A 57,671-nucleotide genomic window follows, 5' to 3' on the forward strand; every position below is an offset into this window, starting at 1 on the left:
TTTTAAATTAGGAAAGATTTAAGGAAACCTCTTCTATTGTTTTTATATTGAGAGAAACAAAAAACCAATAATTATGAAATATATAACCGCATTAATTCTATTAATCACAATGTCTATATCTGCTCAAAACAACACAATGCAACCCTTAGTAAATGTTACCGGTGAAGGTATTGTTAAGGTAGTGCCAGACGGTGTAAACATACGCGTGCGCGTAGAAAATCAAGGAAAGGAAGCAAAACAAGTAAAAGCAGAAAACGATCAAGCTATAGATAATGTTATAAAGTTTTTACGTAGTCAAGGTATAGATAGTAAGTATGTACAAACAGAATACATAAACCTTAATAAAAACTATGATTATAACAGTAAGACCTACAACTATAATGCAAACCAAACCCTTACCATAAAACTCAAGGATTTAAAGATGTATGAAGGTGTAATGGCAGGACTTCTTAATTCTGGCATTAATCGTATTGATAACGTACAGTTTACCTCTTCACAGATGGATGCTCTCAAGGCAGACGCGCGTGTGAAAGCAATCAAAGATGCTAAAGATAAGGCCACAGCATATGCTGGTGCTTTAGGTCAAACTATAGGTAAAGCAGTACAAATAAGTGAGCAAGGTAGTGCTTCACCACAACCTCCTATGTACAAGGCCAGAATGATGTCTATGGAGATGGATAACTCTGCAGGAGGGGAGACCATCGCTCCAGGAGAGCTTACAATCACTACAAAAATCTCTGTAAGTTTTGAATTAAAATAAGCTTAACTAAGATTAACGACTTGTTAACCATTCTTATAGCTTTCTCAAAGTATCTTTAAGTTATGAAAAGGAAAGAAAAAGAAACCAACAAATCTGAGCGCGAAAAAGAGATAGATGGACGCATCGTGAGAGATGACCCTCAACCTATATCTATAGGTAACGGAGTGCATAGAGAACCATCTAAACTTGCGAAAAAAGAAGCAAAAGACGAGGCGCTCCAGAGAGCAAAGAAAAAGTAATTTTATTTTGTGTGTAAATAAAAAGGTCAAGGAGATTTCTCCTTGACCTTTTTTAATTTTATGATGTCGCCTTACTATCTATTCCTGTTTCTGCGTAGGTTAGGATGTCTAGGTTCTTTAGGAGCATCTGTATGCGTCTTTGCAGAGTCTTCGACAAGTCTATTAATCTCCTCCATCTCTGTATCGCTAATGTAACGCCATTTACCCACCGGTACATCGAGTTCAATATTCATAATCCTATTTCGCTTTAAGCGAGTAACCTCATAATCTAGCGCTTCACACATTCTGCGTATTTGCCTATTAAGACCTTGGGTAAGTATAATTTTAAAAGAAAATCTACTTAACTGCTCTACGTGGCATTTACGTGTCACGGTATCCAGTATAGGTACACCATTACTCATTTGTTGTATAAACGAGGGTGTGATAGGCTTATCTACCCACACTTCATATTCCTTCTCGTGGTTATTACGAGCTCGTAATATCTTGTTTACAATATCACCATCATTAGTAAGGAAGATTAGACCTTCAGAAGGTTTATCAAGTCTACCTATAGGGAAGATACGAGAAGGGTAGTTTATAAAATCTATGATATTATCCTTTTCAACCCGAGTATCTGTCGTACAAACGATACCTACAGGCTTGTTAAGAGCGATATACACAGGCTTTTCTGTAGAGCTTGTAATAAGTTCACCATTTACGCGCACTTCATCACCTTCTGTAATTTTTGTACCCATTTCTGGCACCTTACCATTTATGGTAACGCGACCTTGGTCTATAAGCTTATCTGCAGCGCGACGTGAGCAATAGCCAGCCTCGCTGAGGTATTTATTGATACGGGTTTGTTTTTTCTCTTCCATTAGGAGCAAAAGTACTATTTATAGAATAAAAAAATGCCAGTCGTGAGACTGGCATTACAAGTTCAAAAAAGTGAACTAAAAAGTTATATGTGCTTAGTCAATTACTTTGACGTTTACTGCATTTAATCCTTTCTTACCTTCTTTTAATTCAAACTCAACAGCATCACCTTCTCTTACCTCATCGATAAGTCCTGTTACGTGTACGAAGTGCTCTTGGTTTGCTTCTTCTTCATTGATAAATCCAAAACCTTTAGTTTCATTGAAGAATTTTACTGTTCCTTTGTGCATTATAATAATTTAAATATGTTAAGTTGCAAACTTACTGCTATTTAATCCAGAAACTCACAATTGTGTGTTATTGTTTTAAAATACTTTTTTTACGCTTTCGCGAAAGCGTAATCACCTCTCATCCCATTGTTTATAGTGTTTGACAATTTTATGACATAGTCTTATGAGGGTGTGTTGTGATGTTTTTGCAAATAATAAGTAGGGATATTTTGTTTGTTAACCCGTAACTTGCGCTCAAAACCGATACAAATGGCACTTACAAACAACGATATCTTTAAAAAATTACGAGTTGCGCTGCAGTTGCGAGATGATGAAATCATAGAGATATGTAAGCTTGTAGATTTTCAAGTTTCTAAGAGTGAGCTAGGAGCTATTTTTCGTAAGCCAGATCATCCTAAATTTATGGAGTGTGGTGACCAGTTTTTACGTAATTTTTTAAATGGTCTAGTAATACACAAGCGAGGACCTATGCCTCCTAAAAAGAAGTAGGGCTATTGTGCCACTTTTTTAGTCGAGATAACTACTTTCTTACCATCATCTAGCGTGGTAAAAAATAGGTATACATCTCCACCATCTTTTATCTTTAACTTTTTACGTATCACATCTACTTGCATAGGGAAGTTGCGAGTAGTGATATTTGCCTTTGTGATCCCTAATTCCTTTGCAATTCTTTTTGAGTAAGGAACAATCTTCTCTATCACAAAACGACGGCCTGCAAATGAGATGAGCTCTCGTGAGGTATATAAGTGTGAGTGCTCGTGCAGTTTTGAAACATTAAAATACGTACTCACCCAGTTAAAAGCGCCACTCTTCATAAGGGCACTGTTAGGCTCATAAAGATATTTTTGAGGAATATCTATAACAGCTTGCGCAATAAGAGCATCACTATGAGAGAAACTCACTACAGGATCTGATGATTGTAAGTTTACAACAGTAAACTTTATGTCTTTACAGCGCTGTGAAGTAAGTTTCCATAACAACTCTTTCACCTCATTTTTTACAGCTACAATGTGTATTTCGGTCACGCTGCGCAGTTCTTCTATACCTGCTGCAATGTCTAGTATGGGAGATGTTTTTATCCAGAGGGTGTTACACTTTGACAATAACAGGTTTTTGTAAAGCGGTACATTAGGTAGACAATCTTTAAGCATAAAAACTTTTCCCTTACTATCTGTACGTCTCCCTGGGTCTAAAAAAATGGTGTCAAAACGAGTATCGCAGGTTTCAAAATAATGCATTGAATCATCTACTATAAACTCTATGTTTTCTTGCTTGAGAACTTCTGCATTAGACTGTGCAAGTCTTGATAAACTGGCGTCCATCTCTATGTGGATTACCTGCTTGTTAGTCTGTGCAAAGTGATAAGCATCTATACCAAAGCCACCTGTACCATCTGCTAGGGTAGTACCTTGCATAATACTGGCTTTGTAACTTGCCGTTGCCTCAGAAGAGGTTTGCTCCATATTGAGTTTAGGCGGGAATAAGATACCAGCGGTGTTATGCCAGCGCGGTAATTTTCCTTTGGCTTTACGTTTACCTTCAAGTTGTTGTGCAAGCTCTTGTACTGTAATATCACTAAAAGGGCTTCCTTTTAAAATAAAAGCGTGGAGTGGTGTATGCTCGTGCTCTTGTAAATAAGCACGCACTTCAGGCTGTAAAAGCGCGGTGTTCATTATAAGTCTTGTGTAAGTTTTTGTACAATCTTATACTCGCTCAAAAATTCTTTTGAGATCACTTTAAGTGCGGTATAAACAGGAACGGCAAGTATCATCCCAAATACTCCAAATAACAATCCAGCAATAATAATAGCTAAGAATATCTCTAGCGGATGTGACTTCACACTGTTACCAAAAACAAAAGGTTGTATCACAAAATTATCAACCATTTGTGCTGCGCCATAGCATAAGGAGATCCAGAGTAATTTAGGTAAAATAATGGTTCTAAAATCCATCTCAATATTACTCGAGGTAACCAGTAATAGCATAACTGCGCCACCTACAAGAGGCCCTAAATAGGGAACCAGGTTAAGTACAGCACAAAAGAGCGCTATGGCAAGCGCGTTTTCTATACCAAATGATAAGAGTATTATAGCGTATAAAACAAACATTGTAAATACTTGTATTATGAGCCCTATAAAGTAGCGAGAGAGAAGGTATTTTATCTTTTCAAATACGCGTAAGAATTTGCCCTCGTTGCCTTTTTTCGCGAAAGCGAGTAAACTATTTACAAGCAATCTATTATCCTTTAAAAAGAAGAAAGTAATAAATATAATAGCAAATGTACCAATGCCCGCGGCACCTAGATTGCCTATAATTCCGTTTAAAAATGCAGGGATGATACTAAAATCAAAATTCTTTACAAGCTCTGCCTCTTGAACTCCTTGTATTATAGTCATCTTATCGAGACCAAAATAAGTTGCAATCTCGCCAAAGAGCCTATTAATATTAACTTTTACCTCTTCAAAATCTATCTGACCCAGATGCTGGCTTTGGTCTATAACCACCGGTATAAAAAGCATAAAAACACCTAGTATTACCAGTAATAATATAAATATTGTGACTATTGCTGCCCAGGTTGGACTAAACTTAAGTGTGTACCTTAAAAACTTTACAACAGGCCTACCCACTAGTGATAGTACAGCTGCAACGGCTAGATAAACAAGCACACTTTGTATGGTATAAAGAAGCCAGAGTAAGATTAAGATACCCACAACGACACCTACGGCGCGTAAGATTCCATAACTTATTTCTTTTGCTTTTAGTGGCTTCATATAAAGGTCAAAGATACTGGTTTTATTATCGTGTGAGCTCGTAAAGTGCGATGCCTGCGGCCTGTGCTACATTCATACTACTATTAATGCCGTGCATAGGTATATGTGCAATCACAGCACATTGTTCTAAAGCTTCTGGAGTGACACCCGTACTTTCGGCTCCTATGACAAGCGAAATTTTTGACATATTAGCAATATGAACTTCGGCAATGGGAATACTTGTAGAATCTATCTCTAGTGCGATAGAGTTAAACCCTTGCTCTCTAAGATTAATAAGTGTATTCGCTATATTCTCGCTTTCGCGAAAGCGGACTGTACGTTCTGTATTGCGAGCCGTCTTACGTAGTCTACTACTAGTAACATCTGGAGCGTTGCCGCAAAAAATGATCTCTTGTACACCAAAAGCATCTGCCAGCCTAAAAATGCTACCCGCATTTGCCGGACCAGAAACGTGATCACATACAATGATAATCTCTTTGTTATGAGAAGCTGGGGTGTGATGTGTATGAGTTAATTGCAAGGGGTGAGTTATATATTGTTTATGATTAGTTACTTGTCATCTACCATTACCTTGTTAAAATTGCTCGCCATATTATTTGCATATGAAAAAGCAAGGATAGGTATTGTAAATGTAAGTGTTGCAATCCGGCCTTGGTTCCATAAAAATAGTGCAGTAATAACCCCAAGAGCGAGACCTGCTAAAACAATACCTAGGTTTGGTTTGGCGTGCACTCGATTTACTCTTCTTTTAACTTGAGACCCACACGAGTTACAGCGTTCGTTTATGTGGTTTCCTCTTTCTTCTTGTAGCTCAAAGCGGTTTGTAGCTTTAGTCTTAAAACTATTTTCTTTTTTACAAGAACTGCAGTAGTAATATAATTTCAATTTTACTGATTTATTGGTTGTTAATTTTCAAAAGCATACTTAACTATGTTTGCACCCATTTTGAGCGCTTTTTGTCTCACACTCTCTGGGTCACCGTGTACTTCTGAATCTTCCCAGCCATCTCCTATGTCTGATTCTGTTGTAAATAATACGACGAGTCTATCTTCATAAAAGAGCCCTAGTGCTTGTGGTCTCTTTCCATCGTGTTCGTGTATTTTGGGTAGTCCCTTCGGAAATTTATAAGCACTAGAAAAAATGGGGTGGCTAGCGGCAAGCTCTGTAAGCTCTTGGTCTGGAAAAATCTTTTTGAGTTCCTTAGGTAAATACTCAGCCATTCCATAATTATCATCTATGTGTAAGAAACCGCCACTAGTTAGGTAATCCCTAAGGTTCTCTACATCGTCGTCTGTAAAAAGTACATTACCGTGACCCGTCATATGCAGCAGTGGGTATTGAAAAACGTCAATACTACCAGCATCTACAGATTCTGGTTTGTCATTCATCTTTGTGTTTATGTTCTTATTACAAAAACGTATGAGATTAGGCAGGGCAGTGGGATTACTGTACCAGTCTCCACCTCCTTTATATTTTAGTACTGCAAGATCTTGAGCAGCTATAAACCCGCTGGTAAAAAATAGTATAATGACTGCTAGAAAGGTGCGATGCATAAATGAATTTATAAAAATTAAAAATACTGATAACTTAAATTATGAGTGTGCTAAATTATATTAAAGTTAAACAGAAATCATAAAGTTCTAAAAACCAGTTCCCAGTGAGATGATAACTACTGCCTAGGCTTGCTGTTAGTATAATGAGTTCTTAAATTTACTCTAGTAAGTTGTAACAATTTACAACGATTGCGACTTACGTACTAACACTAATTTTAATTTTTAATATGAAAAAGAAAATGTATGCTTTGGCAGCTTTTATGTTGAGTGGCGTAGTCCTTACAGCACAAGAAGTTAGCTTTGAAGAGTATGATCTTGATAACGGTATGCACGTTATTTTACACCAAGATAACAGCGCACCTGTAGTAACAACATCTGTTATGTATCACGTAGGAGCAAAAGATGAAGATCCAAGTAAAACAGGATTTGCTCACTTTTTTGAACACCTTCTTTTTGAAGGGACAGAAAATATTGAGCGTGGTGAGTGGTTTAAAATAGTTACTTCTAACGGAGGTAAAAACAATGCAAATACAACACAAGACCGTACTTATTATTATGAAGTCTTTCCTTCTAATAACCTAGAGCTTGGTCTGTGGATGGAGTCTGAGCGTTTACTTCACCCTATTATTAATCAAATAGGTGTTGATACTCAAAAAGAAGTAGTTCAAGAAGAAAAGCGCTTACGAGTGGACAATCAACCTTACGGCCGTTTTCAAGAAGTAATAGGTAAGATGCTTTTTAAGAAGCACCCATACCGTTGGACTACCATAGGGTCTCTTGATCATCTCGCTAGTGCAACACTAGAAGATTTTCAAAAATTTAGTGATACATATTATGTGCCTAATAATGCCGTGCTCGTTGTGGCTGGAGATATTGATGTTGCAGAGACAAAAAAGATGATTGATACGTATTTTGCACCTATACCTAGAGGAAAGGATATTGTACGTAATACTTTTAAGGAAGATCCTGTAGTACCAGTAAGAGAGACGTTTTATGATTCTAATATACAGATACCTGCTATTTTTCTAGCTTATAGAACACCTGCTCAAACAGAGAAGGATGCTTATGTGCTCGATATGGTATCATCAGTATTAAGTGATGGTAAGAGTTCTAGACTTTATAAAAAATTAGTAGACACTAAGAAAAAGGCGCTACAAGTATTTGCTTTTAGTGGTGCACAAGAAGATTATGGATCATATTTAATAGGTGCTTTACCACTAGGTGATAACTCTCTAGATGATTTAATTACAGAGATGGATGAGGAAATTGTAAAGCTTCAAACAACTTTAATTTCAGAAAGAGACTACCAGAAGCTTCAGAACAAATTTGAAAACCGTTTTGTAAACTCTAACAGTAGTGTAGAAGGTATTGCAAACTCACTAGCGCGCAACTATATGTTATATGATGATACTAATCTTATTAATACTGAGATTGATATTTATAGATCAATAACTAGAGAAGATATTAAGGCAGCAGCTATCAAATATCTTAAACAAAATGAGCGTGTAATATTAGAGTACTTACCAGAATCTCAAAAAGAAAAATAATGAAGAAGAATATTATAATAGGTGCAATGTTATTGCTAGCAACAGCTAGTTATGCACAAGTGGACAGAAGTAAACAACCTGAGCCGGGTCCAGCTCCTGAGATTAATCTTAAAGACCCAGCTTCTTTTGAGCTTAAAAATGGTCTCAAAGTACTAGTTGTAGAAAATAAAAAGCTACCTAGAGTATCTATACAACTTACTATAGATAACCCTCTTATTGTAGAGGGAGAAAAGGCTGGAGTAGCTGCCCTTACTTCATCTATGTTAGGTAAAGGGTCAAAGAGTATTGCAAAAGATGTGTTTGAAGAAGAGGTAGATTACCTTGGAGCAAACATTAGCTTTGGGTCTCAGAGCGCATTTGCAAGCGGTCTATCTAAGTATTTTGAACGTCTAGTTGAACTTACTGCAGATGCTGGTATAAATCCAAATTTTACACAAGTAGAGTTTGATAAAGAAAAGGAACGTCTCATAGAAGGATTAAAATCTAATGAGAAGAGTGTGACAGCTATCGCTGGTCGAGTACAAAGTGTACTAGCTTATGGTGCAGACCACCCTTATGGAGAGTTTACTACAGAGGAGACTGTAAATAATGTAACACTTGCAGATGTTGAGAAGTTTCATTCAGATTACTTTCGACCTAATAATGGTTACTTAATCATTATAGGTGATGTAAATTTTGATACCGTAAAGAAGGTAGTAAAAGACAACTTCAAGAAGTGGAAAAAAGGAACTATACCAGAAACACCATTTTCTGAAAAGCAAAATGTCTCTACTACAGAAATCAACTTTGTTAATATGGACAATGCCGTTCAGTCAGAAATTGCAGTTCAAAATACTGTTGAGCTCAAAATGACAGACCAAGATTATTTTCCAGCTCTTATTGCAAATAACATCTTAGGAGGTGGAGGAGAAGCCCGTCTTTTTAATAACCTACGTGAAGATAAAGGATATACTTATGGTTCTTATTCTAGAATAGGTTCTAATGAAAAGACAGTAACTCGTTTTAGCGCTACAGCAAGTGTGCGTAATACAGTTACAGATAGCTCTGTGGTAGAGATTGTAAAAGAGATTAACCGTATAGGGTCTGAGCCTGTATCGCCAGAAGAGCTAGCAAATGCAAAAGCAAAGTACACTGGAAGTTTTGTACTCGCTTTAGAGCGACCACAAACTATTGCAAACTATGCATATAATATTGAGAGTAAAGGGCTCCCTAAAGATTTTTACAAAAACTACCTTTCTAATATAGATAAGGTATCTCAAAAAGATGTACAAAATGCAGCTAGTAAACTATTTAAAGGTGATAACGCAAGAATCGTTGTGACTGGTAAGGGTAGTGAGGTGATAGATAATCTAAGTAAGGTGGTTATAGACGGTAAGACTATCCCTGTAAAGTACTTTGACGTATACGGTGAAGGAATAGAAAAACCAGAATTCAAAAAGGAACTTCCTGCAGATCTTACGGTAAATAAGGTCCTAGAATCTTACATTGCTGCTATAGGTGGTAAAGATAAGCTTGCTGCGGTAAACTCGGTTTATATCAAAGCACAAGGAGCTATGCAAGGTATGACGCTTGACTTAGAACTTAAAAAAACTACAAAAGAGCAGTTTGTACAAAACATTATGATGGGAGGGAACTCAGTTTCAAAACAAGTACTCGATGGAGATAAAGGATATGTGGTTGTACAAGGGCAACGCAAAGATCTAGAAGGAGAAGATGTAGAGAAGGTAAAATCTGAGTCATCTCCGTTTCCAGAAGTAAACTGGTTAAACGGTGGAGCGAGCCTAGAAGGTATAGAAAAAGTAAATGGAGAAGATGCTTATGTCGTTAAAGTAGCAGATGGTAAAATGAACTACTACAGTACAAAAACGGGGCTTAAACTTCAGGAGGTAACTATACAAGAAATGCAAGGTCAGACCATAAAAACGTCTATCACCTTTAGTAAATATCAAGATGTGGGAGGAATCAAATTTCCTTTTGTATTAAGTCAGTCATTTGGCCCACAATCTATAGATTTTAATGTGACAGAAATTAAAGTTAACGAAGGAATCACAAATGCAGATTTTGAGTAATTTCATTCTATAAACTACTATTAAAGGTCAGCTTTTGCTGGCCTTTTTTATGTTATAGAGTTAACAGTTTGTAATAGAGAGTACTATAAGGTTATAAAAACAAGCTGCTATAATAGATAGTATTACGCTTTCGCGAAAGCGTACTCATAACTAGTAAAAGTAATAGTTAGATATAATGAAATAAAAATGCTCGAAATCGATTGCAAATAATACATATTAAAACAAAGGCGGTCTTTTATTGTGAGATTGCCAAAACTGACTTTGCTAAGCGTGCGATACTTGTGGTTTACGTATTTTTAATAAAAATATTAACAGATGTCAAGAGAGCCGAAAATAGAGCGTTTTAATGCAAATGTAAAGTCAAAATACGAAGTCTATAATGGAATATTTATGACGCTTCCCTTTGATGGTATTTCAAATACGGGAGTACTTTTGCCTTTGTTTCATTCTATTTGTACAGAAGGATATAGAGATAATAAAAACCCAACAGAAATTATTGAGTACTTCTTTGAACGCTATATGCGAGATGCAACCGAAAAGGAGCGAGAAGATTTACTCTTTAAGTTTATACAATATATAGAGCGTCAAGTAGTACTCTTTGATGCAATAGAGGATGCTTCATATCGTATTGTAAATAATATGGATGGTCGCGGTACCCTGCGTAATATTAAAGAAGAGGCAGAGGCAACTGGTAAAAAGGAAGAGCTCATCTCTTACTTAAACAGGTTTACCATACGCCCTGTACTTACTGCACACCCTACACAATTTTACCCAGGGGTAGTGCTTGGTATTATAAATGACCTAAGTGCAGCAATAAGAGAAGATCGTCTTGAAGATATAAAAACGCTACTAGCACAGTTAGGTAAAACGCCATTCTTTAAAAAGGAAAAACCTACACCATATGATGAGGCTGTGAGTCTTATTTGGTATCTTGAGAATGTATTTTATCACAGTGCGGGAGCTATATATGACTACCTGCATAAGCATTTAATACAAGATGAAAGTTTCAGTAACACGCTGGTAGATCTTGGTTTTTGGCCAGGAGGGGATCGTGATGGTAATCCATTTGTTACCACAGCCATTACACTTAAGGTTGCTAGAAAGTTGCGCAGCTCTGTATTGAGAAATTACTATAGAGAGGTGAAGCAACTAAGGAGAAGAATCACCTTTAGAGGTACGGAGGCACCACTTTCAGAACTAGAAGATCAACTGTATACAGCCATTTTTTCTGAAGAGAAACCAGCTATCTCACAAGCGTCTATTCTCAAAACACTTAAAGATATACGTGATGTAGTAAGAGAAAAGCACCAGAGCCTATATCTTGATAAAATAGATAGCCTCATACATAAAGTGGAGCTTTTTGGACTTCACTTTGCATCGTTAGATATACGTCAGGATAGTAGTATTCATAAAATAGTTTTTGAGCAAATTGTTGAAAATGCAACTATAAATGGGACAAAGATTTTTCCGGAGGGTTATCTCGCTTTAAGCGAAAACGAGCAAATAGACTTCTTAAATAACGTGCACGGAGCGCTAGATCCAGAAAGTTTTGAAGAGGAAGTTGTGACTAAAACCCTTGGCTCTATCTATGCGATGAAAACCATTCAAGACGAAAATGGTGAGCGTGGCTCAAACAGATATATCATAAGTAACTCAAAAAGCGCACTGCACGTGATGCAAGCCTTTACATTTTTAAGACTGTGTGACTGGGAATCTCCTACGGCAGATGTGGCACCACTATTTGAGACCGTACCAGATCTTATCGCTGCACCCGCTGTGATGGAAGCACTGTATACAAATCGTACATATAGTAAACACTTAAAGAGTCGAGGTATGCGACAGACTATAATGCTAGGCTTTTCTGACGGAACCAAAGATGGTGGTTATTTAATGGCAAACTGGAGTATCTTTAAGGCTAAGGAGGCAATGACCGCTATGTCTAGAAAGTATGGGGTAACCGTAATTTTCTTTGATGGTAGAGGAGGACCACCAGCACGTGGAGGTGGTAAAACACACCAGTTTTATGCATCATTAGGACCTAATATAGAAGCACAAGAAATTCAGATTACAGTACAAGGACAAACTATAAGTTCTAATTTTGGAACGGTAGATTCTTGCCAGTACAATCTAGAGCAACTACTTAGTAGTGGTGTTAATAACGAGGTCTTTAAGGGAGCACATAATGATATCTCACCATCAGATAGAGAAACGCTAGAAGCACTCGCACAAAAGAGTTATGAGGCTTATACGGCATTTAAAGGACACGATAAGTTCTTGCCATACCTAGAGCGTATGTCTACCCTTAAGTATTATGCAAAGACTAATATAGGTAGCCGCCCTAGCAAGCGCTCTCAAAAAAGTACCTTAGACTTTGGGGATCTTAGAGCGATTCCATTTGTAGGTAGTTGGAGTCAACTCAAGCAAAACGTGCCAGGTTTTTATGGAGTAGGAACAGCACTTGCCTCTTTTGAAGATGCTGGTAAACTAGAGGATGTCAAGCAGCTATATAAGAATAGTTCATTCTTTAGAACGTTACTTGAGAATAGTATGATGAGTCTTACAAAGTCATTCTTTGGACTTACAGCATATATGCAAGAAGATCAAGAGTTTGGTGAGTTCTGGAAGTTGCTTTTTGAAGAGTACAAACGTAGCAAGCGTCTTATGCTAGAAGTAGCTGGTCTCACAGAACTTATGGAAAATGAGAAGGCAGGTAAAGCGTCTATACAAGAAAGAGAACGCATTGTATTGCCATTACTTACCATACAGCAGTATGCATTGAGAGCAATACAAGATATGCAACGCTCTGGTGAGCAAACAGATAAGGCAAAAGTATATGAGCGTATGGTAACGAGATCACTCTTTGGAAACATAAATGCGAGTAGAAATTCTGCATAAACTAGTAATGATAAGGGAGTATCTATTGCTCCCTTGTCATACTTAGACTACCTTTGCGCTAGCAGGCCGCCTTATTGATCCAGTAATGGATAGGAAAGTCCGGACACCACAGGATAGCATAGCGGCTAACAGCCGTCATCCCAAACTCGTTTTGGGAGAGGACAAGTGCAACAGAAAGAATGTACAGGTAATGCTGTAGCGAACCCAGGTAAACTCTATGCGGTGCAATGTCAAGTATACTCACAGTTAAGTGCGATCCGCGCGTTGTGGGAGGGTAGACAGATAGAGATTATTAGTAATGATAATCCCAGATAAATAATAAGGAATTTCTAGAAGCATCTAGATTGAACAGAATCCGGCTTATAGGCCTGCTTATTTTATGAATACAAATAAATCTAAATAACAATAAATCCCGCAACTAGCGGGATTTATTAATTTTACTGTATGTTGTTACGCTTTCGCGAAAGCGTTCTTATTCTTCTTCATCACTTTCTGGTAGTTCAAAAAAACTAAAGGCATTACCACCATAATGACGGGTTTGTACGTAGTTTATAAAACTATCAAGTTTAGAATACTTACCGTGCTCAATGATGAGAACACCATCTTGGTCTAAAAGATTATTCTTAAATACCAGTGTTGCAATCTTTTCAAATTCTTTAATATCAATGTCGTACGGAGGATCTGCAAATATGATGTCGTAACTGCCTGTTGCACGTTCCAAGTATTTAAAGACATCACTTTTTATGGCGTGTATAGAAAAATCAAACTCTTGTGACGTTTTATTTATAAACTGCACACAACCATAATGACCATCTACCGCAGTAATTTGATCTGTACCACGAGAGGCAAACTCATAGCTTATGTTGCCAGTGCCTGCAAAGAGGTCTAACACCCTAAGCTGGCTTATGTGATAGTTACTTCTTATAATATTAAAAAGGGCCTCCTTTGCCATATCTGTAGTAGGGCGTACGGGTAGCTTTTTTGGTGCCGCGATTCTTCGGCCTTTATATTTTCCAGATATGATACGTGTCATAATAAACTGCCAAGTATTGCTTGGGCTTGTTGTATTTGGGAATGTTCGGCATCTGCAATAGTGAGATGTCTTATATAGGTGTGTGCGATTTTATAATATGCATCTTCCTTTGTAATGCTTCCTGTAAGAACTACAGCAGTGGTTTCTGAGCTTAGTTCTAGTTGCTCCATTGTAAAAAGTACGTAGTATATGAAATCTTCTTTACTTCGTATTTCAAAGCGGTTTACAAATAAGAGTTTTTTATGTTGCACAACTCCCATTTCAAAATAAGAGCCTTGTAGGTTGATAAGTACTTGAGGATCTTCGCCACTTGTAAATTTACCTAAAAGGTATTTTGTAAAAATAGTCGTGCTATGATAATAATCAAATGATCCAAAAGTATCAAAGAAAAAATTATTTACGTTAGTATAGGGCACATACACGGTAACGATGTCATAAAAGTCTATACTATCGTGTGCAATATGGTCTGTACTAAGAATCTTTGTGTTGAACTTTAAATAATCTGCTCCCTTTGTAGGGTCAAATAATGCGCTAGGCACTACTGTAAATAACTCATTTGAATATACCACAGTTACTTTATCAAAATTTTGAGATAGCACGAGACTATCTTTAAATGCATTTTGAACTTCAGTAAGTAGCGTAGCAGGATTTACTTGCGTGCTAAATGCAATAATCTGTGCATCAATGACTTCTTTACTATGGATGTTTTGAGTAAAAAAAGAAAGTCCATCCAAATGTATTTGGATGGACAGACTATATAATGAGTTTGTATTGTCTTGACTAGTCATTAGCCCCATAACTCTTAGGCCAGTTACCATTTGTATTAATAGTTTCCATAGATCCTACGGTAAGTGCATCTCCATTAACACCATCTACAGATACGATTTGCTTTTCTTTAGCAACATAATCTTTAGGTTGGTCTGCAAGTAATACATCTTTCTTTACAGAGATAAGAAACACAGGATACATAGTGTTACTCTTTTCTATCTGACCAGCGTCCATAGTATATTTTGCATTCACACCTTCTACAGGTACGTTAATCATCGTTTTGTAACGATCAGATCCTTTAAATAGAGAATCTTTTACTGGGCGAGTACCTAGTGTATCAATTACAACTATTTCTTTAAAGGTATCAACACGGAAACGCTTTGTCTTTTCTTCATCAAGTACTGTTGTATCTCTACGCTGAGTAATTGTAAATTCTGCAGTATCTATAAAACGTACTAATTTATCAAAGTCTTTCTCGTAAGTTCCTGTAACGGTTTTATGAGCTAGTTGCGCCTGTCTAAGATCACGCATATTTTTTATGGCAGCACTATAACGCGCTTCCTTAACTTCATTAAATTTTACTTCTCCCCAAATTGCGTTAAAAAGAAGGTAACCTAATGCGGCAATTACTACCCAAAGTACAAGCTGTAATACTAGTTTCATGTAATGTTGTTTAAATTAGTTATGGTGAACAACAAATCTACAATTTTTTTTTACTTACAAAAATTTATTATCTCATTTTTCCTTTGCGTAATTTCGTTGCATTCTAAGCCTTCTATGATAAAAGATTCACGAGCATTCTATAAGCTGTTAATTAAAGATTTTGCACATACACCTACTTTAAAACAAGATAGGTTGTTAGAGCAGTTATCTACTTTTTTATTTGATGATTCTAAAGATAAAGTATTCGTTCTTAAAGGGTTTGCCGGGACTGGTAAGACTACCGTTATAGGGACGGTAGTAAAGAATCTATGGCACGCAAAAATGTCATCAGTGCTTATGGCTCCTACGGGTCGAGCTGCAAAGGTTGCTAGTAACTACAGTAAAAAACAGGCCTACACAATACATCGCAAAATTTATTTTCCAAAAAAAGAACGTGGAGGTGGCGTCTCATTTACGCTACAACCCAATAAACATAGAAACTGCCTCTTTATAGTTGATGAGGCTTCAATGATATCAGATAAAGCTACAAGTTCAAAGTTTTTTGATAATGGATCTTTGCTAGATGATATGATGCAATATGTCTATAGTGGTTATAAATGCAAACTTATTTTAGTAGGTGACGAGGCACAGTTACCGCCTGTAAAACTTGAGATGTCACCAGCTCTAGATATTGATGTTTTATCATTGCAGTTTAATAAAACCGTAGAGACTATACAGCTGGACGAGGTAATGCGTCAAGGAGAAGATAGTGGTATACTTATGAATGCCACTTCTCTGAGAGAACAGCTATCAGAAGGGTTTTATGAAGATTTTAAATTTGAATTAGAAGGGTATAACGATATTGTTAGGCTCATAGATGGACACGAGATTATGGATGCCATTAATGATTGTTACAGCTCTGTAGGTACAGAAGAAACTGCAATTATTGTAAGATCTAACAAAAGAGCAAACCTATATAACCAGCAAATAAGAAATCGTATTCTCTTTCAAGAAGAAGAAATATCTGCAGGAGACCACTTAATGGTGGTAAAAAATAATTACTTCTGGCTAGATGCAAAAAGTGATGCTGGATTTATTGCAAACGGTGATATTGTAAAAGTATTAGAAATACTAGCTATTAAGGAACTCTACGGCTTTCGCTTTGCAGAGGTAAAAGTGCAAATGGTAGATTACCCACAAATGCAACCATTTGAGACAGTTGTTATGCTAGATGTGCTCACACTAGAAACACCAGCACTACCTTATGAAGATGGAGATCGGCTCTATAAAGAAGTTCAAAAAGACTATGTAGACGAAACTTCGAATTACAAACGCTTCCAAAAAATAAAAAACAACAAATACTTTAATGCCTTGCAGGTTAAATTCTCTTATGCTATTACCTGTCACAAATCACAAGGTGGGCAGTGGGAAAATGTCTTTATAGAGCAACCCTACCTTCCAGACGGGATGAATAAAGATTATTTAAGATGGTTGTATACAGCTATAACTAGATCAAAAAGTAAGCTGTACTTAATAGGTTTTAAAGACGAAATGTTTGTAGAAGCAGAGTAGCGTTGTTATAGAAAATTGCTTTAGGAGCTATTTCCCGCTTTACGCTACAATTCCTCATCGCGTCTACGCCAGCTCTTGCGGGATTTTCACTACAATCGGGGCTATGGATTAGATAGTTATATATTTATGGCTAGTTTTTTGATTATAACGTCTGTATATAAATAAGTAAACAATTATGAGTTTTGAATTAATAGTAAGTATCATATTAGGATTTTCACTTGCCGCCGCCGCTGGTTTTAGAGTATTTGTTCCTTTATTAGTCTTAAGTTTATCTGCCCACTTTGGTTGGTTTCCAGTAAACGATACTTGGCAGTGGGTAGGTAGCGTTCCGGCACTAGTTTTACTTGGTGTTGCTACATTATTTGAAGTAGGAGCCTATTTTATTCCTTGGGTAGATAACCTACTGGATACGATATCTGTACCACTAGCTGCAATCGCGGGTACATTACTTATGGTAGCTACTATGGGAGATATGGATCCTACTATTACTTGGGCACTGGCCATCATTGCTGGTGGCGGAGCAGCGGCAGCTGTTTCTGGTACTGCGAGCGCCACCAGATTAGGGAGTACAGCAACTACAGGCGGTATTGCAAACCCACTAGTTGCGGGTACAGAAACCATTGCAGCGACTACAGTTTCAGTAGCGAGTATCTTTTCGCCTATACTTGCACTAGTGATTGTATTGTTACTTATAGGTCTTGGCTGGAAGATTATTTCTAGGCTAAGAAGGGCCTAAGTTTTACATTTCTTTTTAAGTAACTTTGCAACTTGTTTTATGGTGTTTTATGCTTTCGCGAAAGCGTAATTATAACCAAAATAAGACATTCAAAACGTCAATATATTGAAAGAAAATCTTAAGATTATAGCAATGATTCCTGCACGTTATGCGGCGTCTAGGTTTCCCGGTAAGATGATGAAAGATCTTGCAGGTAAGCCTGTTATTGTGCGCACCTATGAGAGTGTAGTGGCCACAAAGTTGTTTGACGAAGTATATGTAGTTACAGATAGTGATGTTATTTATAAGGCAATAGAAGCCGAGGGCGGTAAAGCCATAATGAGTGTTAAAGAGCACGAGTGCGGTAGTGATAGAATTGCAGAGGCAGTGGCTTCTCTAGATGTAGATGTGGTTGTAAATGTACAAGGAGATGAACCTTTTACGAGTAGGGAGGACTTAGCACCAGTGCTAGATGTGTTTTATGGAGATGATGCTGTACAAATAGATCTTGCTAGTGTGATGATGCCTATGAAGGAGGAGCAAGAGATTGTAAACCCTAATAATGTAAAAGTTATTGTAGATAATTTTGACTTTGCACTATACTTCTCTAGGTCACCACTTCCATATGTGCGCGATAATGAAGCTGGTATAATTACTTATAAACATAAAGGTATTTATGCCTTTAGAAAGCAGGCTATACTTGACTTTGCATCTATGCATATGACACCCCTTGAAAAGGCAGAAAAAATAGAGTGCATACGATTCTTAGAGTATGGTAAAAAAATTAAAATGGTACGTTCATCAAGGCTTGCAATAGGTATTGATACTCCAGAAGATCTAGAAAAAGCAATTAAAATTTATTCGAATAAGTAGCGCATATGGGACTTGCAAAGTTTATATATAAAAATATTTTAGGCTGGAAGGTAAAAGGTGACTTTTCTCAAGACACAGTAAAGAAGGCTGTAGTAATCGCTGTGCCCCACACCAGCTGGCACGATTTTTATATGGGTATTTTACTTCGTACTATGCTCGATGTTAAAATTGGCTTCATCGGTAAGAAAGAGCTTTTTAAATGGCCTATGGGACCTATTTTTAAAGCAATGGGAGGCGCGCCTATAGATCGTACACCAGGTCAAGATAAAGTACAATCTATCGCAAATGTTTTTAAGGATAAAGAGGAGTTTAGACTCACAATAGCCCCAGAGGGAACACGTAAAAAAGTTGATAAGCTCAAAACAGGGTTTTACTACATTGCTCTTGCAGCAGAGGTGCCTATTATAATGGTTGCTTTTGATTTTGGTAAAAAGGAGCAACGTATATCTAAGCCTTTATATCCGTCAGGTAATATAGATGAAGATCTTGCACTTATACACGAGTTTTTTAAGGGAGCTGTAGGTAAGGTGCCAGAATATAGTTTTACTCCAGATGAGTAGATATTTTATAAGTACTTAAATAAAATGCCTCAATACTATTTAAAGTATTGAGGCATTTTTTATTTGTAAGAGTGATTAGGATCTATGCTTCTTTGTAGGTGCCTGCAGTTTTCTTTCTCCAAGCGTCCAGCATCCAGCTAGTTTTTTCTAATTCACGTATGTAAGCTCCTATGAGGTCTATGGTACCTTCATCACCGGCATCGTCTGCTTTTTTCACAACAGCGCTTAGTTGTTTGAGAATTTTTCCGTGATCTCCAAGTATCGTGTCTACCATATCTCTGTCAGACAGATCAGATTTTGACTCTTTAATGCTAGATGCTTCAAGATAATCTGAGAGATTACTTACTGGTGCAAAACGCAATGTTAGGATACGCTCTGCAATCTCATCGATTTTAATTTTGGCATCATCATAAAGTTGTTCAAACTGCTCGTGTAAGTCAAAAAAGTTTTCACCAGAAACGTTCCAGTGAAAATTGCGAAGTTTTTGGTAGTATACGTGATAGTCAGATAAAAGTATGTTGAGCTCTGTAACTGTCTCTTTAGTTTTTTTTGTGTCTAAGTTTAAATAATTCATAGTTCTTTGGTTTTTATATAAAATTACAAAGGCTTAGAGGTCTGAGGGTTATTTGAGAGTTGGTTTGGGATAAGTTTAACCCGATATGCTAAGATTGTGATAAAAAACAATGTTCTGACGGCATAGAAAATACTTTATATTTGCCAAAAATTAGATGAATGTTAGAGAGTATACAGTCTCAAGTAAAGGATAAGAAAATTTTAGTAACAGGAGGTGCTGGTTTTATAGGTTCTAATATATGTGAAGTTCTTATAAAGAATGGTGCAATTGTAACCTGTTTAGATAACCTTGCTACAGGGCATAAACATAATTTAGATGCTATTAGAGATCATTCAAATTTCACTTTTATAGAAGGTGATATAAGAGATATAGAAACTTGTAAAAAGGCAGTATCTCAGAGTGACTATGTATTGCATCAGGCTGCATTAGGATCTGTACCAAGATCAATAAAAGATCCTGCAACGAGTAATGAAGTCAATGTAGGTGGATTTTTGAATATGCTCATCGCATCTAAAGATAAAGGTGTAAAACGTTTTGTGTATGCGGCAAGTTCTTCGACTTACGGAGACTCTCAAGGATTACCAAAGCAAGAAGATATCATAGGGAAACCATTGTCTCCTTATGCAATAACAAAATATGTAAATGAGTTGTATGCAGATGTGTTTCATAAAACATATGGGATAGATTGTATAGGGCTTAGATATTTTAATGTTTTCGGTAGAAAACAAGACCCAAATGGCGCTTATGCGGCTGTTATTCCTAAGTTTACAAAACTATTAATGGATCACGATTCTCCTGTTATGAACGGAGATGGAAGCTATTCTAGAGATTTCACGTATATTGATAATGTTATCGAAATGAATATACGCGCAATGCTTACTGACAACAAAGACGCACTTAACACAGTTTATAATGTTGCATTCGGAGAGCGCACAGACCTCAATGAACTTGTAAATATTCTGAAAGAGGAATTAAGTCAATTTGATGAGAAAATTGCACAAGTAGAGGTGAAGTATGGACCGAAAAGAGCCGGAGATGTGCCTCACAGTTTAGCAAGTATCGATAGAGCTAGAGAACGAGTAGGTTATAATCCAGAATTTAGTATTAAAGATGGTCTCAAAGAGGCAATGGCTTGGTACTGGAAGAATTTAAAATAATTTTTTTTGCTTTCGCGAAAGCGTAAATACAACAATATATGACAAAAATTAAAGTAGGAGTTATAGGGTTAGGCTATGTTGGTCTTCCATTAGCAAGGTTATTTGGAACAAAGTATAATACGGTAGGTTTTGATATTAATCAAGAGCGTATAGATGAGTTAAGGTCTGGTACTGATAGTACATTAGAAGTGTCTGACGAAGTTCTTCAAAGCGTATTAAAAACTGAGGTAAATGATGCTAATGGACTTTTTTGTAGCGCAGATAGTAAGGATATAGAAGACTGTAACTATTATGTAGTTACAGTACCTACACCAGTAGATAAAAATAATAGACCAGTACTCACGCCTCTTTATAAAAGTAGCGAGACTGTAGGGAAGGTTCTAAAAAAAGGTGACATTGTTATATATGAAAGCACAGTATATCCTGGAGTAACAGAGGATGAGTGTGTTCCTGTTTTAGAGCGTGTGAGCGGACTCAAATTTAATGAAGACTTTTATGTAGGCTATTCTCCAGAAAGAATCAATCCAGGAGATAAAGAGCATACTGTAGAAAAAATTCTTAAAGTTACTTCTGGAAGCACACCAGAAATAGGTAAGAAGGTAGATGATTTATATGCTTCTGTGATAACCGCTGGGACGCACTTAGCGCCTACAATTAAAGTGGCCGAGGCTGCAAAAGTTATTGAAAACTCACAACGGGATATAAACATTGCATTTGTAAATGAGCTGGCTAAGATCTTTAACCTTATGGAGATCAATACACACGATGTACTTGAAGCTGCTGGCACAAAATGGAATTTCCTTCCATTTAAGCCAGGTTTAGTTGGTGGACACTGTATAGGTGTAGATCCTTACTATCTCGCTCAAAAAGCTCAAGAGCTAGGATATCATCCAGAAATTATTCTTGCAGGTAGAAGGCTTAATGACAGTATGGGAGCTTATGTAGCTGCAGAGGTTGTGAAGCTTATGCTTAAAAATGATATAAAAGTAAAAGGCGCTTCCTTATTATTATTAGGTATAACTTTTAAAGAAAACTGCCCAGATGTTAGAAATACGAAGGTTGTTGATGTTGTAAAACATTTAGAAGATTTTGGTGTTAACGTTACTATCTATGACCCTTGGGTAAATGCAGATGAAGTTGAGCACGAGTATGGTCTCAAAGCCCTAACAGAATTACCGAGCCAAAAGTTTGATTCAATTGTTCAGGCAGTTTCTCACAAAGAATTTGGTGCCTTAGATTTAGAAGCTCTTAAAAATAATAAATCTGTAGTGTATGATGTTAAAGGAGTTTTAGGCAATAAAGCAGATGCTAAGCTGTAATGAACATTCTTATTACAGGAGGAGCAGGTTTTATAGGTTCTCACGTAGTGAGGCTATTTCTAGAAGTTTTTCCAGAGAGTCATATTTACAATCTTGATGCGCTTACATATGCAGGTAACCTAGAGAACCTAGCAGATTTAGAAGCGTCTAGCAATTATACATTTATAAAGGGGGACATCAATGATGCCCCCTTTTTGATGAACTTATTTTCCAAATATCAATTTGATAAGGTAATACACCTAGCAGCAGAGTCTCACGTAGATAGAAGTATTAAAAATCCTCTAGCTTTTGTGCAGACTAACGTCATTGGAACATTAAACTTGCTCAATGCAGTTAAGGAAATATGGAAAGATAACTTTAATAACAAGCTTTTCTACCATATAAGTACAGACGAGGTGTATGGTACACTTGGTGAGACAGGCTTGTTTACAGAGACTACGTCATACGACCCAAACTCACCCTATGCCGCGTCTAAGGCAAGCTCAGATCATTTTGTAAGAGCTTATGGAGAAACCTATGGTTTGCCATATATCATTAGTAATTGCTCTAACAATTACGGACCTAATCAGTTTCCAGAAAAACTCATTCCTCTATTTATAAATAATATTATTTTAAACAAGGCGCTTCCTGTTTACGGTGATGGAAATTATACAAGAGATTGGTTATTTGTAAAAGATCACGCAAGCGCTATAGCACGTATCTTTAGAGAGGGAAAACTAGGCGAGACCTACAATATAGGTGGGGTTAATGAATGGAAAAATATTGATCTCGTAAAGTTACTATGTGATAAGATGGATGAGAAGCTTTTGCGAAAGCGTAATACCTCTCAATCTCTTATTACCTTTATAAAAGACAGACCAGGTCACGACAAGCGTTATGCGATAGATGCCTCAAAAATTGAAAAAGAACTGGGGTGGAAACCATCTGTTACTTTTGAGGAAGGGCTAGAACTCACAATAGATTGGTATCTTGCCAATAGCTCTTGGCTAGAGAACGTCACTTCTGGAGCATATCAAGAATATTACAATAAAATGTATACTTAATGAAAGGTATTGTACTTGCTGGAGGATCTGGAACTAGACTGTCACCACTTACAATTGCTGTAAGCAAGCAATTGCTACCTGTGTATGATAAGCCTATGATATATTACCCTATATCAGTACTTATGCTTGCTGGTATACGTGAGATTCTCATTATCACAACGCCGGAAGATAGTCATCTATTTGAAAGGCTATTAGGTGATGGATCAGGACTTGGATGTTCCTTTTCTTATGAGGTGCAAGAACAGCCCAACGGACTTGCAGAAGCCTTTATTATAGGAGAATCCTTTATTGGGAATGATAAAGTAGCTCTTGTACTAGGTGATAATATCTTTTATGGGAATGGTCTCAGTAAGTTATTACAAAGCAAAGTAACAGTAGATGGAGGTGCCATATTTGCATATCCTGTGCGTGACCCAGAGCGTTTTGGAGTTGTCGCTTTTGATAAGGATATGAATGTCACGAGTATCGAAGAAAAACCAGAGAGTCCACAATCTAACTACGCCGTACCAGGTATTTATTTTTATGATAATGATGTAGTTGCTATTGCAAAAGAAATTAAGCCCTCTCATAGGGGAGAGCTTGAGATTACAGCAATAAATCAAGAATATTTACTTCGTAAAAAGCTTACTGTAGGTGTTATGAGTAGAGGGATGTCTTGGTTTGATACTGGCACAGTAGATGCACTAGATGATGCGACAGAATTTATAAGAGTTTTACAACGTAATCAAAGCACAATGATAGCTTGTCTTGAGGAGATTGCTTACAAGATGAATTGGATATCATACGAAGCTCTTAAGGCAAGTGCATCAAGATATGGTAAAGGTGCCTATGCACAATACATAAATACACTATAGTGGAATTTCAAAAAACAGCATTCAAAGATTTAATTATATGCACTCCAAAGGTGTTTGAAGATGATCGAGGTTATTTTTATGAATCCTTTAATGCAAAAGCATTTCAAAGCTTTGCAGGATTTGAACCAAATTTTGTTCAAGATAATCAGTCGCAGTCTACATATGGCGTCTTGCGTGGACTCCATTTTCAAATAGGGGAGTTTGCACAATCTAAGCTCGTACGGGTTGTGGCAGGTGAGGTACTTGATGTAGTTGTTGATTTAAGAAAAAACGAACCTACTTATAAGAAAGCTTACAGCATACGTCTCAGTGCAGAAAATAAAAAACAACTTTTCGTTCCTAAAGGGATGGCGCACGGTTTTGTAACACTTAGCGATACCGCAACGTTTATTTATAAATGCGATAACTACTATAACAAAGAGAGCGAGCGTGGTCTGGCATATAACGATTCATCATTGCAAATCGATTGGTTACTAGATAAGCAGGATGTCATCCTTTCAGAAAAAGATAAGGAAAATACGATGCTTGCAGATTTACCTTCTAACCTGTTTTAAATGAGTACGCTTTCGCGAAATATACGATTACTCATTACAGGTGGTGGTGGTCAGCTGGCTCAAGCCATAAAGGAGGAAGAAGCTACTTTTGAGAATGTTACGAGTATACATCTGTCAAAATCTGAATTAGACATCACATCAACATCTTCTATTAAAAAAACCCTTGATTTACATCAACCAGATGTTATAATAAACACAGCCGCATACACCGCTGTAGATGCCGCCGAAGAGGACAAAGAGAAAGCTTTCCTAGTAAATGAAATAGGAGTAAAGAATCTAGCTCAAGTTTGTAAGGATAATGGAATCAAACTCATTCACATCTCTACAGATTATGTCTTTGACGGAGAAAAACCAGAAGAATATATAGAGGAAGATATTCCAAATCCAACAACGGTTTATGGCAAGTCTAAACTTGCTGGTGAGCAGGCCATAATTACTTCAGGGCTTCTTGACTACGCTATTATAAGAACATCCTGGGTCTACAGTGTTTACGGGAGTAATTTTGTGAAGACTATGTTACGATTAGGTAATGAGAAAGACGAGATTTCGGTTGTAAACGATCAATATGGATCTCCTACGTTGGCAAATAATCTAGCTTCTGTTATTTTACAGTTGTCAAACGTTCTTACTGCACACAACGCAGGCGTATATCATTATACAAATGAGGGTGTCACTACGTGGTACGCTTTCGCGAAAGCGGTATTCAGCTATAAGAAAATGAGTATAAACGTTTTGCCTGTGCCCAGTGACCGCTTTATAACAAAGGCCACGCGGCCAAAAAATAGTAAATTAGAAAGTTCTAAAATCATCAACCTTTTAGGGATTGAGAACGTACCTTGGGAAGAAAGTCTTGCGAAAATGCTGGTTAAATTATGATAAGTGATCAATTTAAAAGTATCGCTGTCAAAGCTGCGCTTCAAGCTGGTGACGTAATTAGAGAGGTGTATGCGACCGCATTTGGCAGCATTCTTAAAAGTGATGATTCGCCCCTTACAGTTGCAGATACTCGTGCCCACGAGGTAATCTATAAGGAGCTGAGTGCTACAAACATTCCTGTTTTAAGTGAAGAAGCCGCCGAAATCCCTTATGAAGAAAGAAGTACTTGGGACATCTTTTGGCTCGTGGATCCATTAGACGGCACCAAAGAGTTTATAAATCGCAATGGAGAATTTACTGTAAACATTGCATTGATAGTAGGAGCTAGGCCAGTTTATGGTATTATCTATATCCCTGTGTCTGATACACTATATCTAGGTGGAAGCTCACTAGGCAAAAGCTATAAAATTTCAAATCCTACAATAGAGATGGGGTGGAATCAAGTAGTGGATGATAAGCATATAATTTTTACAAATAAGCTAAAATCACAAAAAGAGATACGAGTCGTGACAAGTCGCTCTCACCTCAATGAGCAAACAGTAGCGTATATAGAGGATTTAAAAAAAAACACCACTTCGGTAAGCTTACTTCCTGCTGGTAGTGCACTTAAATTCTGTATGCTCGCAGAAGGAAAGGCAGATAGGTATCCTAGATTTGCTCCTTGTATGGAGTGGGATACTGCTGCTGGAGATGCTATATGTGAGACCGCTGGAGTTACTGTTTTTATTGCAGGAACAACCCAGAAATTAACATATAATAAGAAGTCCTTATTTAGTCCTAACTTTGAAGCTTATTAATACTGTTTATGAAAATTCTTGTTACAGGTGGCGCTGGTTTTATTGGGTATCATCTTTGTGAGCAATTGCTCAAGGAAGGGCATACTGTAGTGGCTCTTGATAATGTTAACGATTATTACGACCCTAATCTTAAGTATGATAGATTATCGCAATTAGGTATATCAAAAGCAGAAGCATCAGTCTGGAATTTGACAGTGGCAAGCCACAAGCATAAAGCACTGCAATTTGTGCGTATGAATCTTGAGGATAGGGAAGCGTTGCCTGAGCTTTTTAAAAAAGAGTCTTTCGACCTCGTATGTAATCTTGCGGCTCAAGCGGGTGTGAGATATTCTATTGAAAACCCAGAGGTATATATAGATACAAATGTTGTAGGCTTTTTAAATATATTAGAATGCTGTCGTAATAACGATGTAAAAAGGCTTGTTTACGCAAGTAGTTCTAGCGTATACGGCAATAGTATAGATGTTCCATTTACAGAAAAACAGCCTGTAGACGAGCCCATAAGTATCTATGCCGCTACAAAAAAATCTAATGAGTTGATGGCGCATACCTATGCGCATCTATTCGGTATAAATGCTGTTGGTTTACGTTTTTTTACAGTTTATGGTCCTTGGGGAAGACCAGATATGGCAATGTTTTTATTTACAGATGCGATAATAAATAATAAACCTATTAAGGTTTTTAACGAGGGTAATCTCTCACGTGATTTTACATATATATCAGATATTATTGCTGGCGTAACGGCTGTAATACAAAATGAAGTACAACCCGGAAATACGATTTTAAACATAGGTAATAGCAAGCCTGTAAAGCTATTAGACTTTATAGAAGCCTTAGAGCTGGAACTTGGCAAAAAAGCAAAAAAAGAAATGCTTCCTATGCAGGATGGTGATGTAAACCAGACTTGGGCAAGTGTAAATGCTATGCGTGAACATTATAACTATCAGCCATCTGTAAGTGTAGAAGATGGGATAGCGGCCTTTGTGAAATGGTATAAAAGTTATTATAAGGATTAGTACGCTTTCGCGAAAGCGTAAGATTTCCCTGTCATTAGTATGCAAACTGCTATATTTGCGATTTGCCAATAATTTGAAAAATATGAGCATAAAAAACATTTGTTGCATTGGAGCAGGCTATGTAGGAGGACCTACAATGTCTGTAATTGCGTTAAAATGTCCAGATATAAAAGTTACAGTAGTTGACCTTAATGAGAAGCGCATCGCAGCTTGGAATGATGAAGATGTAAGTAACCTACCCATTTATGAACCAGGCCTAGCTGAAGTTGTAAAAGAAGCTAGAGGGAGAAATCTATTTTTTTCTACAGAAGTAGATAAGGCGATAGATGAAGCAGAGCTTATTTTTATATCTGTAAACACACCTACTAAAACGTATGGAGTAGGTAAAGGGATGGCAGCAGATCTAAAGTACATAGAACTATGTGCTCGCCAGATTGCCAGAGTAGCGACTACAGATAAAATTGTAGTAGAAAAATCTACGCTACCTGTACGTACTGCCGAAGCATTACAGAATATACTTCACAATACAGGTAAAGGTGTACGCTTTGATATTTTATCAAACCCAGAGTTTCTAGCCGAGGGTACTGCAATTCAAGACTTACTTAATGCAGATCGTGTACTTATAGGAGGAGAAGATACTCCTGGTGGTCAAAAAGCTACCGAAGCTCTTGCAAACATTTATTCAAATTGGATTCCAGAAGAGCGTATCCTAAGAACAAATGTATGGTCCTCAGAGCTTTCTAAGCTTACAGCAAACGCCTTTCTTGCACAACGCGTTTCTTCTATTAACGCGATGTCTGAGCTTTGTGAAGTTACTGGAGCAGATGTTCAAGAAGTTGCCAGAGCAATTGGTACAGACTCGAGGATAGGGCCAAAGTTTTTAAAGGCTTCCGTTGGTTTTGGTGGATCTTGTTTTCAAAAAGATATTTTAAACCTTGTTTATATTGCAAAGTCATATGGACTTAATGAGGTGGCAGATTACTGGGAGCAGGTCATTATTATGAATGATCACCAAAAAAGACGATTTGCAGAAAAGATAGTCAAGACGCTGTTTAACACCGTTTCTGGTAAGAAGATTACATTATTAGGTTGGGCGTTTAAAAAGGATACTAACGATACACGAGAATCGGCAGCTATATATGTGGCAGACTATTTGCTAAGTGAACAAGCAGAGGTGGTTATTTATGACCCAAAGGTATCTCAAGAACAAATTCTAGCAGACCTAGATTATTTAAACACGCGTTCTGAAGCTGAAAATAGAGCTTTGGTTACAGTAGTTAACGACCCTATGGAAGCCTGTGATAATGCACACGCTATTGCAATTATGACAGAGTGGGATGAATTTGTAGGATATGACTGGCAACAAATTTACAATCTGATGCAAAAGCCTGCTTTTGTTTTTGATGGAAGGGGCCTGCTCGACACGCAAAAAATTGTGAATATAGGTTTTGAATGTTATACAATAGGGAAAGGTTAGTTTTTCACTTTGAATGAAGTGTATAACAGTTAAAAGCTTAGAATTTTAGCCAATCTTTTAATTAGTAGATGCGATACAGAAAAACTATATTTGCAACTTAAACAAAGCTTAGAAAAATAATTTTTATCGATGTCAAAAACAACTTATTTCGCCCACGAAACGGCAGTTATAGATGATAATTGTTCCATTGGTGATGGAAGTAAAATTTGGCATTTTTCACATATTATGACAAATTCTACACTAGGAGAGAATTGTAACGTAGGACAAAACGTTGTTATTTCGCCAGATGTAATATTAGGTAGTAACGTGAAAGTTCAAAATAATGTCTCAATATATACAGGGGTCACTTGTGAGGATAATGTTTTTCTAGGGCCATCAATGGTTTTTACAAATGTCATAAATCCTAGAAGTGCAGTAAACCGTAAATCTGAGTATGCACGAACCATTGTTAGGGAAGGAGCATCAATCGGGGCAAATGCAACAATTGTTTGTGGTAATGATATAGGTAAGTTTGCATTTATAGGAGCTGGAGCGGTAGTTACAAAAGAGATTCCTGACTATGCATTGGTAGTAGGTAATCCCGCAAAACAACTTGGCTGGGTAAGTGAATATGGTCATAGACTGACATTTGATAACAATAATATAGCTATCTGTCCTGAGACTAGTCAGCAGTATAGTCTAAATGATAATAAAGTTAAACGCATAGCATAAATTTTATGAAGAATTTCGCATTAATAGGGGCTGCAGGATATATTGCACCTAGGCATATGAAGGCCATTAAGGAAACTGGGAATGATTTAATTGCAGGCTTAGATAATTTTGATAGTGTAGGGGTTATAGATAGTTATTTTCCAAATGCTGATTTTTTTGTTGAATTTGAGCGTTTTGATCGTCATATCTCTAAGCTTAAGTACGATAAAAATATAAACTTAGATTATGTAAGTATTTGTACACCGAATTATTTACACGATGCTCATATTCGTTTTGCGTTAAGACAGGGGGCAGATGCTATATGTGAGAAACCACTTGTCTTAAATCCTTGGAGTGTAGATTCATTAAAGAATATACAAAAGGAGACAGGTAAAAAAATATATAATATTCTTCAGCTTCGTGTACATCAGAGTATAATAGATCTTAAGAAAAAAATAGATGACGGGCCCAAAGATAAAATTTATGATGTAGACCTTACTTATTTAACCTCAAGAGGTAACTGGTACTATACATCTTGGAAAGGTGATGAGTCAAAATCTGGCGGTATAGCAACAAATATCGGTGTACATTTCTTTGATATGTTATCTTGGATTTTTGGGGGTGTAAAACAAAATATCACGCATATCTATGAGCACGATAGAGCTTCTGGTTATCTAGAACTTGAGCGTGCAAGAGTAAGGTGGTTTTTGTCTATAAATGATGAAGTCTTACCAAAAGAAGTTGTAGATAAAGGACAGAGAACATATAGATCTATTACCATTGAGGGGGAAGAGTTAGAGTTTAGTGGAGGCTTTACAGATTTGCATACTACCAGTTATAAAGAAATATTAAATGGTAACGGTTATGGTATAGAAGATGCTGCACAAGCCATAGATATTGTATATGATATCCGTAATTCAGAAGCAATAGGTCTCAAAGGAGAATATCACCCTTTTGCAAAGAAAGCACTGGCTATACACCCTTTTAGAAAAAAATAAATAATGAAAGTCGTTACAATTATAGGAGCTAGACCTCAATTTATTAAATCTGGAGCGGTTAGTAGATCTTTTATAGAGTACAATCAAACCAATCCAAAGGAATCTATAAGTGAGGTTATAGTGCATACGGGACAGCATTACGACAGCAATATGAGTGATGTCTTTTTTGAGCAAATGGATATTCCAAAACCTGCATATCAACTCGATATAAATGGACTTGGACACGGTGCTATGACGGGACAAATGCTAGAGGAAATAGAAAAAGTATTACTTATAGAAAAACCAGATTGGGTGATGGTTTATGGTGATACTAACTCGACACTTGCTGGAGCTCTAGCTGCATCAAAACTGCATATTAAATTAGCTCATATAGAAGCAGGGTTACGTTCTTTTAATATGCGTATGCCAGAAGAGGTTAATCGTATTCTAACCGATAGAGTAAGTAGTGTGCTTTTTTGCCCCACAGATTCGGCAATAAGTAATCTAGAAAAAGAAGGGTATAATGATCTTGATATCGCTATTGTTAAGAATGGTGATGTGATGATGGATGCAAGTCTTATGTTTTCCGCTTTCGCGAAAGCACCACAAGAAGAAATCCCATCTAACTTTATCCTTACAACTGTTCATAGGGCAGAAAACACTGATGACCCTGAAAGATTAAAGAATATTTTTAAAGCACTAAACACCATATCTCAAGAGACTCCTGTAGTCTTACCATTGCACCCTAGAACTAAAAGTTTTATAGAAAAATATGATATACAAATAGGAATTAACCTACACTGTATAGACCCTGTGGGTTATGTTGAAATGTTGTATTTACTAAAAAACTGCTCTCTTGTACTAACAGATAGTGGAGGTTTACAAAAAGAAGCATATTTTTTTAAGAAATACTGTCTAACCTTACGTGATGAAACCGAGTGGGTTGAACTGATAGATAATGGTTTTAACAAACTTGTAGGAGCCGATTTTGAAACTATTATGGCTGCCTTTAAAAATGCTCATTCTCAATCACCAGATTTTTCGTTAGATCTATATGGTAATGGAGAGGCTAGTAAAAAGATTATAGAAGGTTTACTTAAGCATAAATGAATAATTAAATCAAAATGTAATTGATTTAGATTTAATAAATTTTGACGAATAACATATTACGATATATGACAATAATGAAGAATTTACGTTCTCTATGTGTTTTTTGTTTTATTATACTAATAACAACAAATTCTTACAGCCAGACCGTAGAAGATATAAACGCTATGCCGTCACAAGATGTGCAAAGCTTAGTTTCCAAAGCTAAAGCTAGCGGATATACTCCAGAGCAGCTTAGGGCGCTTGCAGCCTCAAAAGGGATGTCACCAGAACAGGTAAACGCACTTGCAGGTAAAATGCAAGGTGCGCAAGATGTAGGTAATAATAGTCAAGACCTATTAGCAATTCGTAAGGATACTACAGATGTAAATCAAGAAAATTTTAGAGAGTTAAAAAAGTCTACCTTGTTTGGATACGATTTTTTTAATAATCCAAAGATTAGTTTTCAACCTAATTTAAATCTTGCAACTCCTGTAAATTATCAGTTAGGTCCTGGTGACGGGCTTGTAGTGAGTTTATGGGGTGCTGCCGAAAATACTTTTGATCTAGAGGTTAATAGAAATGGAAGTGTAAAAATTCCAAATATAGGTCAAGTATTAGTAAGTGGTTTAACTATGGATGAGGCAAGTTCTAAAATTAAAAGTAAGTTACTTAACGTATATCGAGGTATCTCTGCACCAGCTAATAGTCCTTATAAAATTTTTACAGATATTTCTTTATCTAGTGTGAGAACAGTCCAGGTTAATATAATAGGAGAGGTGGCAGTACCTGGTACATATTCTTTAAGCGCATTATCTACAGTTCTCAATGCATTATATGCAGCTGGAGGCCCTACAGATCAAGGTACTTTTAGAGAAATAAAGCTTGTGCGTAATGGTGTTGAACTTCCGTACTTTGATATTTATAATTATTTAGTAAATGGAAGTCAAACTGGAAATGCTACACTGAGGGATCAAGATGTTATTATTGTCAAACCCTATGTATCTAAAGTAAATGTTAGTGGGATGGTAAAGCGTCCAGGGGTTTATGAAATGAAGACAAATGAAACTTTTGCAGACCTTCTTAAGTACGTAAGTGGTTTTACATCAAATGCTTTTAAGGATGTAATAAAATTAGAACGTATAGAAGGTGATAGAAGAGTTTTAAAAGAATTGAATATTGGAGATTTTAGAAATGCTAGGTTGCGTGATGGTGATGCAATTGTAATCAATGAAATTATTGATAAGGTAGAAAATAGAATCTCGATAGATGGGGCGGTTTATAGACCCGGTGATTATGAGTTTACACCTAATATGTCACTAAAGCAACTATTAGATAAAGCGAGTGGACTTTTGGAAACGGCATATTTAGATAGGGTAGTGATAACAAGTAATCCAGAAGGAAAAAATAGTACTTCATCATCATATTCACTTGAAGACGTAATTGACGGTAGTGTAGATATAACTTTACAGGTTAATGATGTCGTAAGTGTTTTTGATAAGTATAGTTTAAAAGAGCAAGGCACACTCACCATAGGTGGAGCAGTAAAAAAACCACAAACTATGTCTTACATAGATGGAGTAGGACTAGAAGAACTAGTTCTCCTAGCTGGTGGATATGAAAAAGATGCAGATCCTAGAGTAATAGATGTTACAAGAGAGGTTATTGATGATGATTATAAAACCATTAATCAGACTTTTAAAATATCTGGTAACACTAAGCTAGATATGAATACAAATACCCCTTTTGTATTTATGCCTAATGATAAGATTATTGTAAGATACCTTAAAGGTTCTGGAGATCAAATAGGTATTTCTGTAGTGGGTGAAGTAATGTTTCCTGGAGAGTATGATGTAAGTTATAGAAATGAACGTATTCTTGACCTTATTGAAAAAGCTGGTGGTTTATCCCCTTATGCTTTTAAACAAGGAGGAAGTCTTGTGAGAAGAAACCCGTATTACAAAGAAGTCATACAACAATTAACATCAGATAAAATTAACGATAGTACGGCGACAAAAAATGTAAACATTAATTTAAACAATCTCGAGGAGTACCGCGTTGCTATAGACTTTAATAAATTACTCAAAGAAGGACCAGGATCTTCACAGAATATGGTCTTAAAAGATGGTGATAGAATTATTATCCCGACCATTAAGGAGACCATAAAGATAGAGGGGGAGGTGTTGCTTCCATCTCTAGTAAGATATGATAAAAGACTAAGATTTAAAGATTACATAAGCAAGTCTGGAGGTTTTAATAATCAAGCTAAGAAAAGGAAGGCTTATGTAATTTATCCTAACGGAGATATAGCTGCAACAAAAGGCTTTTTGTTTTTTAAGACCTATCCAGCTATACAACCAGGTTCGTTAGTAGTAGTGCCATCAAAAAGTGAGCGCACAGGTGGTATGAGTACCGAAGAAGTGTTGGGTATTACGACAGGATTTGCTACTATAGCGCTCCTAGTAGAAAGATTATTTTCAAACTAATATGGAAGAAAGAATTGATCACTCAAATGAAAATGATTATAAAATCATCCTTGGCTTAGTTAAAGGTTTTCTGCAAACTAAGAAATTTATCTTTGTATCTATTTTAGCATTTGTTTTAATAGGCATTGTGGTGGTATTATTCACCCCAAAAACTTATAGTTCAAGAGTGTTATTTATCACACAAGATTCTAGCAGTGCACAATCTAGCGGTTTGGGTGGCATTGCATCTCTAATTAGTGGGGGGTCTATTAAATCTTCAAGTTCTAATGATATACCTACATTTTTATATCCACAAATAATAAATAGTTGGGAATTTCGAAAACAACTTTTTGATATTCCAATTAAACTTAAAAATGAAGATTCTTTAATTACTTTTGAAGAATATGTTATAAATAAAGAGGGTTTATCCTTAAGTGAGAATATTGTAAAATATACGATAGGGTTACCTAAACTAATCTTTAGTGATGACTCTTCTCCAGAAAGAGTTGTTAATAAATTAGATTCACTAGAGTATATATCTAGTAATGATAAAAGAGTACTTAAATCACTAAAGAATAAGCTTTCTTTTAGTATAAGTGAAGAGGATGGTACGCTAGAAATAAAAACTATTTTTGAGGAAGAACCCGTTGCAGCGGCCCAACTTGCCCAACAAGTTCAAGTTCGATTACAGAAAGAAATTATAAGATATAGAATAGCCAAAGCTAGAGAGAAATATAATTTTATAGAAAGCCAATATCAAGAGACAAAGCAAGAATATAAAGATGCTCAGATTAGGCTGGCGAGCTATACAGATCGCAATAGATTTAATGCAACAGAGTCATCTCTTATAAGAAAAAGACAGCTTGAAAATGAGGCCACCTTACTATACACTTTATATTCAGATCTTGAACAACAAAAAATTTCTCAAAGCTTAAAAATAAAAGAAGATACTCCAAATTTCACATTAATTAATCCCGCCGTAGTTCCTCTAAAAGCTGAAAATGGTAATACGTTAACTAAAATTATTCTATTTGCTATTATAGGATTTATGTTTGCAGTATTTAGGTACGTGTTTATTGTGTCAAAAAAATATATAAGGAGTCTGTGGACTGAAGTTTAATTTTATTGCCTTTTATAGAGTAACCTTAATTTATTTTGAATTTGTACAAGAAAGTTATTTCAATATTGGAGAAATATAAGGGTGGAACTACAGTTAAATCATTTCACATTGCGATATCACAGAGTTTTGTAGCCGTCCTTTTTATTGCAATTGATTTTATTTTTTCGAAAAAACTCGAAGTGAATGATTTTGGATTATGGAAAGAAGTTTTTTTTCTACTCAATTTAGGTATTCCATTAGTTTCATTTGGTTTTGCAGAAAGTTATAAATTTTTCATTGCTAAAGACATAGTTAATGTCGAGTATTATCTAAATAATGTAGTACTTATTTTCTTTCGAATAGGTATTATTCTATTTACTATACTATGCGTTTTCAATCTCTTTCACTTTTTTAATTTGGTAAATCTTGGGAGTTATTATCTATATTCTATTTTTTTTCCATTACCACTTTTAGCATATCTTTTTAATAAAATTCTTAGATATACTTATATAAATATTAATCAAGAGGAAAAGTTAACAATGTTGTCTATTTATGGAGCATTGAGTAGTTTGTGTATTATCTTTTTAGGCTGGTATATTTTAGATTTAAAACCCGAATACTATATTGGAGTTGCTATACTCACTTATTTTTCTGTGTTTTTTTTTCCTAGTCTATTTTATTTCTATAATTCTGGTTTAACATTTAAGGTTTTATCAATTGATAAAGGTATTTTAAAAAAGTTATGGGTTTATGGGTTTCCACTTTACTTGGCTACATTTACAGGCCTCTTTAGTGCATATCTAGATAAGGCCATAGTTAATATTTTTGAAGATGATACGACATTCGCGATTTTTGCTGTGGGTGCTTTTGAGATACCAATTTTTGCAATGCTTAGTGCGGCATTTTCGCAGCAAATATTTCCAAAAATGGTTAGATTTATTGAGTCCAATAAAGAATCTGAGGCAAAACTCTTGTGGCTTCTAACCACAAAAAAGGTTTCTTTTCTAACCTATCCTTTTATATTAATAGCAATGTTTTTTGCTGATGATATTATTTTCTTTGTTTATAGTAAAGACTACACTGCATCAGTAACATTATTTAAAACATATTTATTGGTATTACTTTTTAGAAATAATAACTATGGTATTTTATTAACTGCAAAAGGTCAAACTAAATTGATTACAAAAATTAGTTTATTAGTTTTATTTTTAAATTTAATAGTTTCTGTCAGCTTATATTACTTCTTAGGTATTAGGGGAGTTGTTTTTGGTACTCTATTCTCTACCTCCGTAATGTGGATCATATATTTAGTAAAAGAAGATATGTTAAAACGATATTTGCAGATAGTCACTTTTAACAAAATTATATTTGTATTACAAATGTTAATTATAATAGCTTATTTGAGATGATGAAACTTGTTAAGATGTTTGCGTTTATTCCATTCGTAAATAGACTAATTGAAAGAAAGTATTATGCAACAGGAATAGGAACTTATCTTCTAAATTCATTTGTTAAGGTTATATTGCGTATTAATGCCCCTAGTCCTTTTCTATTACATTTTACTTCTAGGGTCAATAATCCATCTAATATCAAATTATCGGGTAATAATCTTAAGAGTGTCTATTTAAGTCTCGCAACTTCAGGCGGATGTTACTATCAGGCAATAAACGGTATTGAATTTGGCGAGGGAACCATATGGGCATATAATTGTAGTTTTATTAGCGCAAATCATTCAAGTGATGATTTAACTAAACATAGTTTAAGCGAGCCAATTATTATAGGTAAAAATGTATGGTTTGGTAGTAATTGTGTAGTGCTTCCTGAAGTTAATATAGGAGATAATTCTATAATTGGTGCTGGTGCTATTGTCACTAAAAATATACCTAGTAATTCAATCGCAGTAGGAAACCCAGCTAAAGTTATAGCATATATTTGTACTAAATGCGAAAAAAAGTATAAGGCAAATAGTAATTGTAGTAGTAGCTCTTAATTAATTTGAAATAATCTTGTTTGTTATTGTTAAATGAAAAATAAAAACTCATTATTAAACATCCCTATATTTTTCATTTATCCTTTTGTGTCTTTTTTGATTGCACTACGAAATTTGAAATCTAGAACAAATGGGGTAGTATTTATTGCATTCTGTACCTTATTTGGGTTTTCCTTTGCATTTTCAAATGACTCAGCAGATTCTTACCGAGTAGCATTAGTTTTTAATGAGTTTAATTATCAGTCTATTTATGATATATATCAGTTATATTTATTAGGTGGAGCCCCAGATCTTTATAGATTTTTAACTTATGCGTTCTTAAAGTCTTTTACTGATAACCCTAAAATTCTTTTTGCAAGTTTTGGTTTAGTTTTTGGAGTTTTTTGGTATTTATCTATGCGTGTTTTTAAAAAAGAACAGGCTAATTATTCTGGGTTCTACGCATCTTTATTATTCTTTTTATTTATAATAATCAATCCAATAACTAATATTAATGGAGCTCGTTTTAATACCGCTATTTGGGTATTCTTTTATGGAGTCATTAATGTCGTCCTTTATAATAAGAATAGATATTTATTATTAGTTCTGTGTGCACCTTTGGTCCATTTTTCTTTCTTATTCGGTGTTATAGTTATTCTATTATACGTATTTATTAAAAAATTCACCTACAGTAATACTGGCGTAAATAACTTATTATATTATTCTTTTATTGTCAGTTTCATCGCTTCTTGGGTATTGGAATCTAATATTATAAGTTTAGACTTTATAGGGTCTTTTGTACCTTCAGATAGTATATCAAATAAAATTGGCACATATAATAGCTCCGAAGTAGCTGATATTTACAAAGAGAGAGCTTCAAGTTCCCCATTTTTAATGGTATCTAATTTCTTTCAGAATCTTATAAAAATAGCTTTTTTCACTATACTTATTTATTTGAAGCGTGAATTACAAAAGAATAGTGTTAAAGACTTAGTGATAAATAAGATGTTGGCTTTTGTTTTCTTTTATTTCACCTTTTCATTCATTATTGCAACTATGCCTTCTGGTGGGAGATTTCTTATGGTAGGTTATTTATTTGCTTTGATTGTAATTTTAATGATTCTGAGAGAATATGAAAATTATTTAAATAGTAGATTTGTATTGTTATTAATTCCTGCCTATTCATTCACGTTCTTTTTTAATGTCATTTTTCTAAGCATTTCCATTACGAGTAAAACTATCTGGTACGGTAACTTACTCTGGATCATTTATGAAGGTTGGGATTATACTTTCATTTATTTATAAAAATTTATCTATTTAATAGAAAAACCAATGAAAAACATACTCATCATAAGTTACATCTACCCACCTTATAATGCACCAGCAGCCAGAAGACCTTATAGCTGGGCAAAATATTTGGATAAGAGTAAGTATAAGGTAACTGTATTAACGTGTAGTAACCCAGATAGTTCACTTGGTATGGATAGCTCTATGAATGTAGATCTTCCAAATGTAACATTGGTGAAAGTTAAAAGTTCTCTAAAAGGTAATATAAGCAAGGATTTACGTGATTCTAATACAATACATAATAGTAATGGATTAAAGACTAAGGTTAAGGGTTATGTAGTAAAAGTAGGATCGTATTTCTTGATACCAGATAAGGCAATATTTTGGTATTCTAATGTTAAGAAATATTTAAGCGCAAATGCTGGATTGTTAGAAAATATGGACGTGGTAATAACAACATCTCCTGCTATGACCAACCACCTTATTGGTATGTATGTTAAACAAAATTTTCCTAAAATAAAATTAATTGGTGATCTACGTGATTATCATTATATAGGCGGACATCAATTACATTCACCTTGGCCACTTTCTTTATTACATAAAAAATTTGAAAATAAAATCCTTAATAAAGCCGATAAAATCACTTTTATTTCAAATGCAATGCGTGATATCTATGCAAAGCACTATCAAAAGGATGCCGAAAAATTTTCTGTGATTTACAATGGGTTTGATGCAGATGATTTTAACGTTGAGACAGAGGTAATAACGAGAAGCTCAGAGAAGATAAGGATATTTTATGCTGGTAGCTTCTATGGCGGTATTAGGTCTCCAAAAGGGCTTTTGCAATTATTAGATTGGGCAATAGAGGAGGGACTGATGTCTCTAGATGATGTTGAAGTTGTGATTGCTGGTAATTTTGAAAAATCACTACAAGATGAAATGGCAAGTTTTAAATCTTATGCAGTAGTAGATTACATAGGTAAAATACCGCGCAATGAGGTCTTGAAACAATATCAACAGTCTACCATATTGTGGTTAATAGTAGGGGAGAAGCTCTCACATTATACAGGGGTTCCCTTAAAGTTTTATGAATATCTCGCAGCAAATAAATATATTATTAATTTCGCGCCAAATGCTTCAGAACCATCAGCCCTCATCGATACATATAATTTAGGATCAAATTTTGATATTAATAATGATTCTAAAAAAGTTCAAATAGAAAAATGGAAGGCAATTTTAACTGAATGGAAGAAGAGTCAATTAGAGGTATCTTCACAAGAAGATGTTTTAACTATATTTAATAGAAAAAACCAAACTAAAAAGTTAGAATCAATATTAGAGTCTTTAGATTAATTGTAATACAATTTTTACTAATTATAAATCATCATAATGATTGACAAAATATATAAGCTTAGTCCTTATTTTATAAAGGTTATTTTACTCAATTTAAAAGCCTTCTTAAATACGCGCACAAGATATACCAATGACTATTACAGTTATTTAGATGAGTATAATAAGCTATGGAATGCAGATTTTGATGTAGTAAAAGAATATCAGAGGGAAAGATTAACGCAGCTTTTATTAGAAGTTGTTGAATATGTCCCATTTTACAGAAATAGTTTTAAAAAGTCTAACATCACTACAGAAGATATTTTAAATGACCCATACACTGTATTAAAACGTCTACCACTACTTTCAAAAAAAGATAGAAAGATTAAAGTTGAGGAACTTATAAATAGTAATCCAAAACGAAAATTAATTGAAGTGGGCTATACGAGTGGTACGTCAGGGTCGCCTACAGTAAATTATTTAGATAGTGAATCTGTTGAAAGAGCTTTTGCTTTATGGACAAGATTTCAAAATAGTATAGGTATAAAAAAAGAAGATAAAAGCATTAGATTTTCTGGAAGGATTATTATTAAACCATCCAGTATTAGACCACCATTTTGGGTTGCTAATTATGTTCAAAATCAGTTGTTTATGTCTACTTATCATTTGACAGAAGATAACATAGTTCACTATGTAAAAAAAATGAATAAGTTTAAGCCTGCCTATATGGATGGTTATCCATCAGCTTTTTATATCATAGCTAAGTTTATTGATGATAATAATCTGAAGATAAATTTTAAGTTGAAAGGAATTACAACAACAGCAGAAACGCTTCACGACTATCAAAGAATTTTGATTGAAAAAGTTTTCAATTGTAAAGTGTTTAATCAATATGCATCTAGCGAAGGCAGTCCATTTATTACAGAGTGTATAAATGGAAATTTACACGTAAATCAAGATTCAGGTGTATTTGAATTTTTAAATAAGAACGATGAACCTGCTGGCCCCAATGAGATTGGTAGAATGGTAGTAACTAGTTTTAGAAACTACAAAACTCCATTAATTCGATATGATATTCTAGATACCGTCTTAATGCCGTCAGAGAACTATTTTTGCGATTGTGGATGCAGTATGCCGGTTATAGAGAAAATAATAGGTAGAGAAGATGACTTACTATGGACAAGTGAGAAGGGTTACATTGGTAGAATGGATACCGCTTACAAAGGACTAGTAGGAATTAATAAAAGCCAAATTATACAAGTGGATCATAATGATTTTCTTGTAAAAAATGTTGTTAATGATGATTATACAGATTCCGTTGAGAGAAAGTTTATTCTAAATTTAGAAGAACGATTAGGAAAAAAAGCCAATGTTAAAATGGAATATTTAGATGATATCCCTCTTGGAAAAAATGGTAAATTCAACGCGGTTATAAGAAAGTGCAAATTACCAATTGAAATATGATGATTAAATTATATTATGGATTAACTACTCTTTTATCCAGATTTAAGTGTATTGTTAAAGGTGTTAAATTGGGGAATGGCGTCCTTTTTAAAGGGTTGCCATCAATTATTAAAAAGACGTCTGCAATAATTGAGGTTGGAAGTAATACTTTATTAAACTCTAGTAATTACGGATACCATATAAATATGCATTCATCTTGTAAGTTACTTGCTGATAGGAATGATGCTAAAATTAGCATTGGTTCAAATTGCAGAATTCACGGTACTTGTATACACGCTTATAATTCAATTACAATTGGCAATAATGTATTAATTGCGGCAAACACTCAAATTATCGATGGTAATGGACATCAATTATCATTTAATAATACAGCAGATAGAATTCACACAACAGATATGGGTAAACCTATAATTATTGAGGACAATGTTTGGATTGGTGCAAACTGTTTTATTCTAGGAGGAGTTACTATTGGAGAAGGTGCAGTTATTTCGGCAAATAGTGTAGTACATAAAGATATTAAGAGGAATACCATTGTAGGAGGTAATCCAGCAAAGCTTATTAAAGATGCAAATTAATTATTATGGATTTATTGTTAATAATTATTATATTCAAGAGATAAGATAAGATGTCCAGAGCAAAACTTATTAGAATTACCACCGTTCCCATTTCTTTAGATAAGCTTCTAGAGGGACAACTTGCTTTTATGAAAGAGTACTACGAGGTTACAGCTGTTTCATCACAAGAGGAAGAGCTTAAAAGAGTAGCAAGCAAGCAAGGTGTACCTTATTTTTTTCTTCCTTTAACTAGAAAGATAACGCCTATACAAGATCTCAAAGCGGTATATAGGCTTTATAAGTTTTTGAAAAAGGAAAAACCAGAGATAGTACATACACATACACCTAAGGCTGGTATTGTAGGTATGCTTGCGGCAAGGCTTGCTGGTGTGCCTCTACGATTACATACAGTAGCGGGTCTCCCTTTACTTGAGGCAACCGGTGCAAAGAGAAAAATACTAGACATAGTTGAAAAACTTACCTACCGTTGTGCCACAAAAGTGTATCCTAATGCACAAGGTTTAAAAACCATTATAGAAGCGTTAAATTTTACAAAGAACACTAAGCTTAAAGTGATAGGGAAAGGCTCTTCAAATGGTATTGATACTACGTACTTCTCCCCAGATTATGAATCAAGTGATATGGTAGATGTAGCAAAGAAGCTTCACATATCACAGACTGATTTTACATTTATACTGGTAGGTAGGCTTGTAGGAGATAAAGGGGTAAATGAATTAGTAAAAGCATTTGTAACTGTTCAAGAGAAACACCCAGAGACCTCACTTCTGCTTGTTGGCCCATTAGAAGAAGAGCTAGACCCTCTTATGCCTTCTACACAAGAAACAATTAAAACACATAGTAAGATTTATACAACTGGATATGTGGATGATGTGAGGCCTTATTTTGCTTTCGCGAAAGCGTTAACCTTTCCATCGTACAGAGAGGGTTTTCCTAACGTCGTATTACAAGCAGGTGCAATGGGGTTACCATCTATAGTGTCTGATATAAATGGATGTAACGAGATTATAGTAAACAACCGCAATGGATTGATTGTTCCTGTAAAAAGTAGTACCGCACTAGAGATAGCAATGTGTAAACTTATAGAGGATAAGGGACTTTATGATCGGGCTAAGGCAAATGCAAGAAGCGTCATCACTGATAGTTATGAGAGAAGGGAAATATGGCAAGCATTGCTAGAAGAGTACAGAGGACTATTAAACGGCTTAATGGCCAAAAAAAAATAATATATGTGGTATAAAAATTTTCTCAAACCACTTATGGACATAAGTTGTGCTTTTATAGGTTTAATAGTCATTGCTCCCATTTTTTTACTAATTACGTTGCTATTGACCATAGCAAATGGTGGAAAGCCCTTTTACACACAATTAAGAACGGGTAAGAACGATATTATTTTTAGAATCATAAAGTTTAGATCTATGAATAATAAACGTGATACATCTGGTAATTTATTACCAGATGCTGTGAGGCTTACTCCAGTGGGTAAGTTTATAAGAAAAACATCGCTAGATGAACTCCCACAACTCATAAATGTACTTAAAGGTGATATGAGTTTTATAGGGCCTAGACCATTACTCCCAGAGTATGTTGAGCTGTATTCTCAAGAGCAACGTAAGCGAGGGCTTGTTAAACCAGGCATATCTGGATGGGCTCAAGTTAATGGACGAAATGCAATAAGTTGGGAAAGGAAATTTGAGTTAGACGTCTGGTATGTAAATAATCAAAGTCTTTTACTTGATATTAAAATTTTATTAATGACTATTAAAAAGGTCTTTATTTCTGAAGGGATATCACAAGAGGGAGAAGCAACAACGACTAGATTTAAAGGGTAATGAAAATTTTTGGAGCAAGTGGCCACGGCAGGGTAGTAAATGCCATCGCAACTAATAATGGTATTGTTGTAGAGGGATTTATAGACGATAATTATCAAAAAGATACTTATTTAGGAATACCTATATGTAAGATTCAAGATTTTGATGAAATTATCATTGGTATAGGAGATAATAGTATCAGAAAGAAACTTGCAGATAGATATAAAAATCAATGGCACAAAGCTATAATACATAGCAAGGCAACTGTTTCTGTACAAGATGAGATTGGTCTAGGAACTGTGATAATGCCTAATGCTGTGGTAAATGAATCCATTTCAATAGGTAATCATTGTATTATTAATACTAGTGCTGTTGTGGAGCACGATTGTATTATCAAAGACTTTGTACATATCTCACCTAACGCTACTTTAAGTGGCGGCGTAAGCGTAGATGTAGGAACACACATTGGAGCTGGAGCGGTAGTTATACCTGGTATAAAAATAGGTAAATGGTGTACGATTGGAGCTGGCGCAGTTATTATAAAAGATGTTCCAGATTATGCTGTTGTGGTGGGCAATCCTGGTCGCATAATAAAATTTAAGGAAATTGATTAAATCTATTTTTGATTTTTTATTTGCTACTGTGATAATTTTTTGTCTCATACCATTTTGGATAATTATGATTATTGTCCCAACTTTCACAATTTTTAAACAAACTAGAATTGGTCAATTTGGTAAGCCATTTACCATCTATAAGATCAGAACAATGCATAGTGGTAAAGTCACGAGTGTAGGTAAATTTCTTAGAAAATTTAAAATAGATGAGCTTCCGCAGCTTTTTAATATCATAAAGGGAGATATGTCTTTTGTAGGCCCAAGACCAGATATACCTGGGTATTATGATAAGCTTGAGGGTAGTGATAGACAAGTCCTTAAACTTAAACCAGGGTTAACTAGTCTAGCGGCTATTAAATATGTAAATGAAGAGGCATTGCTTAAAAGACAAAAAGATGCTAAGCAATATAATGATGATGTAATCTTTCCAGATAAACTACAAATGAATCTAGATTACTGCTCTAAAAAGAGTCTAACCTATGATCTCTATATCGTAGGTCTCACCCTAAAGGGTATATTTGTAAAAAATAAAATCTCTATATAAATAATGTCAAGTTCTAATAAAATCTGGTTATCATCTCCACATATGGGAGGTACTGAGCGCAACTTTGTAACAGAAGCTTTTGATACTAACTGGGTCGCTCCACTTGGGCCTAATGTTAATGGTTTTGAAAATGACCTAGAATTATATCAGGGGCAGGATACTCACGTTGCTGCCTTAAGCTCTGGAACTGCGGCTATTCACCTGGCATTAATACAGTGTGGTGTTGAAGCTGGAGACGAAGTAATCTGCCAATCATTTACCTTTTGTGGTAGTATTAATCCTATAAAATATCTGGGAGCAAAGCCTGTACTTGTAGATAGTGAGTCTACTACCTGGAATATGTGCCCAATTCATTTAGAAGAAGCCATACAAGATAGAATCAAGCAGGGTAAAAAACCTAAGGCAATTGTTGCTGTACATCTATATGGTATGCCTTATCAGGTTGACTTAATAAATGAAGTTGCTAGCAAATATGATATACCTGTAGTTGAAGATAGTGCAGAGGCTCTGGGTTCTACCTACAAAGGTCAAAAGTGTGGTACATTTGGTCGTTTTGGCATATTATCATTTAACGGCAATAAGATTATCACGACAAGTGGTGGTGGGGCTATGGTTTGTCATTCTGAAGAAGATAAAAAGCAAACCGTTTTTCTTGCAACGCAAGCACGTGATGACGCTCCCCATTATGAACATACAACCATAGGATACAATTACAGACTAAGTAATATTTCAGCAGGAATAGGAAGAGGTCAAATGGAAGTGCTAGATAAGCATATAGGTCTGCGTAGAGCTATGAATTCTTTTTACGTTAATGCATTTCGGGATATTGATGGTGTTACTGTTTTTCAAGAACCATCAGAAGATTATTATAGCAATCACTGGCTAAGTGCTATATTAATTGATACAAATAAAACAAATGGGATAAGTAGAGAGGACTTACGTCACGCTTTCGCGAAAGCAAATATAGAGTCAAGACCGCTATGGAAACCTATGCACTTGCAGCCTATTTTTAAAGATGCTCCTTATTATGGTACGGGTGTTGCAGAAGAACTATTTGAGACGGGATTATGTCTTCCTTCTGGATCAAATTTGACAAATGACGATAGAGAACGAATTCAAAAAGTTATATTTGAATTATTCAACAACAAATAACGAATGCTAAGTAGATTAAAAGCCGCTATAAATAGGTTGTTTTCTGACGAAAACAAGTTAGATATTCGTAATGTTCGCTATTTACCTAGGTGGACAGTCCTGTTTATAGATACTTCGTTGATTTTGGTATCAACACTTATTACTTATTTTTTATTATCAGATCTACATATAAAGCCATTAAGCGTTATAAGCAGTGGACAACAGTTAAGCTTAGTAATAGGAGTCAATTTTGTTTTTTTACTTGTTTTTAAAACATATGCAGGTCTCATAAGACATTCTTCTTTTATGGATGCTATGAAGCTTTTGTTTGCAACTGTTGCAACTTTTGCTACATTGATGGTCTTCAATTTGACTTGGCAATATATATATGACCTGAAAGTTTTTATTACAACGGGTCTTATTCTTTTTTCATTTATATCGTTTACAGCATTATTTACTTTTAGGCTTGCAGTAAAACAATTGTACGAACGTTTTAAAATTGCTCAAAACAATGCAGAGATAATTAACGCAGTTATTGTAGGTGTAGATGATGGAGCAATATCTGTTGCAGCTGCCCTAGATATTGAGCATCCACAGCGTTTTATAATCAAAGGGTTTATTTCAAAAAGGCAGAATAAGAGTTTAAGAATTCTTGATAAACCAGTATTGGAACTTGATAAAAGCGTTCAGCATTTAGTGCAAAAACTAAAAGCAGAGGCAATTGTCTTTGCTGGAAACTCAATGAGTGCAGAAGAACGGTTTTCAATCGTAAAAGAATGTCTCGAGCACGACATTAAAGTGTATAACTCTCCGCTTGTGATAAATTGGAGTGAAAAGACAACGGTAACAGATCAGCTAAAAAGTCTCCAGATTGAAGATTTATTAAACAGAGATCCCATACAGCTTAATGATAGTGTAAAGTCTAGTAAACTTCAAGGAAAGACAATTTTAGTGACAGGAGGAGCTGGTTCTATAGGTAGCGAAATAGCAAGGCAAGTTGCTTCTTATAATCCAAATAAATTAATTGTATTAGACCAAGCAGAAACACCTTTGCATTCTCTTAGTTTAGAATTACAAGGAGCTTTTCCAGATATAGATTTTGAGTTTGTAATTTGTGATGTAGCAAATAGAAATAGGTTGAGAATTCTTTTTGATGCGTTTAAAATTGATATAATTTATCACGCAGCGGCCTACAAGCACGTACCTTTAATGGAGAATAACCCTTCTGAAGCTATACTCACAAATATTTATGGTACAAAAAACCTTGCAGACATTGCAGCTAAGCATAAAGTGAGTCATTTTGTGATGGTGAGTACAGATAAAGCGGTAAACCCAACAAATGTTATGGGTGCTACAAAGAGGGCTGCCGAAATGTATGTCCAGTCTAAGTATTTTAATTTACAAGCCAAAGGAAAAAAGAAGAGCACCAGATTTATTACAACTAGGTTTGGTAATGTACTTGGGTCTAATGGGTCTGTGGTTCCATTATTTAAGAAGCAAATAGAGAGTGGAGGGCCAGTTACGATAACACATCCAGATATCATACGCTATTTTATGACCATACCTGAAGCTTGTCAACTAGTTTTGGAAGCTGGAACAATGGGTAAAGGAGGTGAGATTTTTATATTTGATATGGGAGAGCCTGTACGTATTATGGATCTTGCAGAAAAGATGATTAAACTAGCGGGGCACACTCTTAATGAGGACATAGAAATAAAAATTACAGGACTTCGACCTGGAGAAAAACTCTATGAGGAATTGCTAAGTAATGAAAGTAAAACCTTGCCTACTCATCATAATAAAATAATGATAAGTGAGGACCTAGAGAATGACTATGAGCAGGTAAATACGGTCATAAATTCAATTATCAAAGCCGCAATAAAAAATAATAACACGATAAGTGTAGCAAAGCTTAAATCTTTAGTTCCTGAGTTTAAAAGTAATAATTCTGAATATGAGATTCTTGATGTAGAAGTGACAGAAGATATTTCGAAGAACTTAGGAATGGAAGAAGACTTACCTCAAGATCTTTTTAAGTAGGCAATATGAGTAATGGAAATTATTGCAAATCCAGAGAATATCTTTAGCTAAATATTTCAAAGGCTATAGCTTTAATTATATACAAAAGTAGTTTTATGAAGTTTGGGAAATTATTGTTTTTATTAGTATTAATTTCATCCCAACTCGAGGCTCAGGAAAATATAGAAATTAATGGAGCTATAAACGTAAACACTTATTTAAGTGAAAGTGAATTGCCTTTCTGGTTTTACAGAAATACTGAAGGTCTTGTTAAATCTAACTCAAACGCTGCATTGAGTGCATTCTCTAGCTTTGAATACAAATTAACCCCATTATCTACGTTAGAAGGAGGCATATCATTATTTTATAGGGATGGGAGTCTAGAACGCTTACAACGTGGAGACTTATTTGTACGTTTTAAGGCTAAACATTATCAAATTACACTAGGTTCTAAAAGTGCAGATGTTGTAAATGGTCTCTCAAGTACCAATAATAATATTTTAAACAGCGGAAATACACGTCCTTTTCCAGGTTTAGTTATTGAGTCACCAAAATTTATTTCTCTTCTAAAGAATATGTATATAGATTATGGACTGGGTCATTACGTACTAAATGATATGCGTTATGTAAAAAATACTCGAGTGCACTATAAGCGTATTAATGTAAAATATACAACGGAATTATATGGCGTATTTACCGCTGGTGTGCAACATTATGCTCAGTGGGGAGGTAAAAGCCCAATTGATGGAGATTTACCTAATAGTGCAAGTGATTTTTTTAAAATATTCTTAGCTCAATCAGGTGGGGATAATTCTGATGAAGGCGAACAAGTAAATGCCTTAGGCAACCACTTGGGGAGTTTTGATTTTTCATACCAAAGAAACTTTGAGAATGGAACTTTGAAAATGTATCATTTACACCTTTTTGATGATGGTTCTGGAACGGCATTCAAAAATTTTCCAGATGGTGTTTGGGGAATTAACTATACATTTAAAAATAAAAAGTTTTTTAAAAACCTTTTATATGAGTACGTAGATACTCGAAGTCAAAGCGGAAGTTCAGGGAGAAGCGGTCGTGATAATTACTTTAGTAATAAAGGATATAGAAGCGGCTGGACGTATGAGAGCGATATAATAGGTTTGCCTTTTTTTGAACTTAATCCAGAGACAGGACTAGGTATTACAAATAATAGGGTTATCGCTCACCATTTTGGCGCAGGTGCAGCCATAGGTAACTTTTATTTTCAAGCAAAACTAACATATCTTGAGAGCTTAGGTACATACGCAGCTCCCTTTGAACCAAAGCAGAAAAGCTTTTTAGGCTATTTATCCACAAAATATAATACCGACAAATTTGGAATTTTTAATATAGATTTAGGCTTAGATGTAAAAAACTATGAAAAACCTGTTTTTGGTCTTAGTCTAGGATACTATTATACAATAAATAACTAGCAGAATCAAGGTTGTTTAAGTGTTGCATCTCAAAAACAGATACTTACCTTCTAACCACTTCAAAAAGATCTGTGCGTCTATCACGTAAATTTTTTACCGCGCCAAATTGATTGAGTTCTTTTAGTAAATCTAGGTCAACATCGGCTATTAATATCATCTCTGTATTTGGTGTTGCTTCTGCTTTTATGCCATTAGTAGGGAAGGAGAAGTCACAAGGAGTAAACACCATAGATTGTGCAAACTGTATATCCATATTTTCTACATTAGGTAAGTTACCTACACTACCAGCAATTGCTACATAACATTCATTTTCTATAGCTCTAGCTTGTGAACAGTGGCGCACTCTTGAGTATCCATTTTGTGTGTCTGTAAGAAAGGGAACAAATAGTATATCCATTCCTTCATTTGCTAGTAGTCTACTTAACTCTGGAAACTCAGAATCATAGCAAATTAATATTCCTATTTTTCCACAATCTGTATCATATGTTTTAAGCTCAGTACCACCTTGCATACCCCATACTTTTGCCTCGTCTGGAGTAACGTGTAGTTTTTCATAACGTTCAGTACTGCCATCACGTCTACATAGATAGCCTACGTTGTATAAGCGTCCATCGCGTATCTCAGGCATACTACCGGCTATAATATTGATATTATAGGTTATAGCAAATTCAGAAAATTGCTTAACTATAGCTTCTGTATGCCTTGCAAGTTTTCTTATCGCATCTGACGTTTTGAGATGATTATCTTTTGCCATAAGGGGTGCATTAAAAAACTCTGGAAATAACACAAAGTCAGATCTGTAACCAGCAACAGCATCTATAAAATACTCTGCTTGGTTAAGTAACTCCTCTAAGCTATTATAAGGTCGCATTTGCCACTGTATGAGCCCTAGACGAACATTTGATTTTTTTGTAGCTGCTTTTCTAGATGGTTTTTTATAGTAAATGTTATCCCATTCCATCAGTATAGCAAACTCTCCAGATGCTTTATCTCCTTCTAGATATCCTCTCATAACTTTTGCTGGGTGAAAGTCATTAGAGATTTGAAAGTTAAGCACTGGGTCATTTATCTCTTTGCGCTTAACTTGCTCTATATATTCTTTAGGTTTCAGGTCTTCTGCATAAAGACTGTAATTGGGCATTCTACCGCCAAAGGTGATACCTTTTAAGTTAAGTTCTTCACATAGCTCTTTGCGATAATCGTAGAGCCTTCTGCCTAAGCGCAGACCTCTATATGCCGGTTTGATAAATACATCTATACCATAAAGGACATCACCATCATCTGAGTGGGTAGAAAATGTGTAGTTGCCAGTAATATCTCTATACGTGTGATCATCTTCAAAATCATCATAGTTGACAATGATAGATAGTGCACAGCCGGCAATTTGCCCGTTAATTTTTATTACGGCTTGTCCCTTTGGGAACTTTTTAATCAAAGTTGATATATGTTTCTCCTCCCAGTATGAATCTGGCATATTTGTATATGCAGATATCATAGCCGTTTTAAGTTCTTGATAGTCATTGAGCTCAAGATACTTGAGCTCAATGTGTTGTATATCTCCAGTTTTCATTATTCTTTTATATCCTCGTCTGTGTCAAAAGGATCTTGTACAGCTGTTGGGTCATTATCTTGGTATGACTCGTAATCATCTTCATCATATTGTTCCATCACACGTTCTAGTTTTGCACTAATTTTTACTAGGTATTTTGTGTCCTCTGTAATAATTTCAATACACTTTACGAGTTCATCTTTTACGTTTCTAAAACGTATGATATCACTATCATCATAACCGTAAGGATACTTCTCGACCACTAGGGCAAGTATCTCAGGAGTTAACTTCTTGAAGTCTACGATTACTCTATTGAGGTTTGGATTATTTGAGTTTTTCATAATTACATATCTAGAAGGTAAGCAAATATGAGTGGTGCTACGATGGTTGCATCACTTTCTATAATAAACTTAGGCGTATTCATATCTAGTTTACCCCAGGTTATCTTTTCATTAGGTACTGCGCCACTATAAGAGCCATAGCTAGTTGTGGAGTCACTTATCTGGCAGAAATAACTCCAGAATGGTGTATCTGTGCGTTCCATATCTTGATAAAGCATAGGCACAACACAAATAGGAAAATCGCCAGCGATACCACCACCTATCTGAAAGAAACCTATACCGTTATCTGAGTTTGCCGTATACCAGTCTGCTAGATAGGTCATATACTCAATACCAGATTTTACAGTACTTGCTTTAAGTTCACCCTTCATCACGTAGCTTGCAAAAATGTTACCCATTGTACTATCTTCCCAACCTGGCACTATAATAGGTAGGTTTGCCTGTGCGGCAGCATACATCCACGAGTCTTTTATGTCTATCTCATAGTATTCTTCAAGTACGCCAGAGAGTAATAATTTATACATAAACTCGTGTGGGAAGTAGCGCTCACCGGCAGCCTCTGCATCTTTCCATATTTTTACAATATGTTCTTGTATTCTTCTAAAGGCTTCCTCTTCTGGAATACACGTATCTGTAACTCTGTTTAAACCACGTTCTAATAAATCCCACTCATCTTGTGGGGTTAGATCGCGATAGTTAGGCACGCGCTCGTAGTGGCTGTGCGCCACAAGATTCATTACATCTTCTTCTAGGTTTGCACCAGTACAAGAGATGATCTGTACTTTATCTTTACGTATCATCTCTGCAAATATTTTACCTAGCTCTGCCGTACTCATAGCACCTGCAAGAGATACAAGCATTTTTGAGCCCTTATTAAGTTGCTCTTCGTAGGCCTTTGCTGCATCTACTACAGAGGCCGCGTTAAAGTGTAGGTAGTACTTCTCTATAAATTGAGAGATTGCTCCTTTAGTCTTCATCTTGATCGTATTTTAACTTTGTGATTGTGTTTTGATTTTTTGCATAGAGATTATCATTATCCTCATCTGCATCGTGCTCCACAAATTTGTAGCTCAACATTTTATAGTAAAGCTTAGCCGCTAGAAAGTCTGAAGATTTTTCTGAGGGATTAGGGCATAGCTCTACGATGTCAAAGCCAACCACATTTTTTTCTTCAAAGACCTTTCTTAAAAACTCAAGTGTCTCATACCATAAAAGTCCGCCTGGTTCTGGAGTACCTGTAGATGGCATTATAGAAGGGTCAAGGGCATCGAGATCTAGCGTTATGTACACATTATCTGTCATAAGCTCTATGGCATTATCCATCCAGTAGTCATCTGTACTCATATCGTGTGCATAAAACACGTTTTCTTCATTGAGAACTGTTTTTTCTGAGGCATCCATACTGCGTATACCTACTTGCACAAGGTTTGTAGTCTCATTTGCTTCATACATCGCGCAAGCGTGATTATATACAGACCCTTCATATTCCTTACGTAGGTCTGTGTGCGCATCTAGTTGTAGTACGGTTAAGTCATTATAACACTCATTAAAAGCGCGTATAGATCCTATAGACACAGAGTGCTCTCCACCCATCATCGTGACAAACTTATTGCGTAAAATAGCAGCTTTTACCTCTTTGTGTACTTCAGCTACCATTTCTTCTGGAGTGCTATGACCCGTAAGAGCCTCTGCAAGAAATACGCCTTGTTTATAAACCTCTGTATCTGTCTCTATATCGTACAGCTCCATATTTTCAGATGCGTGTAAAAAGGCTTCAGGACCTTTATCTGCACCTTTTCCCCAGGTACTAGTACCGTCATAAGGGACAGGGATTAATACGATTTTTGAAGATTCGGCGCTGGCATATTTTTCATCTATACCGGCATACGTTTTTTGAGATTTCATTGTAATTTGTTTAAGTTTTGTTACTTGTGTTAGTTTACTGTTTCTTTGGTTTGTGAGGCTGTTTTTGATTCCGCTTTCGCGAAAGCGTCATTAACCCCATAATCATATCCTAAAATGGATAGTAGTTGCTCAGAGGTTTGCTGCTCTGCAAAAACGCTAGTTACCAGCTTACCATCTTGATCACGATCTATTAAAACGTGTTTTGGGGTAGGGATGAGGCAGTGTTGCAATCCGCCAAAACCGCCTATACTTTCTTGATAAGCACCCGTATTAAAAAAGCCTATATACAGTGGTTTATCCTTATTATACTTAGGTAAATAGATCCCGTTCATATGCTGCTCGCTGTTATAATAATCATCACTATCACAGGTAAGACCACCTAGTAAAACGCGCTCATATTCCTTTTGCCAGCCGTTTATGGCAAGCATTACAAAACGTTTATTAATCGCCCAGGTATCTGGTATGGTGGTGATAAATGATGAGTTTATCATATTCCATTTTTCGCGATCATTCTGTTGTTTTTGATATAGCACTTGGTAAATCGCACCGCCACTTTCTCCTACGGTAAAACTGCCGAACTCTGTAAAAATGTGAGGCACCGCAACGCCAGCCTCATCACAAGTTTGCTTAATCTGGCCTATAATCTCGCTCACCATATATGCATAATCATAGTCAAAGGCGAGTGAGTTTTTTATAGGAAAACCACCACCTATGTTAAGGCTATCTAGTGACGGGCACACCTTTTTAAGAGAGACATACACCTTCATACATTTAAGAAGCTCGTTCCAGTAGTATGCGGTGTCACGTATGCCCGTATTTATAAAAAAGTGCAGCATCTTAAGAGTCACCTTAGGGTTATCCTTTATCTCTTTATTAAAAAAAGGCACAATGTTTTTATAACCCAGACCTAAACGAGAGGTGTAAAACTCAAACTTAGGCTCCTCTTCTGAGGCGATACGTATACCTATGTTATAATTACCATCTATAGCATCGCTTAGCAGGGTGATCTCTTCATAATTATCTATAACCGTGATACAGTTTTTATGACCATTGTTTATGAGACGTGCGATGTTTTGAACATACTGGTCACGTTTAAAACCGTTGCTTATCACAAAGGTGTCGTCATTGATCTTGCCCTGTGCCTTGAGATTTTCTACAATATCTATATCAAAAGCAGAGGATGTCTCAATATGAATATCATTTTTTAAAGCCTCGTCTAGCACGTGCTTAAAATGTGAACTCTTAGTACAATAGCAGTAGTTATAACTACCGGCATAGTTGTGCTCTTTTATAGCAGCTGCAAACCAGGTTTTTGCTCTGTTTATATTATCAGAGATTTTAGGTAGGTATGTAAACTTAAGTGGTGCACCGTGTTCTTTTATAAGTGCCATTAAATCAATCCCGTGGAACTGGAGCTCATTTGTTTTTAGGGTGAACTCTTCCTGCGGAAAATCAAAAGTTTGATCTATAAGATCAAAGTATTTTGTCTTCATTATAAAGTTGTAAAATATGTAAATAGAGATGTGGGCCCAGTGATAATAGGGCAGTGGAGTGATCTTCTAGTACATTCAGATGCGGAAAATGAATACCGTATAAGGATCAAAGCTTAGAAGCTTTAATGAAGTAAGGGTAGTAATGATTTCAGAAGTCAGCCTAAAAATTCGGGTCTCTATCCCTAGAGCAGCTTTCGAAGTAGACTTCCTTATCCTTCTAAGCCCGAATATGAAAAAAGATTTCATCGTTATGACAATTCGATTTAACTATGCCCGAATTATGCGGTAAACATAGTAAAAAAAACAAATCAAAAAACTTTTTTATAAAAATTTTAAAATTATTTTTAACTAACTGAATAACAATAGTTTAATTTGGTTTTTAAGGTGGTAATTATTACTCAGGTATGCAATATTCTAGACTTAAAAGATCTTAATGTAGTGTGATTACGCTTTCGCGAAAGCGTACTTAATATCATTATACCGCTGGAGTACATAATAAGTAGTAAAAATGTGTTTAGGGATGCGATGTACCTATTAAGACGTTCTTAATATCTTGTCCATCTTGCGACCTTTTGCCAGCTCGTCTATAAGTTTTTCCATCTGCCTGCACTGCCTGTAAAGTTCAAACTCATCATCTATCTCCTCAATGCGGTAACCGCATACAACACCTTTTATGAGATGAGCGTTAGGGTGAATAGTTGCTTCTTTAAAAAAGGTCTGAAATGTCACCTTCTCGTCTATAAGTCCCTGTAGCTGTGCCTCATTATAGCCGGTATACCATTCTATAACTTGATGAAACTCCTCTCTGGTACGTCCATTTTTTTCTAGTCTATTCCAGTAAAGTGGGTATATGGATGCAAATATCATTTGTGCAACCTTATCTTCTTTGGCAGCAGTAACTTTCATAGTGTTGTCTATATTAATGAACTTAAATATACAATTATTTACAGATAGCGATGAAGATGTGATGATGTGCTGAGTATAATAGAGGTAGAGTTGTTTCTAACTCAGTTCTTTGTTGTGTACTTGATTTCCGTCCTAATCTAGTTTGCTGTGCTAATTTGTTACTAAATTGATTTTAAATAAAATTCAATATTAGAGGTATAATTCCGAGTACAAATATTCCGACTATCGCAATCCAAAATTGATAATTTCGTTTTTCTTTTCTAATCATACTCATTATAATAAAAGCTAAAGCGAGAAACATTAAGACAATTGATATTACTTCTAAATATAATAAAGTTGAATCTGTGTTGTTTTCCACACCTGGGAAATTCACATAATTAATTGTCAAATAAAATACGATAATATTAATTATTATAATCCAAATCATAAATCGGAAAGCCCAATTTTTAAAAATAATTTTATTCATTTCGTAAGTTTATTTGTTGTTCGGTATTTTGTTTTTAAGCTTGTACACAACAGGCCACTACATAAAGCGAGTGCGGCATACTTCGACAAGCTCAGTACAAGCCTTGCTGGTGTGCCTGTTTTTTATTTTTTAATTAATTGTTTAAATATACGAGTATTTGAGAAAGAGCACGCTTTCGCGAAAGCGTAAAATCAGGAAGTCCTTATGACGAAAATTATAGATCTAAACAAGCTTAAAAGCTTGTGCTTAGAGTAACAGATATTGGCTTTTTTACTAAGTTGTTTGTGTTGTACATTATTGTTGTGCTAAAATCAATTTGTCATTTGTGATTTATCATTACAAGTACTACATTTCAGTTTTCAAATCTTAATAATAAATTTAATGAAAAACCTACTCTCTGTAATTCTTGTATTGATTCTAATTATGTCTTGCTCAAAAGATGAAATTAATGAAGATACTACACCAACTAGTTATGACGATTTAATTGTCACTAGCTCCGTTAGTCAGATAGGCTTAGATGATGCTAAGGTAGTATTATCAACAAATATTATAACTCCATTAGGTTCAACTAGAACTTTTTTTTATAAAGAGTTTGGAACTCAAAGTTTTTTAGAATCAACTAACGGAATACTTACTAATTTAGTAAGCGGTAAAAAGTATGAGGCAAAGGCGAGAGTAACCATAAACGGCACAGACTATGATTCACAAACATTATTTTTTACTACAAAGGGATATCTTAGTGACTCTGAAGTATATGGAGAGGTAGATGAATTTAATAAAAAGTTTACTATAACATTTGTGGATGGCGGTCAAAATGTATCCGAATTTGTTCAGCCACTTGTAGCATATGCTAAAGTAGGACAGGATAGTGTGCAAGTTGAGAATATCAGTTATGTGGATAATATAATATCATTTGAAATTAACGCAGATACACAGCAATTTTTTGAAAATGATACTCAGTATATTTCTAACAAAGAATTTACCTTAGGGTTTTTCAGTGGAGATTACTATCAAAACTTAATTACGCCTCAATCTAGTATTAATTATGATGGAGAAATTACTAACAGATGGAATTTCTTTAATAAAAAACCTAGATTAGATTCTTATATGAATATTGAGAATTCAGATTGTCTGGAACCAGATAATAGAAAAGAGGTTCTTGACATTCAAGGTAAATTTTGGGGTCTCTTTACTGGGCCCTCGCTCAACACAGGAACAGGAACACCTAATATTCCTGATAATCTAACAATACGATTAACAAATATTAATAACCCTGATATTGAGAAACTATATTTTATAAATGATTTAGAGAGTATATACGAGGTTTATACACAATGTGATTTAGAAGCATTTGGAATGGCTCACGAAATAGTTGATGGTGCTTTCACCGGTTTCCATTCAGATAATTTCTTACGATTGCGTTTCAATAAAAACTTTATTATTACAGGAAATTATAATCTAACTTTTGCAGTTGAAAAAGAGAACGTTACTTATACTTCAGATGAGTTTATGGTGGTTATTGACTAACAGTTAGCCTTCTATTGGAACGTAACTAATATCGTATTAATTCTACTCATAATACAGTTTAATATACTATGTAAAGCGAGTGCTTCTCCCTTATAGCTATAGGTAGAAGCACTCGCTTTATTTTATGCTCTTCTTAATTTATTTGAGCATACAATTAATTTTCGATTT

The 57,671-nt window shown here is 35.4% G+C and carries 56 protein-coding genes and 1 other RNA gene (1 of these 57 cut by a window edge); 40 read left to right on the plus strand and 17 right to left on the minus strand.

Annotated features, from left to right (window positions below; all coding sequences use genetic code 11):
• From Q0948_RS07870 to Q0948_RS07880, 3 genes are all read left to right on the plus strand, one after another.
• A protein-coding gene (locus tag Q0948_RS07870; RefSeq protein WP_035324710.1) for a rhomboid family intramembrane serine protease crosses the window boundary here: on the plus strand, nucleotides 1-22 show its 3' portion. It extends 611 nt beyond the left edge of the window; only the last 22 of its 633 coding nucleotides appear in the window; its start codon lies off the left edge, out of view; it ends in the stop codon at nucleotides 20-22.
• Nucleotides 23-73: 51 nt separating this feature from the next.
• Complete coding sequence (locus Q0948_RS07875) at nucleotides 74-760, plus strand: SIMPL domain-containing protein (protein ID WP_298350816.1); 687 nt, start codon at nucleotides 74-76, stop codon at nucleotides 758-760.
• A gap of 62 nt (nucleotides 761-822) precedes the next feature.
• Nucleotides 823-999, plus strand: coding sequence for a hypothetical protein (locus tag Q0948_RS07880; protein WP_298350813.1), 177 nt, complete (start codon nucleotides 823-825; stop codon nucleotides 997-999).
• Between the two features lie 74 nt (nucleotides 1,000-1,073).
• Here Q0948_RS07880 and rluF read toward each other — a convergent pair whose 3' ends face one another.
• Both rluF and Q0948_RS07890 read right to left on the minus strand, forming a co-directional pair.
• On the minus strand, nucleotides 1,074-1,856 hold the full coding sequence (gene rluF, locus Q0948_RS07885) for a 23S rRNA pseudouridine(2604) synthase RluF (protein WP_021779203.1): 783 nt from the start codon (nucleotides 1,854-1,856) through the stop codon (nucleotides 1,074-1,076).
• A 93-nt stretch (nucleotides 1,857-1,949) separates the two neighbouring features.
• Nucleotides 1,950-2,144: a cold-shock protein gene (locus tag Q0948_RS07890; RefSeq protein WP_021779202.1), complete on the minus strand. Its 195-nt coding sequence runs from the start codon at nucleotides 2,142-2,144 to the stop codon at nucleotides 1,950-1,952.
• Between the two features lie 249 nt (nucleotides 2,145-2,393).
• Here Q0948_RS07890 and Q0948_RS07895 point away from each other — a divergent pair, with 249 nt between their 5' ends.
• Nucleotides 2,394-2,633, plus strand: coding sequence for a DUF1456 family protein (locus tag Q0948_RS07895; RefSeq protein ID WP_021779201.1), 240 nt, complete (start codon nucleotides 2,394-2,396; stop codon nucleotides 2,631-2,633).
• Between the two features lie 2 nt (nucleotides 2,634-2,635).
• Here Q0948_RS07895 and Q0948_RS07900 read toward each other — a convergent pair whose 3' ends face one another.
• From Q0948_RS07900 to Q0948_RS07920, 5 genes are read right to left on the minus strand one after another with little or no spacing between them, the layout of a single operon-like run.
• Nucleotides 2,636-3,817 carry a class I SAM-dependent methyltransferase gene (locus Q0948_RS07900; protein WP_298350805.1) on the minus strand — a complete coding sequence of 394 codons (1,182 nt, stop codon included), beginning with the start codon at nucleotides 3,815-3,817 and terminating at the stop codon, nucleotides 2,636-2,638.
• Entirely contained in the window at nucleotides 3,817-4,914 is a 1,098-nt protein-coding gene (locus tag Q0948_RS07905) for an AI-2E family transporter (protein ID WP_298350802.1), read from the minus strand. The genes Q0948_RS07900 and Q0948_RS07905 overlap by 1 nt, the downstream gene beginning before the upstream one ends.
• 25 nt (nucleotides 4,915-4,939) lie before the next feature.
• Complete coding sequence (locus tag Q0948_RS07910) at nucleotides 4,940-5,434, minus strand: TrmH family RNA methyltransferase (protein WP_298350799.1); 495 nt, start codon at nucleotides 5,432-5,434, stop codon at nucleotides 4,940-4,942.
• A gap of 29 nt (nucleotides 5,435-5,463) precedes the next feature.
• The gene (locus Q0948_RS07915; RefSeq protein ID WP_298350797.1) at nucleotides 5,464-5,799 is read right to left on the minus strand and encodes a hypothetical protein; all 336 of its coding nucleotides are present in this window, start codon (nucleotides 5,797-5,799) and stop codon (nucleotides 5,464-5,466) included.
• Between the two features lie 20 nt (nucleotides 5,800-5,819).
• The gene (locus Q0948_RS07920; RefSeq protein WP_298350794.1) at nucleotides 5,820-6,467 is read right to left on the minus strand and encodes a DUF4159 domain-containing protein; all 648 of its coding nucleotides are present in this window, start codon (nucleotides 6,465-6,467) and stop codon (nucleotides 5,820-5,822) included.
• 227 nt (nucleotides 6,468-6,694) lie between these two features.
• Between Q0948_RS07920 and Q0948_RS07925 the strand changes: the two genes are divergently transcribed.
• The 4 genes from Q0948_RS07925 to rnpB all read left to right on the plus strand — a co-directional run bounded on the left by Q0948_RS07925 (nucleotide 6,695) and on the right by rnpB (nucleotide 13,357).
• Nucleotides 6,695-8,014, plus strand: coding sequence for a pitrilysin family protein (locus tag Q0948_RS07925; RefSeq protein ID WP_298350791.1), 1,320 nt, complete (start codon nucleotides 6,695-6,697; stop codon nucleotides 8,012-8,014).
• The gene (locus Q0948_RS07930) at nucleotides 8,014-10,083 is read left to right on the plus strand and encodes a pitrilysin family protein (RefSeq protein WP_298350788.1); all 2,070 of its coding nucleotides are present in this window, start codon (nucleotides 8,014-8,016) and stop codon (nucleotides 10,081-10,083) included. Before Q0948_RS07925 ends, Q0948_RS07930 begins: the two co-directional genes overlap by 1 nt.
• A 315-nt stretch (nucleotides 10,084-10,398) precedes the next feature.
• On the plus strand, nucleotides 10,399-12,978 hold the full coding sequence (locus Q0948_RS07935) for a phosphoenolpyruvate carboxylase (protein WP_298350785.1): 2,580 nt from the start codon (nucleotides 10,399-10,401) through the stop codon (nucleotides 12,976-12,978).
• A gap of 58 nt (nucleotides 12,979-13,036) precedes the next feature.
• Nucleotides 13,037-13,357: RNase P RNA component class A (gene rnpB, locus Q0948_RS07940), an RNA gene on the plus strand.
• A gap of 93 nt (nucleotides 13,358-13,450) precedes the next feature.
• Here rnpB and Q0948_RS07945 read toward each other — a convergent pair.
• The 3 genes from Q0948_RS07945 to Q0948_RS07955 are packed head-to-tail and all read right to left on the minus strand — an operon-like array spanning nucleotide 13,451 to nucleotide 15,442.
• Nucleotides 13,451-14,011, minus strand: a complete 561-nt coding sequence (locus tag Q0948_RS07945) for an RsmD family RNA methyltransferase (RefSeq protein ID WP_298350783.1) — start codon at nucleotides 14,009-14,011, stop codon at nucleotides 13,451-13,453.
• Nucleotides 14,008-14,829 carry a DUF3822 family protein gene (locus Q0948_RS07950; RefSeq protein ID WP_366880919.1) on the minus strand — a complete coding sequence of 274 codons (822 nt, stop codon included), beginning with the start codon at nucleotides 14,827-14,829 and terminating at the stop codon, nucleotides 14,008-14,010. Before Q0948_RS07950 ends, Q0948_RS07945 begins: the two co-directional genes overlap by 4 nt.
• Nucleotides 14,792-15,442 carry a hypothetical protein gene (locus Q0948_RS07955; RefSeq protein WP_298350777.1) on the minus strand — a complete coding sequence of 217 codons (651 nt, stop codon included), beginning with the start codon at nucleotides 15,440-15,442 and terminating at the stop codon, nucleotides 14,792-14,794. The genes Q0948_RS07950 and Q0948_RS07955 overlap by 38 nt, the downstream gene beginning before the upstream one ends.
• 114 nt (nucleotides 15,443-15,556) lie before the next feature.
• Between Q0948_RS07955 and Q0948_RS07960 the strand changes: the two genes are divergently transcribed.
• From Q0948_RS07960 to Q0948_RS07975, 4 genes are all read left to right on the plus strand, one after another.
• A complete protein-coding gene (locus Q0948_RS07960) occupies nucleotides 15,557-16,993 on the plus strand; it encodes an AAA family ATPase (RefSeq protein ID WP_298350775.1) in 1,437 nt (478 codons plus the stop codon).
• 175 nt (nucleotides 16,994-17,168) lie between these two features.
• The gene (locus Q0948_RS07965) at nucleotides 17,169-17,729 is read left to right on the plus strand and encodes a DUF4126 domain-containing protein (protein ID WP_298350772.1); all 561 of its coding nucleotides are present in this window, start codon (nucleotides 17,169-17,171) and stop codon (nucleotides 17,727-17,729) included.
• A 132-nt stretch (nucleotides 17,730-17,861) separates the two neighbouring features.
• Nucleotides 17,862-18,581, plus strand: coding sequence for a 3-deoxy-manno-octulosonate cytidylyltransferase (gene kdsB / locus Q0948_RS07970; protein ID WP_298351374.1), 720 nt, complete (start codon nucleotides 17,862-17,864; stop codon nucleotides 18,579-18,581).
• Between the two features lie 5 nt (nucleotides 18,582-18,586).
• On the plus strand, nucleotides 18,587-19,141 hold the full coding sequence (locus tag Q0948_RS07975; protein WP_021779186.1) for a 1-acyl-sn-glycerol-3-phosphate acyltransferase: 555 nt from the start codon (nucleotides 18,587-18,589) through the stop codon (nucleotides 19,139-19,141).
• 82 nt (nucleotides 19,142-19,223) lie between these two features.
• On the opposite strand, the gene Q0948_RS07980 is transcribed toward Q0948_RS07975, so the two are convergent.
• Entirely contained in the window at nucleotides 19,224-19,715 is a 492-nt protein-coding gene (locus tag Q0948_RS07980) for a DNA starvation/stationary phase protection protein (RefSeq protein ID WP_021779185.1), read from the minus strand.
• A 158-nt stretch (nucleotides 19,716-19,873) separates the two neighbouring features.
• On the opposite strand from Q0948_RS07980, the gene Q0948_RS07985 reads away from it, so the two are divergent.
• From Q0948_RS07985 to Q0948_RS08115, 27 genes are all read left to right on the plus strand, one after another.
• Complete coding sequence (locus Q0948_RS07985) at nucleotides 19,874-20,872, plus strand: SDR family oxidoreductase (protein WP_298350766.1); 999 nt, start codon at nucleotides 19,874-19,876, stop codon at nucleotides 20,870-20,872.
• A gap of 38 nt (nucleotides 20,873-20,910) precedes the next feature.
• On the plus strand, nucleotides 20,911-22,191 hold the full coding sequence (locus tag Q0948_RS07990; protein ID WP_298350763.1) for a nucleotide sugar dehydrogenase: 1,281 nt from the start codon (nucleotides 20,911-20,913) through the stop codon (nucleotides 22,189-22,191).
• The gene (gene rfbB, locus Q0948_RS07995) at nucleotides 22,191-23,234 is read left to right on the plus strand and encodes a dTDP-glucose 4,6-dehydratase (RefSeq protein WP_298350761.1); all 1,044 of its coding nucleotides are present in this window, start codon (nucleotides 22,191-22,193) and stop codon (nucleotides 23,232-23,234) included. Before Q0948_RS07990 ends, rfbB begins: the two co-directional genes overlap by 1 nt.
• Complete coding sequence (gene rfbA / locus Q0948_RS08000; protein ID WP_298350758.1) at nucleotides 23,234-24,088, plus strand: glucose-1-phosphate thymidylyltransferase RfbA; 855 nt, start codon at nucleotides 23,234-23,236, stop codon at nucleotides 24,086-24,088. Before rfbB ends, rfbA begins: the two co-directional genes overlap by 1 nt.
• Nucleotides 24,088-24,642, plus strand: a complete 555-nt coding sequence (gene rfbC, locus Q0948_RS08005) for a dTDP-4-dehydrorhamnose 3,5-epimerase (protein ID WP_298350755.1) — start codon at nucleotides 24,088-24,090, stop codon at nucleotides 24,640-24,642. The genes rfbA and rfbC overlap by 1 nt, the downstream gene beginning before the upstream one ends.
• Nucleotides 24,643-25,518: a dTDP-4-dehydrorhamnose reductase gene (gene rfbD / locus Q0948_RS08010; RefSeq protein ID WP_298350753.1), complete on the plus strand. Its 876-nt coding sequence runs from the start codon at nucleotides 24,643-24,645 to the stop codon at nucleotides 25,516-25,518.
• Nucleotides 25,515-26,315, plus strand: a complete 801-nt coding sequence (gene cysQ, locus Q0948_RS08015; protein WP_298350750.1) for a 3'(2'),5'-bisphosphate nucleotidase CysQ — start codon at nucleotides 25,515-25,517, stop codon at nucleotides 26,313-26,315. The genes rfbD and cysQ overlap by 4 nt, the downstream gene beginning before the upstream one ends.
• Nucleotides 26,316-26,323: 8 nt before the next feature.
• The gene (locus tag Q0948_RS08020) at nucleotides 26,324-27,331 is read left to right on the plus strand and encodes an NAD-dependent epimerase (protein WP_298350747.1); all 1,008 of its coding nucleotides are present in this window, start codon (nucleotides 26,324-26,326) and stop codon (nucleotides 27,329-27,331) included.
• Nucleotides 27,332-27,413: 82 nt separating this feature from the next.
• On the plus strand, nucleotides 27,414-28,808 hold the full coding sequence (locus Q0948_RS08025; protein WP_298350745.1) for a UDP-glucose 6-dehydrogenase: 1,395 nt from the start codon (nucleotides 27,414-27,416) through the stop codon (nucleotides 28,806-28,808).
• A 129-nt stretch (nucleotides 28,809-28,937) separates the two neighbouring features.
• Nucleotides 28,938-29,519, plus strand: a complete 582-nt coding sequence (locus tag Q0948_RS08030) for an acyltransferase (RefSeq protein WP_298350742.1) — start codon at nucleotides 28,938-28,940, stop codon at nucleotides 29,517-29,519.
• Nucleotides 29,520-29,524: 5 nt separating this feature from the next.
• Nucleotides 29,525-30,496, plus strand: coding sequence for a Gfo/Idh/MocA family oxidoreductase (locus Q0948_RS08035; RefSeq protein WP_298350739.1), 972 nt, complete (start codon nucleotides 29,525-29,527; stop codon nucleotides 30,494-30,496).
• 3 nt (nucleotides 30,497-30,499) lie between these two features.
• The gene (gene wecB, locus Q0948_RS08040; protein ID WP_298350736.1) at nucleotides 30,500-31,585 is read left to right on the plus strand and encodes a non-hydrolyzing UDP-N-acetylglucosamine 2-epimerase; all 1,086 of its coding nucleotides are present in this window, start codon (nucleotides 30,500-30,502) and stop codon (nucleotides 31,583-31,585) included.
• A 74-nt stretch (nucleotides 31,586-31,659) separates the two neighbouring features.
• Nucleotides 31,660-34,047, plus strand: a complete 2,388-nt coding sequence (locus Q0948_RS08045) for an SLBB domain-containing protein (protein WP_298350733.1) — start codon at nucleotides 31,660-31,662, stop codon at nucleotides 34,045-34,047.
• Between the two features lies 1 nt (nucleotide 34,048).
• Nucleotides 34,049-35,146, plus strand: coding sequence for a hypothetical protein (locus Q0948_RS08050; protein WP_298350731.1), 1,098 nt, complete (start codon nucleotides 34,049-34,051; stop codon nucleotides 35,144-35,146).
• 65 nt (nucleotides 35,147-35,211) lie between these two features.
• A complete protein-coding gene (locus Q0948_RS08055; RefSeq protein ID WP_298350728.1) occupies nucleotides 35,212-36,534 on the plus strand; it encodes a hypothetical protein in 1,323 nt (440 codons plus the stop codon).
• On the plus strand, nucleotides 36,531-37,115 hold the full coding sequence (locus Q0948_RS08060; RefSeq protein WP_298350724.1) for an acyltransferase: 585 nt from the start codon (nucleotides 36,531-36,533) through the stop codon (nucleotides 37,113-37,115). The genes Q0948_RS08055 and Q0948_RS08060 overlap by 4 nt, the downstream gene beginning before the upstream one ends.
• A gap of 114 nt (nucleotides 37,116-37,229) precedes the next feature.
• Entirely contained in the window at nucleotides 37,230-38,399 is a 1,170-nt protein-coding gene (locus Q0948_RS08065) for an EpsG family protein (protein ID WP_298350721.1), read from the plus strand.
• 27 nt (nucleotides 38,400-38,426) lie between these two features.
• Nucleotides 38,427-39,734 carry a glycosyltransferase gene (locus Q0948_RS08070; RefSeq protein WP_298350718.1) on the plus strand — a complete coding sequence of 436 codons (1,308 nt, stop codon included), beginning with the start codon at nucleotides 38,427-38,429 and terminating at the stop codon, nucleotides 39,732-39,734.
• A 36-nt stretch (nucleotides 39,735-39,770) separates the two neighbouring features.
• Nucleotides 39,771-41,174 carry a hypothetical protein gene (locus tag Q0948_RS08075; RefSeq protein ID WP_298350715.1) on the plus strand — a complete coding sequence of 468 codons (1,404 nt, stop codon included), beginning with the start codon at nucleotides 39,771-39,773 and terminating at the stop codon, nucleotides 41,172-41,174.
• Complete coding sequence (locus Q0948_RS08080) at nucleotides 41,171-41,749, plus strand: acyltransferase (protein ID WP_298350714.1); 579 nt, start codon at nucleotides 41,171-41,173, stop codon at nucleotides 41,747-41,749. The genes Q0948_RS08075 and Q0948_RS08080 overlap by 4 nt, the downstream gene beginning before the upstream one ends.
• A gap of 50 nt (nucleotides 41,750-41,799) precedes the next feature.
• On the plus strand, nucleotides 41,800-42,972 hold the full coding sequence (locus Q0948_RS08085) for a glycosyltransferase family 4 protein (protein ID WP_298350712.1): 1,173 nt from the start codon (nucleotides 41,800-41,802) through the stop codon (nucleotides 42,970-42,972).
• Between the two features lie 3 nt (nucleotides 42,973-42,975).
• On the plus strand, nucleotides 42,976-43,578 hold the full coding sequence (locus tag Q0948_RS08090) for a sugar transferase (RefSeq protein WP_298350710.1): 603 nt from the start codon (nucleotides 42,976-42,978) through the stop codon (nucleotides 43,576-43,578).
• Nucleotides 43,578-44,171: an acetyltransferase gene (locus tag Q0948_RS08095; protein WP_298350708.1), complete on the plus strand. Its 594-nt coding sequence runs from the start codon at nucleotides 43,578-43,580 to the stop codon at nucleotides 44,169-44,171. Before Q0948_RS08090 ends, Q0948_RS08095 begins: the two co-directional genes overlap by 1 nt.
• The gene (locus tag Q0948_RS08100) at nucleotides 44,164-44,715 is read left to right on the plus strand and encodes a sugar transferase (protein ID WP_298350706.1); all 552 of its coding nucleotides are present in this window, start codon (nucleotides 44,164-44,166) and stop codon (nucleotides 44,713-44,715) included. The genes Q0948_RS08095 and Q0948_RS08100 overlap by 8 nt, the downstream gene beginning before the upstream one ends.
• A 3-nt stretch (nucleotides 44,716-44,718) precedes the next feature.
• The gene (locus Q0948_RS08105) at nucleotides 44,719-45,867 is read left to right on the plus strand and encodes an aminotransferase class I/II-fold pyridoxal phosphate-dependent enzyme (protein WP_298350704.1); all 1,149 of its coding nucleotides are present in this window, start codon (nucleotides 44,719-44,721) and stop codon (nucleotides 45,865-45,867) included.
• Nucleotides 45,868-45,870: 3 nt separating this feature from the next.
• Nucleotides 45,871-47,886 carry a nucleoside-diphosphate sugar epimerase/dehydratase gene (locus tag Q0948_RS08110; protein WP_298350702.1) on the plus strand — a complete coding sequence of 672 codons (2,016 nt, stop codon included), beginning with the start codon at nucleotides 45,871-45,873 and terminating at the stop codon, nucleotides 47,884-47,886.
• 95 nt (nucleotides 47,887-47,981) lie between these two features.
• The gene (locus tag Q0948_RS08115; RefSeq protein WP_298350701.1) at nucleotides 47,982-49,316 is read left to right on the plus strand and encodes a capsule assembly Wzi family protein; all 1,335 of its coding nucleotides are present in this window, start codon (nucleotides 47,982-47,984) and stop codon (nucleotides 49,314-49,316) included.
• Nucleotides 49,317-49,359: 43 nt separating this feature from the next.
• Here the strand turns inward: Q0948_RS08115 and Q0948_RS08120 are convergent, their stop codons facing one another.
• From Q0948_RS08120 to Q0948_RS08145, 6 genes are all read right to left on the minus strand, one after another.
• On the minus strand, nucleotides 49,360-50,886 hold the full coding sequence (locus Q0948_RS08120) for a carbon-nitrogen hydrolase family protein (RefSeq protein ID WP_298350699.1): 1,527 nt from the start codon (nucleotides 50,884-50,886) through the stop codon (nucleotides 49,360-49,362).
• Nucleotides 50,886-51,206, minus strand: a complete 321-nt coding sequence (locus Q0948_RS08125) for a hypothetical protein (RefSeq protein ID WP_298350697.1) — start codon at nucleotides 51,204-51,206, stop codon at nucleotides 50,886-50,888. The genes Q0948_RS08120 and Q0948_RS08125 overlap by 1 nt, the downstream gene beginning before the upstream one ends.
• Nucleotides 51,207-51,208: 2 nt before the next feature.
• Nucleotides 51,209-52,183, minus strand: a complete 975-nt coding sequence (locus tag Q0948_RS08130) for a deoxyhypusine synthase family protein (protein ID WP_298350695.1) — start codon at nucleotides 52,181-52,183, stop codon at nucleotides 51,209-51,211.
• The gene (gene speB, locus Q0948_RS08135; protein ID WP_298350693.1) at nucleotides 52,173-53,111 is read right to left on the minus strand and encodes an agmatinase; all 939 of its coding nucleotides are present in this window, start codon (nucleotides 53,109-53,111) and stop codon (nucleotides 52,173-52,175) included. The genes Q0948_RS08130 and speB overlap by 11 nt, the downstream gene beginning before the upstream one ends.
• 29 nt (nucleotides 53,112-53,140) lie before the next feature.
• Nucleotides 53,141-54,604, minus strand: coding sequence for an arginine decarboxylase (locus tag Q0948_RS08140; RefSeq protein WP_298350691.1), 1,464 nt, complete (start codon nucleotides 54,602-54,604; stop codon nucleotides 53,141-53,143).
• A gap of 534 nt (nucleotides 54,605-55,138) precedes the next feature.
• The gene (locus tag Q0948_RS08145; RefSeq protein ID WP_298350689.1) at nucleotides 55,139-55,510 is read right to left on the minus strand and encodes a DUF2200 domain-containing protein; all 372 of its coding nucleotides are present in this window, start codon (nucleotides 55,508-55,510) and stop codon (nucleotides 55,139-55,141) included.
• An 847-nt stretch (nucleotides 55,511-56,357) separates the two neighbouring features.
• Between Q0948_RS08145 and Q0948_RS08150 the strand changes: the two genes are divergently transcribed.
• Nucleotides 56,358-57,503, plus strand: a complete 1,146-nt coding sequence (locus Q0948_RS08150; RefSeq protein ID WP_298350687.1) for a hypothetical protein — start codon at nucleotides 56,358-56,360, stop codon at nucleotides 57,501-57,503.
• The last annotated feature ends 168 nt before the right edge of the window (nucleotides 57,504-57,671 follow it).

This window comes from uncultured Dokdonia sp. (genome assembly GCF_947496725.1).
Taxonomy (GTDB): domain Bacteria; phylum Bacteroidota; class Bacteroidia; order Flavobacteriales; family Flavobacteriaceae; genus Dokdonia.

Coding starts and splice junctions, on each gene's coding strand:
- rfbD (WP_298350753.1), top strand. CDS start 24,643: ATGAGTACGCTTTCGCGAAATATACGATTACTCATTACAGGTGGTGGT.
- Q0948_RS08050 (WP_298350731.1), top strand. CDS start 34,049: ATGGAAGAAAGAATTGATCACTCAAATGAAAATGATTATAAAATCATC.
- speB (WP_298350693.1), bottom strand. CDS start 53,111: ATGAAATCTCAAAAAACGTATGCCGGTATAGATGAAAAATATGCCAGC.
- rluF (WP_021779203.1), bottom strand. CDS start 1,856: ATGGAAGAGAAAAAACAAACCCGTATCAATAAATACCTCAGCGAGGCT.
- Q0948_RS07980 (WP_021779185.1), bottom strand. CDS start 19,715: ATGAATTATTTAAACTTAGACACAAAAAAAACTAAAGAGACAGTTACA.
- Q0948_RS08030 (WP_298350742.1), top strand. CDS start 28,938: ATGTCAAAAACAACTTATTTCGCCCACGAAACGGCAGTTATAGATGAT.
- Q0948_RS08115 (WP_298350701.1), top strand. CDS start 47,982: ATGAAGTTTGGGAAATTATTGTTTTTATTAGTATTAATTTCATCCCAA.
- Q0948_RS08045 (WP_298350733.1), top strand. CDS start 31,660: ATGAAGAATTTACGTTCTCTATGTGTTTTTTGTTTTATTATACTAATA.
- Q0948_RS08095 (WP_298350708.1), top strand. CDS start 43,578: ATGAAAATTTTTGGAGCAAGTGGCCACGGCAGGGTAGTAAATGCCATC.
- Q0948_RS08080 (WP_298350714.1), top strand. CDS start 41,171: ATGATGATTAAATTATATTATGGATTAACTACTCTTTTATCCAGATTT.
- wecB (WP_298350736.1), top strand. CDS start 30,500: ATGAAAGTCGTTACAATTATAGGAGCTAGACCTCAATTTATTAAATCT.
- Q0948_RS07945 (WP_298350783.1), bottom strand. CDS start 14,011: ATGACACGTATCATATCTGGAAAATATAAAGGCCGAAGAATCGCGGCA.
- Q0948_RS08060 (WP_298350724.1), top strand. CDS start 36,531: ATGATGAAACTTGTTAAGATGTTTGCGTTTATTCCATTCGTAAATAGA.
- Q0948_RS07925 (WP_298350791.1), top strand. CDS start 6,695: ATGAAAAAGAAAATGTATGCTTTGGCAGCTTTTATGTTGAGTGGCGTA.
- rfbA (WP_298350758.1), top strand. CDS start 23,234: ATGAAAGGTATTGTACTTGCTGGAGGATCTGGAACTAGACTGTCACCA.
- Q0948_RS08140 (WP_298350691.1), bottom strand. CDS start 54,604: ATGAAGACAAAATACTTTGATCTTATAGATCAAACTTTTGATTTTCCG.
- Q0948_RS07990 (WP_298350763.1), top strand. CDS start 20,911: ATGACAAAAATTAAAGTAGGAGTTATAGGGTTAGGCTATGTTGGTCTT.
- Q0948_RS07880 (WP_298350813.1), top strand. CDS start 823: ATGAAAAGGAAAGAAAAAGAAACCAACAAATCTGAGCGCGAAAAAGAG.
- Q0948_RS07875 (WP_298350816.1), top strand. CDS start 74: ATGAAATATATAACCGCATTAATTCTATTAATCACAATGTCTATATCT.
- Q0948_RS08150 (WP_298350687.1), top strand. CDS start 56,358: ATGAAAAACCTACTCTCTGTAATTCTTGTATTGATTCTAATTATGTCT.
- Q0948_RS07965 (WP_298350772.1), top strand. CDS start 17,169: ATGAGTTTTGAATTAATAGTAAGTATCATATTAGGATTTTCACTTGCC.
- Q0948_RS08035 (WP_298350739.1), top strand. CDS start 29,525: ATGAAGAATTTCGCATTAATAGGGGCTGCAGGATATATTGCACCTAGG.
- cysQ (WP_298350750.1), top strand. CDS start 25,515: ATGATAAGTGATCAATTTAAAAGTATCGCTGTCAAAGCTGCGCTTCAA.
- Q0948_RS07920 (WP_298350794.1), bottom strand. CDS start 6,467: ATGCATCGCACCTTTCTAGCAGTCATTATACTATTTTTTACCAGCGGG.
- Q0948_RS08025 (WP_298350745.1), top strand. CDS start 27,414: ATGAGCATAAAAAACATTTGTTGCATTGGAGCAGGCTATGTAGGAGGA.
- Q0948_RS08070 (WP_298350718.1), top strand. CDS start 38,427: ATGAAAAACATACTCATCATAAGTTACATCTACCCACCTTATAATGCA.
- Q0948_RS08145 (WP_298350689.1), bottom strand. CDS start 55,510: ATGAAAGTTACTGCTGCCAAAGAAGATAAGGTTGCACAAATGATATTT.
- rfbB (WP_298350761.1), top strand. CDS start 22,191: ATGAACATTCTTATTACAGGAGGAGCAGGTTTTATAGGTTCTCACGTA.
- Q0948_RS08105 (WP_298350704.1), top strand. CDS start 44,719: ATGTCAAGTTCTAATAAAATCTGGTTATCATCTCCACATATGGGAGGT.
- Q0948_RS08090 (WP_298350710.1), top strand. CDS start 42,976: ATGTGGTATAAAAATTTTCTCAAACCACTTATGGACATAAGTTGTGCT.
- Q0948_RS07950 (WP_366880919.1), bottom strand. CDS start 14,829: ATGGTAACTGGCCTAAGAGTTATGGGGCTAATGACTAGTCAAGACAAT.
- Q0948_RS07905 (WP_298350802.1), bottom strand. CDS start 4,914: ATGAAGCCACTAAAAGCAAAAGAAATAAGTTATGGAATCTTACGCGCC.
- Q0948_RS08125 (WP_298350697.1), bottom strand. CDS start 51,206: ATGAAAAACTCAAATAATCCAAACCTCAATAGAGTAATCGTAGACTTC.
- Q0948_RS08120 (WP_298350699.1), bottom strand. CDS start 50,886: ATGAAAACTGGAGATATACAACACATTGAGCTCAAGTATCTTGAGCTC.
- kdsB (WP_298351374.1), top strand. CDS start 17,862: ATGATTCCTGCACGTTATGCGGCGTCTAGGTTTCCCGGTAAGATGATG.
- Q0948_RS07955 (WP_298350777.1), bottom strand. CDS start 15,442: ATGAAACTAGTATTACAGCTTGTACTTTGGGTAGTAATTGCCGCATTA.
- Q0948_RS07900 (WP_298350805.1), bottom strand. CDS start 3,817: ATGAACACCGCGCTTTTACAGCCTGAAGTGCGTGCTTATTTACAAGAG.
- Q0948_RS07895 (WP_021779201.1), top strand. CDS start 2,394: ATGGCACTTACAAACAACGATATCTTTAAAAAATTACGAGTTGCGCTG.
- Q0948_RS07960 (WP_298350775.1), top strand. CDS start 15,557: ATGATAAAAGATTCACGAGCATTCTATAAGCTGTTAATTAAAGATTTT.
- Q0948_RS07935 (WP_298350785.1), top strand. CDS start 10,399: ATGTCAAGAGAGCCGAAAATAGAGCGTTTTAATGCAAATGTAAAGTCA.
- Q0948_RS08085 (WP_298350712.1), top strand. CDS start 41,800: ATGTCCAGAGCAAAACTTATTAGAATTACCACCGTTCCCATTTCTTTA.
- Q0948_RS08130 (WP_298350695.1), bottom strand. CDS start 52,183: ATGAAGACTAAAGGAGCAATCTCTCAATTTATAGAGAAGTACTACCTA.
- Q0948_RS08075 (WP_298350715.1), top strand. CDS start 39,771: ATGATTGACAAAATATATAAGCTTAGTCCTTATTTTATAAAGGTTATT.
- Q0948_RS07930 (WP_298350788.1), top strand. CDS start 8,014: ATGAAGAAGAATATTATAATAGGTGCAATGTTATTGCTAGCAACAGCT.
- Q0948_RS08020 (WP_298350747.1), top strand. CDS start 26,324: ATGAAAATTCTTGTTACAGGTGGCGCTGGTTTTATTGGGTATCATCTT.
- Q0948_RS07985 (WP_298350766.1), top strand. CDS start 19,874: ATGTTAGAGAGTATACAGTCTCAAGTAAAGGATAAGAAAATTTTAGTA.
- Q0948_RS07890 (WP_021779202.1), bottom strand. CDS start 2,144: ATGCACAAAGGAACAGTAAAATTCTTCAATGAAACTAAAGGTTTTGGA.
- Q0948_RS08110 (WP_298350702.1), top strand. CDS start 45,871: ATGCTAAGTAGATTAAAAGCCGCTATAAATAGGTTGTTTTCTGACGAA.
- Q0948_RS07975 (WP_021779186.1), top strand. CDS start 18,587: ATGGGACTTGCAAAGTTTATATATAAAAATATTTTAGGCTGGAAGGTA.